The sequence below is a fragment of the uncultured Maricaulis sp. genome (assembly GCF_963975345.1).
Classification (GTDB): Bacteria; Pseudomonadota; Alphaproteobacteria; order Caulobacterales; family Maricaulaceae; genus Maricaulis.
Genome location: NZ_CAXBGE010000003.1, coordinates 279462 through 335137, shown reverse-complemented (window position 1 = coordinate 335137; position 55676 = coordinate 279462). Strand labels below are relative to the sequence as shown.

At 61.6% G+C, this 55676-nt stretch carries 59 protein-coding genes (1 of these 59 only partly in view); 39 read left to right on the top strand and 20 right to left on the bottom strand.

Annotation, left to right across the window (positions count from 1 at the left end; translation table 11 throughout):
* From mutS to AAC029_RS04920, 5 genes are all read left to right on the top strand, one after another.
* Positions 1 to 35, top strand: the final stretch of a protein-coding gene (mutS, locus tag AAC029_RS04940; protein ID WP_339744575.1) for a DNA mismatch repair protein MutS. It extends 2656 nt beyond the left edge of the window; the window shows 35 of its 2691 coding nt (coding positions 2657–2691); its start codon lies beyond the left edge, outside the window; the stop codon is at positions 33 to 35.
* Between the two features lie 35 nt (positions 36 to 70).
* On the top strand, positions 71 to 2878 hold the full coding sequence (locus tag AAC029_RS04935; RefSeq protein ID WP_339744572.1) for a [protein-PII] uridylyltransferase: 2808 nt from the start codon (positions 71 to 73) through the stop codon (positions 2876 to 2878).
* 2 nt (positions 2879 to 2880) lie between these two features.
* Entirely contained in the window at positions 2881 to 4425 is a 1545-nt protein-coding gene (gene murJ / locus AAC029_RS04930) for a murein biosynthesis integral membrane protein MurJ (protein WP_339744569.1), read from the top strand.
* A gap of 64 nt (positions 4426 to 4489) precedes the next feature.
* Positions 4490 to 5527 (top strand): tryptophan--tRNA ligase, encoded by a 1038-nt coding sequence (trpS, locus tag AAC029_RS04925; protein WP_339744566.1) that lies wholly within the window; start codon positions 4490 to 4492, stop codon positions 5525 to 5527.
* An 81-nt stretch (positions 5528 to 5608) separates the two neighbouring features.
* The gene (locus AAC029_RS04920) at positions 5609 to 6163 is read left to right on the top strand and encodes a copper chaperone PCu(A)C (RefSeq protein ID WP_339744564.1); all 555 of its coding nucleotides are present in this window, start codon (positions 5609 to 5611) and stop codon (positions 6161 to 6163) included.
* Positions 6164 to 6167: 4 nt separating this feature from the next.
* On the opposite strand, the gene AAC029_RS04915 is transcribed toward AAC029_RS04920, so the two are convergent.
* A complete protein-coding gene (locus tag AAC029_RS04915; RefSeq protein WP_339744561.1) occupies positions 6168 to 6758 on the bottom strand; it encodes a hypothetical protein in 591 nt (196 codons plus the stop codon).
* A 79-nt stretch (positions 6759 to 6837) separates the two neighbouring features.
* On the opposite strand from AAC029_RS04915, the gene AAC029_RS04910 reads away from it, so the two are divergent.
* From AAC029_RS04910 to trmB, 14 genes are all read left to right on the top strand, one after another.
* Entirely contained in the window at positions 6838 to 7314 is a 477-nt protein-coding gene (locus AAC029_RS04910) for a universal stress protein (protein ID WP_339744558.1), read from the top strand.
* Between the two features lie 68 nt (positions 7315 to 7382).
* Complete coding sequence (locus AAC029_RS04905; protein WP_339744555.1) at positions 7383 to 7946, top strand: NifU family protein; 564 nt, start codon at positions 7383 to 7385, stop codon at positions 7944 to 7946.
* Between the two features lie 109 nt (positions 7947 to 8055).
* Entirely contained in the window at positions 8056 to 8685 is a 630-nt protein-coding gene (locus AAC029_RS04900; protein ID WP_339744552.1) for a malonic semialdehyde reductase, read from the top strand.
* A gap of 9 nt (positions 8686 to 8694) precedes the next feature.
* Positions 8695 to 9336 carry a tRNA (adenosine(37)-N6)-threonylcarbamoyltransferase complex dimerization subunit type 1 TsaB gene (gene tsaB / locus AAC029_RS04895; RefSeq protein ID WP_339744550.1) on the top strand — a complete coding sequence of 214 codons (642 nt, stop codon included), beginning with the start codon at positions 8695 to 8697 and terminating at the stop codon, positions 9334 to 9336.
* Positions 9333 to 9824 (top strand): ribosomal protein S18-alanine N-acetyltransferase, encoded by a 492-nt coding sequence (gene rimI, locus AAC029_RS04890; RefSeq protein WP_339744548.1) that lies wholly within the window; start codon positions 9333 to 9335, stop codon positions 9822 to 9824. The genes tsaB and rimI overlap by 4 nt, the downstream gene beginning before the upstream one ends.
* A gap of 10 nt (positions 9825 to 9834) precedes the next feature.
* Positions 9835 to 10254 (top strand): Fur family transcriptional regulator, encoded by a 420-nt coding sequence (locus AAC029_RS04885; protein ID WP_339744546.1) that lies wholly within the window; start codon positions 9835 to 9837, stop codon positions 10252 to 10254.
* Positions 10255 to 10276: 22 nt separating this feature from the next.
* Positions 10277 to 11530, top strand: coding sequence for a TCR/Tet family MFS transporter (locus tag AAC029_RS04880; RefSeq protein ID WP_339744543.1), 1254 nt, complete (start codon positions 10277 to 10279; stop codon positions 11528 to 11530).
* Between the two features lie 107 nt (positions 11531 to 11637).
* Positions 11638 to 13008 carry a tRNA (N6-isopentenyl adenosine(37)-C2)-methylthiotransferase MiaB gene (gene miaB / locus AAC029_RS04875; protein WP_339744541.1) on the top strand — a complete coding sequence of 457 codons (1371 nt, stop codon included), beginning with the start codon at positions 11638 to 11640 and terminating at the stop codon, positions 13006 to 13008.
* The gene (locus AAC029_RS04870; RefSeq protein WP_339744539.1) at positions 13005 to 14036 is read left to right on the top strand and encodes a PhoH family protein; all 1032 of its coding nucleotides are present in this window, start codon (positions 13005 to 13007) and stop codon (positions 14034 to 14036) included. The genes miaB and AAC029_RS04870 overlap by 4 nt, the downstream gene beginning before the upstream one ends.
* On the top strand, positions 14033 to 14512 hold the full coding sequence (gene ybeY, locus AAC029_RS04865; RefSeq protein ID WP_339744537.1) for an rRNA maturation RNase YbeY: 480 nt from the start codon (positions 14033 to 14035) through the stop codon (positions 14510 to 14512). The genes AAC029_RS04870 and ybeY overlap by 4 nt, the downstream gene beginning before the upstream one ends.
* Positions 14509 to 15411, top strand: coding sequence for a hemolysin family protein (locus AAC029_RS04860; protein ID WP_339744535.1), 903 nt, complete (start codon positions 14509 to 14511; stop codon positions 15409 to 15411). The genes ybeY and AAC029_RS04860 overlap by 4 nt, the downstream gene beginning before the upstream one ends.
* A complete protein-coding gene (gene lnt / locus AAC029_RS04855) occupies positions 15408 to 17015 on the top strand; it encodes an apolipoprotein N-acyltransferase (protein WP_339744533.1) in 1608 nt (535 codons plus the stop codon). The genes AAC029_RS04860 and lnt overlap by 4 nt, the downstream gene beginning before the upstream one ends.
* Positions 17016 to 17100: 85 nt before the next feature.
* Positions 17101 to 17523 carry a helix-turn-helix transcriptional regulator gene (locus AAC029_RS04850; protein WP_339744531.1) on the top strand — a complete coding sequence of 141 codons (423 nt, stop codon included), beginning with the start codon at positions 17101 to 17103 and terminating at the stop codon, positions 17521 to 17523.
* Positions 17524 to 17740: 217 nt separating this feature from the next.
* Positions 17741 to 18427, top strand: coding sequence for a tRNA (guanosine(46)-N7)-methyltransferase TrmB (trmB, locus tag AAC029_RS04845; RefSeq protein WP_339744529.1), 687 nt, complete (start codon positions 17741 to 17743; stop codon positions 18425 to 18427).
* On the opposite strand, the gene AAC029_RS04840 is transcribed toward trmB, so the two are convergent.
* A complete protein-coding gene (locus AAC029_RS04840; RefSeq protein WP_339744527.1) occupies positions 18424 to 19161 on the bottom strand; it encodes a hypothetical protein in 738 nt (245 codons plus the stop codon). The two genes, trmB and AAC029_RS04840, sit on opposite strands and share 4 nt — an antisense overlap.
* A gap of 243 nt (positions 19162 to 19404) precedes the next feature.
* Here AAC029_RS04840 and rimP point away from each other — a divergent pair, with 243 nt between their 5' ends.
* The 4 genes from rimP (at position 19405) to infB (ending at position 25055) form a co-directional block, all read left to right on the top strand.
* Entirely contained in the window at positions 19405 to 19938 is a 534-nt protein-coding gene (gene rimP, locus AAC029_RS04835) for a ribosome maturation factor RimP (protein WP_339744525.1), read from the top strand.
* A gap of 31 nt (positions 19939 to 19969) precedes the next feature.
* Positions 19970 to 21685 carry a transcription termination factor NusA gene (gene nusA, locus AAC029_RS04830; RefSeq protein ID WP_339744523.1) on the top strand — a complete coding sequence of 572 codons (1716 nt, stop codon included), beginning with the start codon at positions 19970 to 19972 and terminating at the stop codon, positions 21683 to 21685.
* Positions 21654 to 22286 carry an RNA-binding protein gene (locus AAC029_RS04825; protein WP_339744586.1) on the top strand — a complete coding sequence of 211 codons (633 nt, stop codon included), beginning with the start codon at positions 21654 to 21656 and terminating at the stop codon, positions 22284 to 22286. The genes nusA and AAC029_RS04825 overlap by 32 nt, the downstream gene beginning before the upstream one ends.
* A 159-nt stretch (positions 22287 to 22445) precedes the next feature.
* A complete protein-coding gene (gene infB / locus AAC029_RS04820) occupies positions 22446 to 25055 on the top strand; it encodes a translation initiation factor IF-2 (RefSeq protein WP_339744521.1) in 2610 nt (869 codons plus the stop codon).
* Between the two features lie 81 nt (positions 25056 to 25136).
* On the opposite strand, the gene AAC029_RS04815 is transcribed toward infB, so the two are convergent.
* From AAC029_RS04815 to AAC029_RS04805, 3 genes are all read right to left on the bottom strand, one after another.
* Positions 25137 to 25631, bottom strand: coding sequence for a nuclear transport factor 2 family protein (locus AAC029_RS04815; protein WP_339744519.1), 495 nt, complete (start codon positions 25629 to 25631; stop codon positions 25137 to 25139).
* Between the two features lie 44 nt (positions 25632 to 25675).
* Positions 25676 to 26158, bottom strand: a complete 483-nt coding sequence (locus tag AAC029_RS04810) for a nuclear transport factor 2 family protein (protein WP_339744517.1) — start codon at positions 26156 to 26158, stop codon at positions 25676 to 25678.
* Positions 26159 to 26265: 107 nt separating this feature from the next.
* A complete protein-coding gene (locus tag AAC029_RS04805; RefSeq protein ID WP_339744515.1) occupies positions 26266 to 26445 on the bottom strand; it encodes a hypothetical protein in 180 nt (59 codons plus the stop codon).
* Here AAC029_RS04805 and rbfA point away from each other — a divergent pair.
* The 4 genes from rbfA (at position 26444) to pnp (ending at position 30350) form a co-directional block, all read left to right on the top strand.
* Complete coding sequence (gene rbfA, locus AAC029_RS04800; protein ID WP_339744513.1) at positions 26444 to 26863, top strand: 30S ribosome-binding factor RbfA; 420 nt, start codon at positions 26444 to 26446, stop codon at positions 26861 to 26863. The two genes, AAC029_RS04805 and rbfA, sit on opposite strands and share 2 nt — an antisense overlap.
* A 74-nt stretch (positions 26864 to 26937) precedes the next feature.
* Entirely contained in the window at positions 26938 to 27894 is a 957-nt protein-coding gene (gene truB / locus AAC029_RS04795) for a tRNA pseudouridine(55) synthase TruB (protein ID WP_339744511.1), read from the top strand.
* Between the two features lie 27 nt (positions 27895 to 27921).
* Positions 27922 to 28191 carry a 30S ribosomal protein S15 gene (gene rpsO / locus AAC029_RS04790; RefSeq protein WP_339744509.1) on the top strand — a complete coding sequence of 90 codons (270 nt, stop codon included), beginning with the start codon at positions 27922 to 27924 and terminating at the stop codon, positions 28189 to 28191.
* Between the two features lie 29 nt (positions 28192 to 28220).
* Positions 28221 to 30350 (top strand): polyribonucleotide nucleotidyltransferase, encoded by a 2130-nt coding sequence (gene pnp / locus AAC029_RS04785; protein WP_339744507.1) that lies wholly within the window; start codon positions 28221 to 28223, stop codon positions 30348 to 30350.
* A 65-nt stretch (positions 30351 to 30415) separates the two neighbouring features.
* Here the strand turns inward: pnp and AAC029_RS04780 are convergent, their stop codons facing one another.
* Positions 30416 to 31282, bottom strand: coding sequence for a LytTR family DNA-binding domain-containing protein (locus tag AAC029_RS04780; RefSeq protein ID WP_339744505.1), 867 nt, complete (start codon positions 31280 to 31282; stop codon positions 30416 to 30418).
* Between the two features lie 181 nt (positions 31283 to 31463).
* Between AAC029_RS04780 and AAC029_RS04775 the strand changes: the two genes are divergently transcribed.
* A complete protein-coding gene (locus AAC029_RS04775; protein WP_339744503.1) occupies positions 31464 to 32663 on the top strand; it encodes an acyltransferase family protein in 1200 nt (399 codons plus the stop codon).
* Here the strand turns inward: AAC029_RS04775 and AAC029_RS04770 are convergent.
* The 5 genes from AAC029_RS04770 to AAC029_RS04750 form a co-directional block, all read right to left on the bottom strand.
* Positions 32653 to 33525, bottom strand: a complete 873-nt coding sequence (locus AAC029_RS04770) for an HNH endonuclease (RefSeq protein WP_339744501.1) — start codon at positions 33523 to 33525, stop codon at positions 32653 to 32655. The genes AAC029_RS04775 and AAC029_RS04770 overlap by 11 nt on opposite strands.
* Before the next feature lie 121 nt (positions 33526 to 33646).
* On the bottom strand, positions 33647 to 34465 hold the full coding sequence (locus AAC029_RS04765; protein WP_339744499.1) for an enoyl-ACP reductase: 819 nt from the start codon (positions 34463 to 34465) through the stop codon (positions 33647 to 33649).
* 38 nt (positions 34466 to 34503) lie between these two features.
* A complete protein-coding gene (fabB, locus tag AAC029_RS04760) occupies positions 34504 to 35718 on the bottom strand; it encodes a beta-ketoacyl-ACP synthase I (RefSeq protein ID WP_339744497.1) in 1215 nt (404 codons plus the stop codon).
* A 14-nt stretch (positions 35719 to 35732) separates the two neighbouring features.
* On the bottom strand, positions 35733 to 36257 hold the full coding sequence (fabA, locus tag AAC029_RS04755; RefSeq protein WP_339744495.1) for a bifunctional 3-hydroxydecanoyl-ACP dehydratase/trans-2-decenoyl-ACP isomerase: 525 nt from the start codon (positions 36255 to 36257) through the stop codon (positions 35733 to 35735).
* Between the two features lie 93 nt (positions 36258 to 36350).
* On the bottom strand, positions 36351 to 36911 hold the full coding sequence (locus tag AAC029_RS04750; RefSeq protein ID WP_339744492.1) for an SH3 domain-containing protein: 561 nt from the start codon (positions 36909 to 36911) through the stop codon (positions 36351 to 36353).
* 80 nt (positions 36912 to 36991) lie between these two features.
* Between AAC029_RS04750 and AAC029_RS04745 the strand changes: the two genes are divergently transcribed.
* The 5 genes from AAC029_RS04745 to AAC029_RS04725 all read left to right on the top strand — a co-directional run bounded on the left by AAC029_RS04745 (position 36992) and on the right by AAC029_RS04725 (position 42961).
* Positions 36992 to 37240 carry a hypothetical protein gene (locus AAC029_RS04745; RefSeq protein ID WP_339744490.1) on the top strand — a complete coding sequence of 83 codons (249 nt, stop codon included), beginning with the start codon at positions 36992 to 36994 and terminating at the stop codon, positions 37238 to 37240.
* 30 nt (positions 37241 to 37270) lie between these two features.
* Positions 37271 to 38191: an MBL fold metallo-hydrolase gene (locus tag AAC029_RS04740; protein WP_339744488.1), complete on the top strand. Its 921-nt coding sequence runs from the start codon at positions 37271 to 37273 to the stop codon at positions 38189 to 38191.
* A gap of 93 nt (positions 38192 to 38284) precedes the next feature.
* Positions 38285 to 38491 (top strand): hypothetical protein, encoded by a 207-nt coding sequence (locus AAC029_RS04735; RefSeq protein WP_339744486.1) that lies wholly within the window; start codon positions 38285 to 38287, stop codon positions 38489 to 38491.
* 198 nt (positions 38492 to 38689) lie between these two features.
* Positions 38690 to 40678 carry a prolyl oligopeptidase family serine peptidase gene (locus AAC029_RS04730; RefSeq protein WP_339744484.1) on the top strand — a complete coding sequence of 663 codons (1989 nt, stop codon included), beginning with the start codon at positions 38690 to 38692 and terminating at the stop codon, positions 40676 to 40678.
* Positions 40679 to 40783: 105 nt separating this feature from the next.
* Entirely contained in the window at positions 40784 to 42961 is a 2178-nt protein-coding gene (locus tag AAC029_RS04725) for a prolyl oligopeptidase family serine peptidase (protein ID WP_339744482.1), read from the top strand.
* Between the two features lie 21 nt (positions 42962 to 42982).
* On the opposite strand, the gene moeB is transcribed toward AAC029_RS04725, so the two are convergent.
* Positions 42983 to 43729 carry a molybdopterin-synthase adenylyltransferase MoeB gene (gene moeB, locus AAC029_RS04720; protein ID WP_339744480.1) on the bottom strand — a complete coding sequence of 249 codons (747 nt, stop codon included), beginning with the start codon at positions 43727 to 43729 and terminating at the stop codon, positions 42983 to 42985.
* 55 nt (positions 43730 to 43784) lie between these two features.
* Positions 43785 to 44459 (bottom strand): DUF6624 domain-containing protein, encoded by a 675-nt coding sequence (locus AAC029_RS04715; RefSeq protein ID WP_339744478.1) that lies wholly within the window; start codon positions 44457 to 44459, stop codon positions 43785 to 43787.
* 117 nt (positions 44460 to 44576) lie between these two features.
* On the opposite strand from AAC029_RS04715, the gene AAC029_RS04710 reads away from it, so the two are divergent.
* Positions 44577 to 45920: a DEAD/DEAH box helicase gene (locus tag AAC029_RS04710; RefSeq protein WP_339744476.1), complete on the top strand. Its 1344-nt coding sequence runs from the start codon at positions 44577 to 44579 to the stop codon at positions 45918 to 45920.
* Here AAC029_RS04710 and cysK read toward each other — a convergent pair.
* From cysK to ubiB, 6 genes are all read right to left on the bottom strand, one after another.
* Positions 45890 to 46840 carry a cysteine synthase A gene (gene cysK, locus AAC029_RS04705; protein ID WP_339744474.1) on the bottom strand — a complete coding sequence of 317 codons (951 nt, stop codon included), beginning with the start codon at positions 46838 to 46840 and terminating at the stop codon, positions 45890 to 45892. The two genes, AAC029_RS04710 and cysK, sit on opposite strands and share 31 nt — an antisense overlap.
* 84 nt (positions 46841 to 46924) lie before the next feature.
* On the bottom strand, positions 46925 to 47380 hold the full coding sequence (gene dut / locus AAC029_RS04700; protein ID WP_339744472.1) for a dUTP diphosphatase: 456 nt from the start codon (positions 47378 to 47380) through the stop codon (positions 46925 to 46927).
* Positions 47381 to 47477: 97 nt separating this feature from the next.
* Entirely contained in the window at positions 47478 to 48125 is a 648-nt protein-coding gene (locus tag AAC029_RS04695) for a phosphopantothenoylcysteine decarboxylase (RefSeq protein ID WP_339744470.1), read from the bottom strand.
* Positions 48118 to 48660 (bottom strand): flavoprotein, encoded by a 543-nt coding sequence (locus tag AAC029_RS04690; RefSeq protein WP_339744468.1) that lies wholly within the window; start codon positions 48658 to 48660, stop codon positions 48118 to 48120. The genes AAC029_RS04695 and AAC029_RS04690 overlap by 8 nt, the downstream gene beginning before the upstream one ends.
* A gap of 119 nt (positions 48661 to 48779) precedes the next feature.
* Complete coding sequence (locus tag AAC029_RS04685; RefSeq protein WP_339744466.1) at positions 48780 to 49337, bottom strand: protoglobin domain-containing protein; 558 nt, start codon at positions 49335 to 49337, stop codon at positions 48780 to 48782.
* Between the two features lie 54 nt (positions 49338 to 49391).
* The gene (ubiB, locus tag AAC029_RS04680; RefSeq protein ID WP_339744464.1) at positions 49392 to 50927 is read right to left on the bottom strand and encodes a 2-polyprenylphenol 6-hydroxylase; all 1536 of its coding nucleotides are present in this window, start codon (positions 50925 to 50927) and stop codon (positions 49392 to 49394) included.
* 129 nt (positions 50928 to 51056) lie between these two features.
* On the opposite strand from ubiB, the gene AAC029_RS04675 reads away from it, so the two are divergent.
* Positions 51057 to 51488, top strand: coding sequence for a hypothetical protein (locus AAC029_RS04675; protein ID WP_339744462.1), 432 nt, complete (start codon positions 51057 to 51059; stop codon positions 51486 to 51488).
* Here the strand turns inward: AAC029_RS04675 and AAC029_RS04670 are convergent.
* Positions 51470 to 52264 (bottom strand): class I SAM-dependent methyltransferase, encoded by a 795-nt coding sequence (locus AAC029_RS04670; RefSeq protein WP_339744460.1) that lies wholly within the window; start codon positions 52262 to 52264, stop codon positions 51470 to 51472. The genes AAC029_RS04675 and AAC029_RS04670 overlap by 19 nt on opposite strands.
* Before the next feature lie 206 nt (positions 52265 to 52470).
* Between AAC029_RS04670 and mutM the strand changes: the two genes are divergently transcribed.
* The 4 genes from mutM to rpsT all read left to right on the top strand — a co-directional run bounded on the left by mutM (position 52471) and on the right by rpsT (position 55641).
* Positions 52471 to 53334: a bifunctional DNA-formamidopyrimidine glycosylase/DNA-(apurinic or apyrimidinic site) lyase gene (gene mutM / locus AAC029_RS04665; RefSeq protein WP_339744458.1), complete on the top strand. Its 864-nt coding sequence runs from the start codon at positions 52471 to 52473 to the stop codon at positions 53332 to 53334.
* A 95-nt stretch (positions 53335 to 53429) separates the two neighbouring features.
* The gene (locus tag AAC029_RS04660) at positions 53430 to 54371 is read left to right on the top strand and encodes a TraB/GumN family protein (protein WP_339744456.1); all 942 of its coding nucleotides are present in this window, start codon (positions 53430 to 53432) and stop codon (positions 54369 to 54371) included.
* 118 nt (positions 54372 to 54489) lie between these two features.
* Positions 54490 to 55266 (top strand): enoyl-CoA hydratase, encoded by a 777-nt coding sequence (locus AAC029_RS04655; protein WP_339744454.1) that lies wholly within the window; start codon positions 54490 to 54492, stop codon positions 55264 to 55266.
* Between the two features lie 108 nt (positions 55267 to 55374).
* Entirely contained in the window at positions 55375 to 55641 is a 267-nt protein-coding gene (gene rpsT / locus AAC029_RS04650) for a 30S ribosomal protein S20 (protein WP_339740134.1), read from the top strand.
* Positions 55642 to 55676 lie beyond the last annotated feature (35 nt).

Below are 55676 nucleotides of genomic sequence, written 5' to 3'. Positions count from 1 at the left end.
TGTACGAGCTCAAAGCGTTGATGAAGAATGAGTAACGCCGCACCAATTGGTGCACTAGGTTGAGATCCCGATGACCCACCCGGCACTGCCCGCTTCGCTGAACGCCCTGACGCTGCGCGCCCAGCTGGCGGCGGCTATTGCGGTTGAGGGCTGGGCCTCGCCGGCAGCCCGGGCAACCGCATTGGCCCACGTTCGCGCCGCGCTGGACCGCTTTCACGCCCAAGCAGTCGGCTGTCTCTCCAAGGGCGGCGGCGGTGCCTTGGCGGCCCAGGCGCTGAGCGATGGCATGAGCGTCAGCCTGCACGCCCTGTTCGATTCCATGGCCGCGAGTGATGTTGAGGGTTCACGCGGTGTGGCGCTGTGCGCTCTTGGTGGCTTTGGGGCCGGAGGGTTGGCGCCCTTTTCCGACGTCGATTTGCTTTTGATCAAGCCGGGCGATGGGGACGCCGCCACCGACGCCTTTCTCGAGCGTGTGCTCTACGCCTTGTGGGACATCAAGATCGATGTCGGCGGCGGGGCGTGCCGCACGATTGACGAGACGTTGGAAATCACCCGCGAAAACGCATCCGAGCGAACAGCACTGCTCAGCCTGCGCTATCTGGCGGGCGATGAGGCTCAGGTCAGTGCGCTGACCAATCGCTTCCGCGAGGAGGTGATCGCGGGCGACAAGACCGGCTTCGTCGAGGCCAAGCTGCGTGAACGCGATGCCCGGATCGAGAAGGCCGGCCGCTCGCGCTATACGGTCGAGCCGAATATCAAATCCGGCAAGGGTGCCTTGCGCGATCTGCAGCTGATGCGCTGGCTGGCGCAATTTCTCTATGGCGCTGACGCTTTCGAGCGCTGGGTCGGCACCCGCCTGCTCTCGGTCGATGATGTCGTCAAATACGTCGCCGCCGATGATCTGCTGTGGACGATCCGCTTTCATTTACATGCCTTGGCTGGCGGCAAGGATGAAAGGCTGACCTTCGATCTGCAGCCCGAAATCGCGGCCCGGATGGGGTATGAAGATGGCGAGGATGAAAGCGCGGTCGAACGCTTTATGCGCGCCTATTTCCGGGCCGCGATGGATGTTGGCGCCCTGACACGCCTGGTCTGCGCCAAGCTGGAAGCGGATGCCTGGAAGTCCAAACCACGAGGTTTGGCGCGCTTTCTGCCCGGCCAGGATCCGGATGAGAACCCGGATCTGGGCAAGTTCGTGCTGCGCGATGGCCGTCTCGATTTCGCCAATCCGACCCAGATTGCCGACGACCCGGTCAATCTGATCCGCTTCTTCCACGTCGCATCCTCGCGGCGGCTGGACTTGCACCCGGAGGCGGTCGCGCGGATTGGCCGGACGCTGCACCATGTCGATGACAAATTTCGCGAGGACCCCCGCGCCGCCCGCGCCTTCTTCGCGGTTCTGCTCGACTCGCCGGCGCCGATGCCGGTTTTGCGTCTGATGACCGAGGCGGGCCTGCTGGGCCGCTATATTCCGGAGTTTGGCGATATCGTCGCGCGAACCCAGTTCAACATGTATCACCACTATACCGTCGATGAGCATACGCTGCAGGCGCTGGGGATCTTGCGCGAAATCGAAGATGGCCAACACCCGCTTGATCATCCTCTGACGACCCGCATCTTGCCGCTGATCAACCGGCGTCGCGCCCTGCATCTGGCCGTGCTGCTTCACGACACCGGCAAGGGCTCGGGTGATCAGTGCATTGAAGGCGCAATCCGGGCCCGCACCGCCTGCAAACGGCTCGGCCTCGACGAGACAGAAACCGAACTCGTTGCCTGGTTAATCCAGACCCACCTGTTGTTGAGCGATACCGCGCAGCGTCGCGATTTGAGCGATCCGCAGACCGTCGCCGATTTCGCTGCTGCCGTTGGGTCAGTGGAACGCCTGCGTCTGCTGACCGTACTGACGGTGGTCGATATTCGTGCGGTTGGACCGGGCGTGTGGAATGGCTGGAAAGGCCAGCTGATCCGCGATCTGTACTCGGCGACCGAGCAGGTGCTCGAGAGCGAGGGTGCCGGGTTGGAGCGGGCACGAGAAACCCTTGCCGACAAGGCCCGGGTGACGCGCGATCGGACTTTACCGCGACTGGCCCGGATCAATCCGGCTTTCGCGCAGTGGTGGGCGGCAGAGCTGAATGATGCCTATTGGGTGTCGTTTTCCGAGGAAGACCGCTTCCGGCACGCGGCCTTCGCCCGGCATGTTTTCGAGACGGGGCGCGCTTCGGCGGCAGCGGTGCGGGTTGATCGGCGGCGAGCTGCGACAGAAGTGATGATCTGGTCGCCCGATCGCGAGCGCGTATTTGCCGATATGGCGGCGGCCCTGGCCGATATGGGCGCCGATGTTGTCGGCGCGACCATCAACACCACGAATTCCGGGCATGTGTTTGATGTCTTCTACATACAGGACGCGGCCGGTCAGCCCTATGGCCGCCATGATACGCCGCAGCGTGACGCGCTCGTGGCTTATTTAAGAGTGGTCGCGACGGGGGAATTCGCGGTCCGGCGACGGCGCATCATGCCGATGAAGCACCGCGACGCGGCCTTCCGTGTCGAGCCACATGTCAGTATCTCCAATGAGTTGGCCGAACATGCCACGGTGATAGAGGCCTCCGGCCGCGACCGGCCGAGCCTGCTGGCGGACCTGGCCGACGTCATCGCCGACGAGAATCTTTCCCTTACATCCGCCCAGATTGATGGTTATGGCGAACGCGCAACGGATGTGTTTTATGTCACGCATCTGGGCCAAAAGCTGGAGGATACCGCGTTGACCGAACGTCTTCATGCCGGCCTTATGGCGGTGTTGAGCCAAAGCGAGACGGCGCTCGACGAGAAAGCCGCCGAACGCGGTATCGCCCGCGCCCGCGCCAGCGTTTTGAGGTAATCATGCGTCTGTTGCGGTCGTCAGCCATCGTCGGCCTTTTCACATCCGCGAGCCGCGTTCTCGGACTGGTGCGGGAGGTGCTGCTGGCGGCGGCACTCGGTGCCGGTGCCACGACGGACGTCTTTTTGACGGCCTTTCAGTTTCCCAATCTTTTCCGACGCATTTTCGCCGAGGGCGCGTTCAATTCTGCCTTCGTGCCACTCTATGCCGGCAAGCTAGAGGCGGAGGGCGCGACGGAGGCCCAGCTGTTCGCGCGCCAAGTGGTGTCACTGCTCTTCACCGCCATGCTGATTTTCGTGATCATCGCGCAGATCGGCATGCCGTGGCTGATGTATTTGCTCGGGCCGGGCTTTATCGAGAATCCGCGAACTTTCGAACTGGCAGTTCTGCTGACGCAGATCACCATGCCCTATCTGCTGATGATGTCGCTCACAGCGATGTTGAGCGGGGTTCTCAATTCGCACGGGAAGTTTGCTGCTGCGGCGGCTGCACCGGTTTTACTCAATCTGACGCTGATCAGCATTATGCTCTTCTCCGGTGCCGGTGGCGAGCAGATGGCCCTTTATCTTTGCATCGGCATCACGCTGTCCGGCGTGCTGCAGACCGCCTGGCTCTGGTTCTCGGTGCGCCAGCTCGGAGTGCGTCTGAGCTTGGGTCTGCCCCGACTGACACCGGATACGCGGCGATTGATCGTGCTGGGTGTGCCCGGCGCGGTCGCGGCTGGCGTGACCCAAATCAACATTCTCGTCACCTCCTCAATCGCGACCCTCGAGGAAGGCGCACGGTCCTGGCTGTATTATGCCGACCGCCTGTACCAGTTCCCGCTCGGCGTAGTTGGGATCGCGATGGGCGTCGTGCTGCTGCCAACCTTGTCGGGGCGGCTGCGCTCCGGTGATGTGTCTGGTGCGGCCAATGTGATGAATCGCGGCCTGGAGGTCTCGATGGCGCTCACGCTGCCAGCCGCAGCGGCGCTCGCCGTCATCCCGCATTTTATCGTCACTGCGCTGTATCAGAACGGCGCTTTCACGGCTGACGCCGCTGATCGGGTGTCGCAGGCTGTGGTCGCGTTTGCTTTCGGCTTGCCGGCCTTCGTCCTCATCAAAGTGCTCTCGCCAGGGTTTTTCGCTCGCCAGGACACGATGACACCGATGCGGTTTGCCGCTGTTTCCGTGGCGGTCAATCTGGTGCTGGGCCTGATCCTGTTCTTCGGACCGTTGAACTTTCTGGGTTTGGCGATTGCCACCTCGGTCGCGGGGTGGGTCAATGCCATTTTGCTGGCCGTCACCTTGCGCAAGCGCGGCCTGCTACAGCCGGATGCCCGCCTGTTGCACCGTATCCCGCGAATCGCCGGCGCGGTGATTTTGATGTCGGCCTTTCTGGCGTTGGCCGACAGCAATTCGGACTGGTTGATTGCTCACAGTTTCGGCATTCCATTGCTGGCGCTGGCGATCGTCTGTAGCGCGGGCGCCCTGGTGTTCGGCGGATCGGCGATGTTGACGGGCGCTCTGAAGATTTCCGAGCTGCGCGACGCACTCAAGCGCCCTTGAGCGCTGCCGTAACGGCCGTTAAGACCACAGCCTTCTTTCAACCTCCTTCCACCCGAGGCGCCCCATGAGTGACACTGCGACCGACTATAGCGGCCCCAAGCGCATTTTCTCCGGCATGCAGCCGACAGGTCAGCTGCATCTGGGCAATTATCTGGGGGCACTCAAGAACTGGGTCGCCCTGCAGGATGAGGGCAGCTGGGAGTGTTTCTACTGCGTCGTCGACATGCACGCGATCACCATGCCGCACGATCCCAAGGCACTGCCGGGCGCGGTCCGCGCTGCCGCTGCGGCCTATATCGCTGCCGGCGTTGATCCGGCCAAGAGCGCGCTCTTCGCGCAATCGGCGGTTCCCGAACATGCCGAGCTGGCGTGGATTTTCAACTGCGTCGCCCGCATGGGTTGGGCCGAGCGCATGACCCAGTTCAAGGACAAGGCTGGCAAGGACAAGGAACGCGCTTCGGTGGGCCTGTTCACCTATCCGGTGCTGATGGCGGCCGATATCCTGGTCTACAAGGCGACGCATGTGCCGGTTGGCGACGACCAGAAACAGCATCTCGAATTGTGCCGTGACGTCGCGGCCCGCTTTAACCGCGATTATGGCGATGGAAAGATGATTTTCCCGATCACCGAACCGGTGATCCAGGGGCCGGGCGCGCGCATCATGAGCCTGCGCGATGGATTGTCGAAAATGTCCAAATCGGACGTATCGGACAATTCGCGTATCAATCTTCACGATGATGCCGACACGATCGCCAAGAAAATCCGCAAGGCCAAGACCGACCCCGAACCGCTGCCCGATACGCTTGAGGCGTTGAATGCGCGTCCGGAGGCCAGCAATCTGGTCGGGATATACGCCGCGCTCACCAGTCGCAGCAAGGCTGACGTATTGGCCGAGTTCGCTGGCCAGGGCTTTGGTGTCTTCAAACCCGCTCTCGCTGATGTCGCGGTCCAGTATCTCGCTCCGATCTCCGACGAATTTCGCCGACTGGTCGCAGACCGGGCCGAGATCGACCGCATCCTGACCGATGGCGCGCAGCGGGCGCGGGCGGTTGCAGCGCCCGTGTTGAAGGAAGCCAAGCAGATCATTGGCTATTGGAGCTGAATGACCGGACGTGACCGTTGGCCGCACTGACACGGCGTCCGTTTCAGGACCAATTGGGTCGATCGAACCGGGAGATGCATGATGACGAAATTCTCATGGCTGTTGGCGCTGGTCGCCGGTTTGGCCCTGACCGCTTGCGGTGATCAGACCGACCATGCGACGTCCGCCGGCGATGGCGTAGCCAGCTCTGCGCAAACCGGTGCCGCGGAAACCTCGGCGGCCTTGCCCGATGACGCGGTTGCACCTGTGATCGACGTTCGCGCAGCCTGGATGCGGCCGCATCCGCAGGGCCGCACTGTGACGGCGGCCTATTTCGCGGCCGAACTGGAGTCGGGAACGGCCGATCGTCTGGTCTCGGTGCGCATTGACGGCGCCGAGCGCGTTGAAATGCATGGTACTTCGATGGATTCGCAAACCGGCATGATGCACATGGAAGCGATTGGGCCGCAGGACGTGCTGGCGGCTGGCCCGATGTTATTTGTTCCTGGCGGACGTCATTTGATGGTGTTTGGGCTCGACCCGGTGGCCGAGGGTGACAGCGTTGCCGGCGTGCTGGTATTTGAGCGCGCGGGTGAGGTGCCGGTCACGTTCGAGGTGCGCTCAACGCCGCCCGGGCATCCGGCCGACGCCGAATAGGCGCTCACCCCTCGGTTGACGAGGCCTCCCCGCTAGGCTGCAGCGGTTTGGCGAGCGCGTAGCGATCCGGGTCGTAAGGTTTGGGCGGGCGAGGCCAGAACAGGCGTATCAACCAGGCACCGGCAATCACTCCGGGCAGGAAGAACAGGCCGGCCCCGTTTTCCTGCCAGAAGAACAGCCAGGCAAAGCCGGCCAGACAGATCGATGCGGTCAGCGTCCCGACGGTAAACAGCGCGATCATGAAGCCCAGTTTCGGGCCTTCGACGAAGCGAATCTCGCTGCGCCAAGGGTCGAGTGCACGGTGCAGATCGATCAGCAGCGCCCGGAAGGTGTCGGCTTTCAGCTCATAGGCACCGGGCCGGACCCAGCTCATCGAGCTGAAAGCCAGCTCGTGGCCAGCCCGGTCGCTGACCCGGCATACCACCTGGCTCGACGGCCCGGCCATTTCAACATTCAGTCTGATTTCGCAAATCTCCGCATAGGGCATCGACAGCGCGGGGCCGTCCTGCCCGCCCTGTTGCACCAGCGCATCGGCGGTGAGCTGCGTGGTTCGCAGGCCGCTGGCGGCATTGCGGCGATCTTGATGCTCCATCATTGCGTGCGTCACCATGGATTGCAGGCCCTCGGAACCATTTACTGGACGATTGCCGCTGGACTCGCCAAACTCATCACCAATGTCAAATCGCAAACGAAAATTTCTCGTCATCGCTGACGAAAGCGCGGAGTGCCGCAAGGCGCTCTATTTCGCTGCACGCCGCGCCCACACGCTGGGCGGCATAGTCGTGATTCTGGCCAGTTACCAGACCGATGATTTCAATCACTGGATCGGCGTTGCCGAAACGGCCAAGCGCGAAGCCGAGGCGACCGCCGAAGCGATGTTGGAATCCTTGGCCGAAGACGCCGAGGCCGTCACAGGCGAACGGCCGGAGCTGATCTTGCGCGAGGGCGAGCGCCGCGAAGTTCTGGCCGAGGTGCTTGAAGGTGATCCGCTGATCTCCTTTCTCGTGCTCGGCGCGTCGGTCTCGAGTGAGGGACCGGGGCCGCTGGTCATGTCGCTGGCGCGGGGCAAGGGGCTGTTTAACGGCCGTGCCGTGCCGGTTACGGTCGTGCCGGGCGATATGGACAATGCCGAAATCGACGCCCTGTCCTGATAACCCCGTTTTCGTAAGGGTTGCACCGCGCCTCATTCAGCGCCACTTGATGGGCAAGGAGAAGCCCGATGTTTATTCAAACCGAATCCACCCCCAATCCGAATACGCTCAAATTCCTGCCTGGCCGCGAGATTTCGCCCGACGGGCCGCATGAATTCGAGAGCGCGGATGCGGCTGAAGCCTCGCCGCTCGCCGCCGATCTGTTTTTGATCCAGGGCGTGACGGGTGTGTTTCTCGGCGAGGATTTCATCGCGATCACCAAGGACGCCAGTGTCGAATGGGATCACGTCAAACCCTTCCTGTTGGGCGCGATTATGGACGGGCTGCAGTCAGGCCGGCCGATTACCGGCGATGCCGAAACGGCGAGCGGCCACGCCGCCTATGCCGGTGACGATGCCGAGATCGTCAAGGAAATCATTGAACTGATTGATACGCGTGTCCGCCCTGCAGTCGCCCAGGATGGCGGCGATATTTTGTTCCATTCCTTCAGCGCCGAGAGCGGCACCGTCCGTCTGAAAATGCGCGGAGCCTGTTCGGGCTGCCCATCCTCGACGATGACGTTGAAGGCCGGGATCGAAAATCTGCTCAAGCACTACATCCCCGAGATCCAGTCCGTGGAGGCCGTCGCCTAGCGACTGCTTCCCTCTCGGGTCAAGTCTTTTTCCAAAACGGCATATTAATAACGGCTACATGGCTGTTTATGTCCACGGCAACGATTAATCAGTCTGCGGAGACCCGAACATGACCGGCGAAGTGACCAGCAAACCCACCACGAACACCCTTATCGATGAGGCTGCGATCGCGCAGATTTTCCTCAATGCGCGCACCTATAATGATTTCGAGCCGACGCCGATCCCCGAGGAAACTCTGCGGCGTCTCTACGACATCGTGAAGATGGGCCCGACCAGTGCCAATAATTCGCCTGGACGTTTCGTCTTCCTGCAATCGCCTGAAGCCAAGGCGCGGCTGAAGCCGCACCTCAGCGCGGGCAATCTCGACAAGACCATGAAAGCGCCGATGACGGTGATTTTTGCTTGGGACGAGAAATATTACGACAAGATCCCGCAATTGATGCCGCACAATCCAAGCGCTCGCGACTGGTTCACCGGCGCCGGGTCGGAGCTCAATGGCCGCCGCAATTCAGTTTTGCAGGCAGCCTATTTTCTGATCGCCGCACGGGCGCTGGGGCTTGATACGGGCCCGATGACCGGGTTCGACCCTGCCGGCGTTGATGCCGAATTCTTTGCCGGTCATCCGGTTATGGGAAGCTGGAAGTCGGACATTTTGATCAATCTCGGGATCGGGACCACGAAAAACCTGTTTCCGCGTTTGCCGCGCCTGCCCTTCGACGAGGCCGCGCAAATCATTTAAACCGCCCGCATGAGCTTGCTGGTTATCGATACGACCGGGTCTGAGTGTTCCGTGGCGCTGCGGGTCGCGGGACGTCCGGATTTGTGCCGCACCGATGTGATCGGGCGCGGTCACGCCGAATATCTCGCGCCCATGGTCGCCCAAATGCTCGAACAGGCGGGTGTTTCCCCGGCGCAACTCACTCGGATCGGCGTCACCACCGGCCCCGGCAGCTTTGCCGGTAGCCGTGTCGGCGTCGCTTTCGCGCGCGGGCTGGCGCTCGCGACTGGCGCTGTGGCGGTGGGAATCGGCAATCTGGCGGTGCTGGCTCGCAGCACGGGCGTGACGGGTCCGCTCGTGGTTCTGCACGACGCCAAGCGCGGCGATGTCATCTTGCAGGTCTGGTCCGGACAGACGGTCACGCCGCCCGAACGCCTGCCGCTGCCCGATGTCGCCAGTCGTATCGAGGCGCTGGCCGAGCCCTCCGGTCAATTGGCTGGAAGCGGGGCTGCTCTGGTCGAACTCGTCGGTTGGGTTGACGTTGGTCTGACGGCTATCACGCTGCCGGCCCTGCTGGATCTGGCCGAGCTTGCCGATCCCGGGCTATCGCCGCCATCGCCCTTCTATGCGCGCCCGCCCGACGCGAAACTGCCCGGCGGGCTGGAGCCATGAGGCGCGTCCGGATCGAAAAAACCGGCCCGGACTCAGCCGGTCACTTGGCGCAGGTGCACGCCCTCTGCTTTTCCCCGCATTGGTCGGAACGCGAGATCGCGGCGATGATGCACATGTCGACCACAGCCGGTTTCCTGGTGCGTCGCGGCGATGAAGCCGTCGGCATGGCGCTGTTTCGCGTCGCAGCTGGCGAGGCCGAGGTGTTGACGATCGCGATTGTGCCCGCAATGCGCGGTCAGCGCGTCGGTGCGGATTTGCTGGCCTGCGGTGAGGCTGATGCCCTGGCTCAGGGCACCCGGCGCGTTTTTCTCGAAGTCTCGACGCTCAACACCGCAGCCCAAGCACTATATTCCCGTGTCGGTTACCGCGAAATTGGCCGTCGCCGGGGCTATTATGCCGATGGCAGCGATGCGCTGGTGCTTGAGAAGGCGCTCGGCAATGATAGACAGGATAGCGGTGTAGCGCTTATGAATCGACGTAACGAATAGGGGAATGCTCATGCCGGACCAGATCGAGAAGATTTGCATCGATAAAGGCCTGCGGATGACCGACCAGCGCCGGGTGATCGCCCGCGTCCTGTCCTCCTCCCAGGACCACCCCGATGCCGAGGAACTTCATCGCCGCGCCGTCGCTGAAGACCCACGCATTTCACTCGCAACGGTCTACCGCACCGTGCGCCTGTTTGAGGATGCCGGCATTATCGAGCGTCATGATTTCCGCGATGGCCGTTCGCGCTATGAAGAAGTGGGCGACGAACACCATGATCACCTGATCGATCTGAAATCGGGTGAAGTGATCGAGTTCGTCAATGAGGAAATCGAGCGGTTGCAGGAAGCTGTCGCGCGCAAGCTGGGCTATAAGCTTGTCGATCATCGCATGGAGTTATACGGCGTACCGCTGAAAAGCGCCGGGGAATAGGCGCCCCGGTCGAGGAGCCGTCATGCGCGCACGTGCCCCCGGCAAACATGCCTTTGTTTTCATCTTCATTACCGTTTTGATCGACATGATCGGTTTCGGCATCATCATTCCGGTGATGCCGCGCCTGATCATGTCGCTGACAGGCCAGCCGGTTGAGACAGCAGCGGTGATGGGCGGGTTGCTGATGGGCGTTTTCGCCTTCACGCAATTTCTCTGCGCGCCGATTATTGGTGGCCTCAGTGACCGCTATGGCCGCCGCAATATCCTGCTCTTCGCCATGCTGGGCTTTACGATCGATTATCTGATCATGGGCGCGGCGACGAGTTTCGCGATCCTGTTTGTCGGACGGATGGTGTCTGGCGTGTTCGGCGCCACCTACACCACCGCCAATGCCTATATCGCCGACATCACCGAGGCGAAGGACCGCGCCGGCCGCTTCGGCATGATGGGCGCTGCATTCGGGCTCGGCTTCATTCTTGGCCCGGCCATTGGCGGTGTGCTCGGCGAAATCGACCCGCGCTATCCCTTCTTCGCAGCGGCAGGCCTGGCGGGGCTGAATTTCCTTTATGGCTATTTCATCCTGCCGGAAACGCTGACCGTTGCGAACCGCCGCCCGTTCGATATCAAGCGTGCCAACCCGTTCGGCTCGTTGATGCAGATGCGCAAATACCCCGTGGTGTTTACCATGTTGGCTGCGGCGGCTCTGTTCTTCCTCGGACACGCAGCCTTTCCGGCGCTGTGGACCTATTTCACTACTTTGCGCTTTGGCTGGTCGCCGCAGGATATCGGCCTGTCCCTGATGGCTGTCGGTCTGACATCGGCGATCGTGCAGGGCGGTTTGACCAAAATCATCGTGGCGCGGATCGGCGAATGGCGCGCCTTCGCGATTGGCTTCTCGATCGCCGCCCTCGCTTATGTTGGCTATGGCTTCATCACCGAAGGCTGGATGATCTATATCGTAATGAGTATTGGCGCCCTTTCCGGAATTGGCGGACCGGCGATGCAGTCGATCTGCTCGCGTTTGGTGCCGGCCAACAGCCAGGGCGAATTGCAGGGGGCCATGTCCAGCCTGCAGAGCCTGTCCATGGTCATCGGCCCGCTCACCCTGCCGCAGGTTTTCCACTATTTCACTTCCGATGGCGCTCCGATCTATCTGCCGGGCGCGGCCTTCCTGGTCGCGGCAATTCTCACCGTTGCGGCCATTCTTGTCGGCCTCTCCTCGCGCCACCAGGATTTCGCGACCCTCAAGCAAGCGCCGCCGGTCGAGGTGGAATGAGGCGGCAGGTCTTGCTTTGACGGGCAGTTTCGCCCATAACGCGCGGCTTGCCCGGCATGGACCGGAGTGCCAACAAGTCGACCGGTCGCGGTTGCCCCAGAGTGACGATGAGCTCGACGCGTAAACGCCTGTATATCAAGACCTATGGTTGCCAGATGAATGTCTATGATTCCGAGAGGATGAAAGACGTTCTGACGCCGCTTGGCTATGAGACCTCGGATGCGCCCGAGGGCGCCGATCTTGTCATCATCAATACCTGCCATATCCGCGAGAAGGCGGCGGAAAAGCTGTATTCCGATCTCGGACGTCTGCGCCCCTTCAAGGATGCCAAGGCCGAACATGGTGGCATGACCATCGCCGTCGCTGGCTGTGTCGCCCAGGCCGAGGGCGCCGAGATCATGCGCCGCGCACCAACGGTCGATCTCGTGGTCGGACCGCAAAGTTATCACAAACTGCCTGAACTGATCGCGCGCGCCCACCGGGCCCGAGGCGAAGCGCTCGACACGGAATTCGAGGTCGAGGACAAGTTCGACCAATTGCCGGTTGAGCGACATGTCGAGGGCTATTCGGCCTTCGTCACCGTGCAGGAAGGGTGCGACAAATTCTGCACCTTCTGTGTTGTGCCCTATACGCGCGGCGCCGAATGGTCGCGCCCGGTTGATCAACTGGTCGACGAGATCCGCCGTCTCGCCGCCAAGGGCGTGCGCGAGATCACTTTGCTGGGCCAGAACGTCAATGCCTTTCACGGCGCGCCGCCGGCCGGCCGCGAGGCTGATGGTCCATGGGGCCTGGGTCAGCTGCTGCGCCACCTCGCCCTGATTGGCGGCATCGAGCGCGTGCGCTACCTCACCAGTCATCCGCGCGACATGGATGAGGCACTGATCGCGGCCCATCGCGACGAAACCAAGATCATGCCCTATCTGCACCTGCCGATTCAGAGCGGTTCGGATCGGATTCTCAAAGCGATGAACCGCCAGCACACCTATGCCGAATACGCCGCCCTGATCGAGCGCATGCGCGAGGTTCGGCCCGATATCGCAATTTCCGGCGATTTCATCGTCGGCTTTCCGGGCGAGACCGATGCCGATTTTGAGGACACGATGAAATGCGTGCGCGAAATCGGTTATGCCAGCGCCTTCTCCTTCAAATATTCCCGCCGCCCCGGAACCCCGGGTGCCGCGATGCCAAACCAGATCGACGAGACGGTGAAAACTGAGCGTTTGCATGCCTTGCAGGCCCTGCTCGATGAACAGCAAACCGGCTTCAACCGCTCGCAGATCGGCCGCACCTTGCCGGTTCTGTTCGAGAAGGCGGGTCGGATTGAAGGGCAATTGCACGGTCGCAGCCCCTATCTCCAATCGGTGCATGTTGACGGCCCGGCTGAATTGATCGGCCGAATCGGCCTCGTGGAGATCGAGGCTGCGTCGCGCAATTCCCTGTCGGGGCGGCTGGTCGGTTCGGAGCGTGACGCCGCGTGACCCCAGTGAAACCCTCATCGAAGCCCCGCGCTGCCAAGCCGCGCCGCGAAGTTTCCGAAGGCCTGCATTTCGACGATGTCGAACGCCTGCGCGCCATGGTCGGTGCCGGCGACCGTTTTCTGATCCTGATCGAGGAAGAGCTTGGTGTGCGCCTGAGTGCGCCGGGTGGTGGCCAGATCGTCATCGCGGCTGGCGATCCGCAAGCCCGCGACGATGCCAAGCGTGTGCTCAAGGGGCTGTATGCCAGCCTGGCGCACGGGCTGACCTGCGACGAGGCGACGGTGCGCGCGGCGCTGCGCATGCGCGATGGCGGCGATCTGCCGAGCCAGCCCGATGACGGCGTTATCCGCGTGCCGCGCGGTGCCAGCCTGATCGCGCGCACAGAAGGTCAGCGCGCCTATGTCCGGGCGCTGAAGAATGACAAGGCCTATGATTTGATCTTCGGTGTCGGCCCGGCCGGCACCGGCAAGACGCTGCTGGCCGTCGCCTATGGCGCCGCCATGCTGGTGCAGCGCAAATTCGAGAAGCTCATCATCACGCGTCCCGCGGTCGAGGCTGGCGAGAAGCTCGGCTTCCTGCCTGGCGATCTCAATGAGAAGGTCGACCCCTATCTCTTGCCGGTGTGGGACGCGCTGGCCGATACGCTGGGGCGCGCCGAGCTCGAACGCATGCGTGCTGATGGCCGGATCGAAGTCGCGCCGATTGCTTTCATGCGGGGTCGCACACTCAATCGCGCCTTCGTGATTGTTGACGAGGCCCAGAATACCTCGCGGGCGCAGATGCAGATGGTGCTGACCCGGCTCGGGGAAGGCTCGCGCATGGCAGTCACTGGCGATCCGAGCCAGTGCGATCTTCTGCCGCGCGATCCGTCCGGCCTGCCGCACGCGCTCGATATCCTCGCTGAGACCAAGGGCGTGGCGACCATTCGTTTCACCCGTGCCGACGTTGTGCGCCATGATCTCGTGGCCCGTATTGTCGCGGCTTATGAGGATGACTTACGGGACAAGGGCGGGGCCCGACTGTCATGAATGCTGTCGACCTGATCGTCGAGGACGAAGCTTGGGCGTGTCTCGACGGAAAGACACGCTTGGCCGAGCTGGCCGTCGCGGCGGCGGGGGCAGAGCTCACCGGCGCGCTGCCCGGTGTGGTCGCAGTGTTGTTGACGGACGATGCGGCGATGGCTGATCTCAATCTGCGTTTCCGGCAAAAACCGGACCCGACGAATGTGCTGTCATTTCCAGCGTCTGAACACGCGGCCAATCATCTGGGCGATATCGCATTGGCTTTCGGTGTGGTCATGCGCGAAGCCGATGAACGCGCCTTGCCCTTGGCGGATCATCTTCGTCATTTGATCGTGCATGGATTCCTGCATCTTCAAGGTTATGATCATCAAAGCGATGATGAGGCGCTGGTAATGGAAGAGATCGAGCGCCGGGCATTGGCCCGGCTGGGCGTTGCTGACCCCTATCGCAACATGGGCGATGACGGAATGGATGCCGAATGAGCGACGTTGAAGACAGTCCTGACGAGGATACCCGATCCTGGTTCGGGAGGATTTTCGGCGGTCCGGACGATGTGAAGACCTCGGAAAAGCCGTCGGGATATGCCAAACCGCCCGCCGCCTCGCCCACCTTCGCGATCGATCCGGACGCGCTCGATCAATTGCGTGTCGCCGATGTGATGGTGCCACGCGCCGATATTATTGGTGTCGAGGTGTCAACGCCTCTGGGCGAGCTGGTGCTGGCCTTCGCCAAGGCCGCACATTCGCGTCTGCCGATCTATCGCGAGACGCTCGACGACCCGATCGGTGTGGTCCACATCAAGGATTTGATCGTTCATCTCGCGCCCGGCGAAGATGGCGAGCGCGAGGCCGGCTGGGCCGAACGCCAGGTGTTGCCTGCGATCAGCCGCCCGCTATTGTTTGCGCCGCCTTCGATGCGCGCCACTGATCTTCTGCGCCGCATGCAGGGGCGGCGCATGCACCTCGCACTCGTCGTCGATGAATATGGCGGTACGGACGGGCTGGTGACGTTTGAAGATCTGATCGAGCCCATCGTTGGCGATATCGAAGACGAGCATGATGACGAGGACGCTCCGGCGATTCGCGCACGCGGCCCGGGGGTCTGGGATGTCGAGGCTAGGGCCGAGATTGACGCTTTCGAACTGGTCGTCGGTGAGGAGATCGCCGGACCGGACGAGGACGAGGATGTCGACAGTCTTGGCGGACTGGTTTTCACGCTGACCGGGCGCGTTCCCGAGCGCGGCGAGGTGATCCGCCACCCGAAAGGTTATGAGTTCGAAGTCCTGGAGGCGGACCCACGCCGCATCAAGCGTATGCGGGTGCGGGCGACACACTGGACCAATCCCTCGACCGGTCCGGGGGAAGGCGCTGAGCAGTCTTGACCCGGCGCCCTTGGTACTCGCCCGGACGCTTGCGTAGCCAGATCACAGCGGTGACGGGCTGGCCGCTTGTCCTGATGCTGGGTCTCAGCGGCGCGCTATCGTCCCTGGCGATGGCCCCGTTTCACATCTGGCCATTGCTGATCGCCAGCTTGGCCATCCTGCTGTGGAGCGTCGATGGCGCGCGCCGCCGCGCGCGACCGCTCCGTGCGGCCTTCTGGCGCGGTTTTCTGTTCGGCTTCGGGTATTTTCTCGTTGGCATGTTCTGGTTGGCCAATGCCTTCATTAATCGCGGCCCCGAATACATCCCCCTGATCCCGATTGCCCTGCCGGCGCTGGCCGCGCTGCTCGCCGCCTTCTGGGGTGGCGCGATGGCGACCTATGCCGGGCTCGCGCAGCGCTCGGAATGGCGCATCCTGGTGTTTGCCATCTGTATCGGCGCGTTTGAGTGGTTGCGTGGGCACATGTTTGGCGGCCTGCCTTGGAATTTGCCGGCCTATGCCTGGCCGGCCGGCGGTGCTGTTAGCCAAGCGGCCTCATGGTTCGGTGTGTATGGGTTGAGCATGCTCACGGTTCTGACCCTCGCTTCGCCGGCGATTGCGGTCGGGTCGGGCTTGAATCTTCGTCGTTTGATGCCCGCCATGGCCGGGGCGGCGATTTTATTGATCCTCTTCAGCTTCGGTGCCCTGCGGCTGCAGCAGACCGATCCCGGCATTGAGCCGGGCGTCCGGTTGCGTATCGTGCAATCAGCGCTGACCCAGGCCGAGAAATGGGGCGAGGGCGGCGCCCTGCTGGCGCGTGACCGCTATCTCTCCCTGACGCGCGCGCCCGGGCTCGAAGACGTCACACATGTGCTGTGGCCGGAAGGCGCCCTGCCTACATATATGCTTGAGGATGGGGCGACACTCAGTCTGATCGGCGAAATTCTGGGCGACGACCAAGTGTTGATGGCCGGTGTCAATCGCCGCGCTGAAACCGACGAGGGCGAGACCTATCACAATTCCCTCGCAGTGCTGCGCTATCATGGCGGCGCACCGCGCATTGTCGGCCTGTATGACAAGGTGCTCCTCGCCCCCTTCGGTGAGAGCATCCCGTTTTCGGGCCTGTTGTCGGCGATCGGGTTTGCCGATTTTGCGCGGCTGCAATTTACCCCCGGAGCGGGTCCTTTCGTGATGGATGTGCCGGGCGCACCGCCGGTCATGCCATTGATCTGTTATGAGGGAATTTTCCCGGGCTTTGTCCGGGGCGGGAGCCCGCGGCCGGCTTGGCTGTTCAACCTCTCGAACGATGCCTGGTTCGGCGACACCAGCGGGCCGCGCCAACACGTGAACCAGACGCGTTATCGCTCCATCGAGACGGGTCTGCCGATGATTCGATCTGCTTCTCGCGGTGTGTCAGGGGTTATCGATGCGTTGGGCCGCATGCCGGTTGCCATCGAGCCAGGTGCCCAAGGCGCGTATGATGTCGACCTGCCGCGACCGATTGGTGCCCCACTTTACGCGTTCTGGGGCGACTGGCCGTTCTGGGTTTTCACCATTTTGGTGATTGCAGGCACCATTTTGCAGCGACGTAAAGTGGTAGAAAAATATTTCAAATTCCGATTGTGACCAGATAGTGATTATGCCGTGCAGACCAGCTCATGTTAGTTAGGTATGCGTCACAGGGCGGTTGGCCCTGAAATGAGGTGAATACATGCAGAAACCAAGTCCCCGCGTACCGGAACCGGTCGACATGCATGTGGGGTCGCGAATTCGGCTGCGTCGTCAGCTGATGAAGATGAGCCAGGAGAAGCTTGGCGACGAACTGGGTGTCACTTTCCAGCAGGTCCAGAAATACGAGCGCGGCGCCAACCGAGTCGGCGCGAGCAGGCTCTACAGGCTGTCCCGTGTGCTTGAGGTGCCAATCCAGTTCTTTTTCGAGGACTTGTCCGACAGGCCCCTCGTGTCGGGCATGGCGGACGGTGACCAGACCCCGATTGTTTACAATTTCATCCAGAGTTCCGACGGCGTCTCGCTGGCCGAGGCCTTCTCGCGCATCGGTGATGCGAAAGTACGACGCCGGGTGCTTGAGCTCGTGCGCACGCTGGCCGCTGAACAAGATGAACTGGTGTCGTGAGGGGCTGATTGGCCCGATGGCAGGTCTGTGCGCAGCTTTGCCAGGCCAAGATTTCATGAAATGATGATCGACACTTCATCGCTTTATCGCTGGCGGTGGAATTTTGGCGTTGCTCTGATGTTAGGTCGAGGCGCCAAGACGGCGGGAGAACCGGCGCAAACCGGGTTTGCTGACGCAATGCGTGCAGGGCCGGCGAAAATTCGCTAAGTCGCCCGGCATGACAGATCAACTTAATGCCTCTGGAGATTTCCGGCTGTTCGGCCGCGCCAAGGGCAAGCCACTCTCCGCGCACCAGCAGGCGCTGATCGAAGAGTTTTTGCCGACGATCGATCTGCCGTCAGACGGCGAGATTGATCCAGCCCGGCTGGACCCCGACAAGTCGGCAAGCATTCTCGAAATCGGCTTTGGCAGCGGTGAACACCTGGTCGCCCAAGCCGCGCGTGACCCACAATCACTCTATGTCGGGATCGAACCCTTCCTCAATGGAGTCGCAAAGACGCTCGCCGCGATCAAGGCTGGAGATCTCTCCAATCTTCGTGTGCATCGTGGTGATGCGCGCGATGTTCTTCCACGCTTTTCCGACCAGTGTTTTGATCGCGTGTTTCTGCTCTTCCCGGACCCGTGGCACAAGAAGCGCCACGCGAAACGGCGTCTGGTCCAGCAATCGACGCGAGATCATTTCGCTCGCATTCTCAAGCCGGGCGGACAATTGCGCATCGCAACCGACGTGAAGTCCTATGCCGACCACGTCATGATCGAGCTGGCTGGCGATGCCCGTTTTGAATGGACGGCCGGGGCGGCCTCCGATTGGACGCAGCCGCCGGCCGATCATGTCCGCACCCGTTATGAAACCAAGAATCTCGGTGACTGTGCCCCGGTTTTCATGGATTTCCTGCGGGTCTAGAATTCCAGTTCGAATTTGAGGCGAGCCTGCCCGTCAGCAGCGGCATCGCCGTTCGCGAACAGATAGCCAGCTTGGACTTCCACATCATGTCCGGCGATCTCGAACGCCTCGAACTCCACGAAAGGGCCGATATAGCGGGCCCGATCGTTCAGGCTCCCAAAGTCATCGCTGGTGCCCGCATCGCCAAAGGCCTCCAGGCCAACAGCCAGCTCGTCACCAACCCTGACCAGGCCTTGTATTGCATACCCGTATTCCCACTCATCGCCGGCGCCGCCACCGACTTCGCGTTCACCGATCAGATTGACACGCAGTCGTGCGGGGCCGGAATTCAGCTCGCTCAGCAGTTTGAGTTCAACCTTGTCGGCGCCGTGCAGCAGATTGGCTTCGTATTCGGCGTAAGCACCGAAATGCACCGGCCAATTCCGGGTCGCGGTGAAATCGAACACATTCTCAAAGGCCACTGCCTCAAGCTCGGCCTCGCCGCCGGGATCACGACTGACCTCGAACAGCGCCGCAGGGCGCCACCAATCAGTGACCGCATGGCCATATTCACCGACGGTCGCCCAGCGCCCGTCAGCGCCGCCACCATTGAGGCGGCCGTAGCGAAGCTCGATTTCCGTTTCGCCAGCTTCGACGCTCGGCCCGTAGACGACATTGGTCACACCGGGCTCGGCCGCAGCGATAGCGGGGATAAGGCCGGCCATTAACGCTGCACAAAACAGGGAATTTTTCATAGTTTGCTCCAAAGTTTTGAAGCTTCCTATTCTCCTCAATCCGTTTATGCAACTGCGTCTGATAACGATTCGCATCTAGTTTTGTGGTGGGTTGTTGAGTCCTCGCTGATGCCTCCGCCTTGCCAAAGGTTTTTGCCGCGCGTATATAGCCGCCATACACAAGTTCGATCGCATTGGATGATGCTATCGAGCGGTCGCCTAACGGCGGCCGCTCTTTTTGTTACTGCTCACGGAGCCGCCGGCTTGAAGACGAAGACACCACAGGATATCCGCATCCTTAATCTGGCAGAGCCGGTAGCCGCCGAGCTCGGGCTGGAAATCGTGCGCGTGCGGGTCCTGTCCGGAAAGCGCGCCCGTTTGCAGATCATGGCCGACCGGGCCGATGGCGCCATTGGCGTCGAGGATTGCGCGCGCCTGTCGCGCGGCATTTCCGGCGCGCTTGAGACCGAGGATCCGATTTCCGGAGAATTCGATCTTGAGGTATCATCACCGGGTATCGACAGGCCGCTGACCACCCTGCCGCATTTCGAGCGCTGGGAAGGTAATGAGGTCAAGATTGAGCTGGACCGCCTGGCCGAAGGCCGCAAGCGCTTCAGGGGAATTCTCGCCGGCGTCGAGGCGGGCAATGTTTTGCTCGATATTGACGGCGAAGAGGACACAACACTGATCCCGTTTGACTGGATCAATGATGCCAAACTGGTTTTGACGGACGCCTTGATTGAGGCGAATTTGAAAGCGCGCGCCGAGGCGCCCGCGACGACCGAAGGAGACGAATGATGTCGCAGTCCATCGTAACGGGGAACTTCCGATGAGCATTGGTGTCAGCGCCAACAGGCTTGAATTGCTGCAGATCGCGCGTGCCGTTGCGGCCGAGAAGTCGATCAGCGAATCGATCGTGATCGAAGCGATTGAAGAAGCGATTCAAAAAGCTGCGAAGTCTCGCTACGGCGCCGAAAATGATATTCGCGCCAAGATCGACACCAAGACCGGTGAATTGTCGCTGACCCGATGCATGACGGTCGCCGAAGAAGTCGAGAATGACAGCCAGGAAATTTCCCTCGCCGAAGCTCGCAAGATCGACAAAACCGCCGAAATCGGAACGGTCTTCTCCGACGAGCTGCCGCCGATCGAATTTGGCCGGGTCGCCTCGCAGACCGCCAAACAGGTGATCACGCAAAAAGTGCGCGAAGCCGAGCGGGCGCGCCAGTTCGACGAATACAAGGACCGTATCGGCGAAGTCATCAATGGCATCGTCAAGCGTGTCGAGTATGGCAATGTGATCATGGATCTCGGCCGCGCCGAGGGCATTATCCGCCGCGCCGACGGCATCCCGCGCGAAAATCTGCAGACCAATGAGCGCGTGCGCGCCTATATCTATGATGTTCGCCCCGAAGTCCGTGGCCCGCAGATTTTCCTGTCGCGTGCCCACCCCGATTTCATGGCCGCCCTGTTCTCGCAGGAAGTGCCTGAAGTCTATGAAGGCATTATCGAGATTTCCGCCGTTGCCCGCGATCCGGGTAGCCGTGCCAAGATTGCGGTAATTTCCAACGACGCCTCGATCGATCCGGTCGGTGCTTGTGTCGGTATGCGCGGTTCGCGCGTTCAGGCGGTGGTTTCCGAACTGGCTGGCGAGAAGATCGACATCATCCCGTGGTCCGACGATCCGGCGACGTTTATCGTCAATGCGCTGCAGCCGGCCGAAGTATCGAAGGTCGTCCTCGATGACGAAGACCGTCGCATCGAAGTCGTGGTGCCCGACGAGCAGCTTTCGCTCGCCATCGGCCGTCGTGGTCAGAATGTACGCTTGGCCTCGCAGCTGACCGGTTGGTCGATCGATATCCTCACCGAAGAGGAAGAATCCGAACGCCGCCAACGCGAATTCGCGGAGCGGACCGCCCTGTTCACCGGTGCACTCGATGTCGATGAAGTCATCGCGCAATTGTTGGCGACCGAAGGCTTCACCGATGTGGCCGAGATCGCCTATGTCGGGCTTGGCGAGATTGCCGCGATTGAAGGCTTTGACGATGACACGGCTGAAGAGATCCAGGCACGTGCCCGCGATTATCTTGACCGCATCGCCGGCGAGCAGGACGTCAAGCGCAAGGAACTCGGTGTCGAGGATGCTCTGCTTGAGGTCGACGGTATCGAACTTCCGATGACCGTCGCGCTCGGCGAAAATGACATCAAAACGGTCGAAGATCTTGCCGGTCTGGTGACCGATGATCTGCGCGGCTGGTTTGAAACCGTGAATGGCGAGCGCGTTCGTCAGCCGGGCGTTCTTGAGGCTTTCGAGCTTTCCGCAGAAGACGCCGAAATGCTGATCATGCGCGCCCGTGTTATTGCCGGCTGGATTTCCGAGGAAGACATGCCGGTGCGCGAAGTTGTGGAAGTCGAGGATGAAGATCCTGACGCCCACGTCTTTGATGTTGAAGACATGAATCTGGAAGAGCTCGAAGCCGAAGCTGCGGCCTTGGGTCTTGATCTTGACGCGGCTGCGTCGGACGAGGAGGAGAAGGCTGACTAATCCAAAGGCAGCAACAGCGGCGAGCCGGGAAAAGCGGTGCATCGCCTCCGGTGAGGTCAGGGACGAGGCGCAACTTATACGCCTGGTGATTGGCCCGGGAGACGAAGTGTTTCCCGATATCGCCGCCAAATTGCCAGGTCGTGGCATCTGGGTCAGTGCCGATCGCGATGCGGTCGAGAAGGCTGCCAAGAAGGGCCTGTTCAACCGGTCCGCCGGTCGGGCAGTCAAAGTTCCGGACGGGCTGGCTGATCTGATTGAGGCACAACTGGAAGCGCGCGCGCTCAGCCTGCTGGGTCTGGCGCGACGAGCTGGCGAAGTGGCCCTTGGGTTTGACGCCGCCCGCATTGCCTTGAAGGCCGGGCGACCGGCCTGGAGGATTGAGGCGCTGGACGGCGCCGAGGACGGACGCACGAAGCTCGACCGGTTGGCCCAGGCCGCCTGGGGCGAGATTCCAGTTGCCAGCGGCTTTACTGCCGAGCAATTGGGAGAGGCGCTGGGACGCGGCTCGGTCGTGCATGGAGTATTGACCGGTGGGGCGCAGGCGCGCGCCTTCGGAGTGACAATGGGGAAGCTTCAGGGCTTCCGGCCGCCGGCTTCCTGACGCGGGAGCTGCGGCGCAGGCCGCAACAGCGGTTGAATACGGGGTGGAGGTCGCTAGGTTAGCGATCCTTCATGCCGGACCAGGTATGAACAGCGCGGATTTCCGGCACTCGGCTACCGGAAAAGCCCGTCAAACGATAGCCGAACTTGGAAGGCTCGCATGAGCGACGCAGACGACAATAATTCCTCCGGCCGCCGGCCGCTCTCTCTGAAACGACCCGGTGCGGGCACCGTGCAGCAAAGTTTTGCGCGCGGACGTTCGAAGGCCGTGGTGGTTGAGAAGAAGCGAAAACGTGTGGTTACGCCTGGCAAGGACTCGGGTCCAGCCGGTGGGAGGGGCCCTGGTGGCGGCAGCGCCAACAAGGGTGAGTCCGCGCTTGCCGCGAAAGCCAGGCAGCTGGGTCTGTCCGAAGAAGAGCTCGTTTCACGCCAGCGGGCGGTTGCACGCGCCCGGGCTGAATCGGCTGACCGTGACGCCAAAAAGAAGCAGGAAGAGACCGAACGCGCCGCACGCGCTGATGCCGAACGTGAAAACCTCGATCAGCTGAAGGCCCGCGAAGCCGATCAGATCAAGGAAGCGCAGCGTGATGCTGAAGCGGAAGCTGAGGCGCGCCGCCTGGCTGAAGCCGATGCTTCCCGCGATGCCGATGACGGCCCGAAAAAGGGCGATGGTGAAGTCCGTCGCAAGCCGGCACCCGAAAAGCGTCCACAGCGCGAGATGGACGGGGCCGATCTGCCTGATCCGGCCGCGACGCTCGACGCTATGGGTGGACGTGTCAAACGCAAGGGGCCACCGGTCAGTGCAGGTCCGGTCAAGCCGGGGCAGCAACAAACGCCGGCCCGCGCCAAGGCTGATAGCCGCCGCCGCGGCAAGCTGACGATCCAGAACATCCTCGAGGGTGATGAGGACCGTCAACGTTCACTCGCTTCGGTCCGCCGTGCCCGCGAGCGTGAAAAACAGCGCCGCAGTGACGGTGGGGCAGCGCGCGAGAAAATTTCCCGCGAAGTTATCGTTCCGGAATCGATCACCGTTGCCGATCTGGCTAACCGGATGGCCGAACGCTCGATGGACGTCATCAAATATCTGATGAAACAGGGCCAGATGGTCCGTATGGACGACGTGTTGGAAGCCGATGACGCCGAGCTGATCGTCGAAGATTTCGGTCACACGGTGAAGCGGGTCTCTGAATCTGATGTCGAAACCGGCTTTATCGCCATCGACGATCCGGAAGAGAGCAAGGTCAAGCGCGCACCAGTCGTGGCGATCATGGGTCATGTCGATCACGGCAAGACCTCGCTGCTCGACGCCCTGCGTTCAACCGATGTCGTTGCTGGCGAAGCCGGTGGCATCACCCAGCATATCGGCGCCTACCAGGTGCAGTTGAAGTCGGGCGACAAGATCACCTTCCTCGACACGCCAGGCCATGCGGCCTTCTCGGCAATGCGTTCGCGCGGCGCCGAAGCGACCGATATCGTGATTATCGTGGTCGCAGCCGACGATTCCGTGAAGCCGCAGACCATCGAGGCGATCAAATTCGCCAAGGCGGCTGGCACTCCGATCATCGTCGCGGTCAACAAGATCGACAAGCACGAAGCCGATCCGCAAAAAGTCATCACTGACCTGCTGCAGCAGGACATCGTCGTTGAGGCCATGTCTGGCGACGTTCAGTCCGTCAATATCTCCGCCAAGAAGCGGACCGGTCTTGATGAGCTGACGGATGCCATTTTGCTCCAGGCCGAATTGCTCGACCTGAAGGCCCGTCCGGACCGCGATGCCGAAGGCGTGGTGATCGAAAGCAAGATCGACAAGGGTCGCGGTTCTGTCGCAACCGTTCTGGTTCGTCGCGGTACGCTGAAACGCGGTGACCTTCTGGTTGCCGGCGGCCAGTGGGGCCGTGTGCGCGCCCTGACCAATGAGCGTGGCCAAACCCTGTCCGAAGCCGGTCCGTCGGTTCCGGTCGAAGTGTTGGGCCTTGATGGGGCTCCCGATCCGGGCGAAGTGTTTGCCGTGGTCGAGAATGAAAGCCGGGCTCGCGAGATCGCGATGTACCGTCAGCGCAAGACCCGCTCTGAGTCGGGGAGCCAGAATGTTGGCTTGGGCACTTCGCTCGAGCTGATGATGGCGCGTCTGCAGGAAAACCAGACCAAGGAAATGCCGCTGCTGATCAAGGCCGATGTCCAGGGTTCAGCCGAGGCCATCAAGCAGTCGCTCCAGCGGCTTGGCAATGATGAAGTCCAAGCGAAAATCGTGCTCGCGGCGCCAGGCGGCGTCAATGAGGGCGACGTCTTGCTGGCCAAATCATCGGGCTCGCCGATCTTCGCGTTCAACGTCCGCGCCAACAAACAGGCTCGCGACCTTGCCGAGCGTGAAAAAGTCGAAATCCGCTATTACTCGGTGATCTATGATGTCATCGATGATGTGCGCAATACGATGGAGGGCATGCTGGCCCCGGAGAAGCGCGAAAACTTCATCGGTTACGCCGACATTCTGGAGGTCTTCAACATCACCCGCTTTGGCAAGGCTGCCGGTTGCCGTGTGACCGAAGGCGTCGTCAAGCGTGGCTGTGGTGTTCGCCTGCTGCGCAACGACACCGTCGTGCACGAAGGTCATCTGTCGACCCTGAAACGCTTCAAGGAAGAAGTGAAGGAAGTGAAAGCCGGCACCGAGTGCGGCATGGGCTTCATCGAGTATCAGGAGATCCAGAAGGGCGACAAGATCGAGTGCTTCGAGATCATCGAAGTGCCACGCAAGCTTGAGAGCAACGGCTAGTTTGCGGCGCATCATCGTCAATCATAAAAAAGGGCGGCTCCATCGGGGCCGCCCTTTTTCCTGTCTGCTCGGTTGGTGCCGCTATTGTGCGGCCACCATGCTCTGTTCGGGGCTCACGTAGTTGGCAAAATCGCGATGCTCGACGACTTTCCCGTCCCGGACGGTGATGACGGAAACCTGCGGGCTGCGCCAACTGAAGAGCTGGCCCTCAGCCTGGGTGGGAAAGAGCGCATTGACCTCGCCCATGAAGACGACCTGGCCATTGCTCTCGAATACCGTATCCCACTGGAAGCCCAGCGTGATCGGGTGAGAGCCTTCGCTGAAGGCCTGTAGCGAAGCGCGGCGTTCGGCAATGCCTTCATCGCGATAACCCTCGGCGGGCACGCCTTCGCCCATTCCGGTTTCGTCGGTGAAGACAATATTTTCATCGCTCAGGGCGAGCATCCCGTCCCAATCGATATTGGAATAGGCTTCCATGTACTCGCGGGCGACGCGTTCAGCGTCTGACATGTCCTGTGCGTTGGCGGCGGTCGCCAGGCAAAGTGTCGCGATGATCGCAGTGAGAGTAGCTTTCATGGTGAGTTCCTTGAATTGGGTTAGAAGATCGCAGGCGCGACCGGCTAGTTGTCGTTCGCAGTAGCTTCGGGGGTGATCTCTCGGCTATTGGCGTAGTCGGTGTAGTCGCGGTGCTCGACCACGAGCCCGTTGCTGACAGTGATAATTGTCACGATCGGGTAAGTGAAGATGCGAGGCCCCGAAGGCGTCGCGTAGATAACATCGGCATTGCCATCGAAAACCACGGCGCCGGAGGCGGTGTAGCTACGGTCGAGATGGTATTCCAGACCGGATATCCCCCAGCTCGCAATCCCGTCGATGATCGTATCGGGGCCTTGCCAGTCAATCGGCGGCATTTGCGGGAGATGGAAGGATGTTGGATCCACGAAATTGGCGTCCGTGGCATAGAGGGCGCGCATCGTGTCATAGTCCTGATTCTCGTAAGCAGTCAGATAGGCTTCAGCGACAGCGCGGTCGCTATCGGCATCAGCCATCACCGCTGAGGTAAGGCCAAGTGCCGCCATGGCGGCGAATGTAAGCTTGATCATAAGTCTACCCCGTTTTGTCCATTCGGCCCCCCAGCCGGACATTCGGCGGTCGATTGGCGGATATCATGACCCTCGATGCGCGAATAATTCTGTTTTACCCGGACGGGTCACGTCTGCCAGTAACATCTGTCGGGTGACGGATCACGAAGGCGCGTGAATTGTGAAACTTCGGCAATCCCGCAGCTGGCGCGCGCGACTTGCATCAAGGCACTAACCAGCGTAAACCCGCGCGCCTTGCGGTGCAGCGATTTGACCTCTGCGCCGCCGACCTCGGAGAGGCGCGTCATGGCCCGTAAACCAACCCGCGAACCGAAATCGGCGACCCAGCGCCAGCTGCGTGCGGGCGAGATCATTCGCCACGCGCTCGTGACGCTGCTGGCGCGTGGTGATCTGCGCGACCCCGAGCTCGAAAAAGCCTTGATCACGGTCAGTGAAGTGCGGATGAGTTCCGATCTGCGCGTGGCGAAAGTCTATGTCGCGCCGCTCGGCCCAGGCGAGCCCGCCGCTCTGGCGAAGGCGCTCAATCGCGGCGCGAGCTTTCTGCGCGGCCGTCTGGGCCGCGAGATCGAGCTGAAATTTACGCCGGAACTGCATTTCCACGCCGATAACAGCTTTGAAACGGCCAGCCATGTCGATCAATTGCTGGCGCGGCCGCAAGTGCTGCGCGATCTCCACGCGGATGATGCGGACGACAGCAAGGCATAGCCGCTGCTGCCTGCCCAGTTTGGTGTTAACGCAGAATCAAGCGCCCGCCCCCCAACCGGCATTGAGAGACAAATATGGCTCGCAAAAACAAGGGTCAGGACATCCATGGCTGGGTGATCCTCGACAAGCCCTTCGACATGACGTCGACCCAGGCCGTGTCGGTGGTCCGTCGCCTGTTTGACGCCAACAAGGCCGGTCATGCCGGCACGCTCGATCCGCTCGCAACCGGAATTTTGCCGATTGCGCTGGGGGAGGCGACCAAGACGGTCCCCTTCGCGATGGAGGGGGCGAAGGTCTACCGCTTCACCGTCCGCTGGGGCGAGCGCACCGACACACTCGATGCGGAGGGCAAGGTGATCGCGACCTCCGATGTGCGGCCGGCCCGCGCGGCCATTGAGGCTGTGTTGCCGGGCTTTACGGGTGAAATTGAGCAAATCCCGCCGATCTATTCGGCGATCCGGGTCAATGGGGAGCGGGCCTATGATCTGGCGCGTGACGGCGAAGAGGTGGAGCTGGATGCGCGCACGATCCGGATTGATGCACTTGGGCTGGTCGACTGTCCCGACGCCGATCATGCCGTGTTTGAAATGCGCTGCGGCAAAGGCTCCTATGTCCGTGCCATGGCGCGAGATCTCGCCCATGCTCTTGACACGGAGGGCCATGTTGTCGCCTTGAGGCGGCTGGTGGTCGGGTGCTTCGTTGAGGCAGAATCCACAACGCTGGACGGATTGCGAGAAATGGCTCATAAGGGCGCCGCTTCGGAAGCTCTGCTCCCGGTACAGACCGCGCTGGACGACATCCCGGCGCTGGCCATCACCGGCGAGGAGGCATCCAATCTGAAGCTAGGACGGTCGATCGTCCTGCTCCCGCGTCAAGCGCAAGAGCTGAAAGCCCTTCGGCGCCCCCTTACAATAGCGGGCAAGGATTGTTCTTTCATGGCTCTGGCGACCCTGGACGGGCAAGCAGTGGCACTCGGCGAGGCGCGGGCCGGAAAATTCCAGCCCGTGCGTGTTTTCAACTTGCCCCAGTAAGGGGTCGACAGAGTTTAGGAGAACCCGATGTCGATTACGCAAGAGCGCAAATCCGCGCTCATCACAGAGCATGCCCGTGGTACTGCCGATACCGGCTCACCGGAGGTCCAAGTGGCCATCCTGACTGAGCGGATCGCAAACCTCACAGAGCATTTCAAGACCCATAAGAAGGACAACCATTCGCGTCGCGGCCTTCTGAAAATGGTCTCCCAGCGCCGCCGTCTTCTCGATTATGTGAAGAATAAAGACGATGCCCGTTACCGGGCTATTATCGAGAAGCTTGGCTTGCGCCGCTGATCCGCGACCGCCTCCGTACGAAAGACGATATGTTCGATATTCAAAAAGAAACGATCGAGTGGGAGGGCCGCCCTCTCACTTTCGAAACCGGGCGTGTAGCCCGTCAAGCCAATGGCTCGGTCATGGTGACCTATGGCGAGACGTCTGTTCTCGCCACCGCCGTTGGTGTCAAGACCGTCAAGGAAGGGGCCGACTTCTTCCCTCTCACGGTCAATTATCAGGAAAAAACCTTTGCCGCCGGCAAGATCCCAGGTGGGTTCTTCAAGCGTGAAGGCCGGCCGTCGGAAAAAGAGACGCTCACCTCGCGCCTCATCGACCGTCCGATCCGTCCGCTTTTCCCCAAGGGCTTCAAGAACGAAGTCCAGGTGATGCTGACCGTGCTCTCGCACGACATGGAAAACGATCCTGACATTGTTGGCCTGATCGGCGCTTCTGCCGCTCTGGTCCTGTCGGGTCTGCCCTTCATGGGTCCGATTGGCGCGGCTCGCGTCGGTTATTTCGATGGCGAATACGTCATCAATCCACCTGTCTATGACATGGTCGACAGCGCCCTTGACCTTGTGGTCGCGGGTACCGGCGATGCCGTCATGATGGTTGAATCGGAAGCGAAAGAGCTTTCCGAGGAGATCATGCTTGGCGCCGTCATGGCCGGTCATGCCGCTTTCCAGCCGGTGATCGATGCGATCATCCGTCTTGCTGAAAAAGCCGCGAAAGAGCCTTGGGATTACGAGCCGGAAGATCATTCCGCCGACGAAGCCAAGGTTCGCAAGCTGATCGGTGATGAGCTCGCTGCCGCTTACACCAATGTCGACAAGACCGCGCGTTATGCGGCCGTTGGCGTTGCCAAGGCGAAAGCTGTCTCAGCTCTGGCCCGGTCCGAAGAAAACCCTGACGGCTTGGCCGGCACGGTTCTCAAGGACGTGATGAAGGCCGTTGAAGCTTCCATCGTTCGTGGCGGTATCATCAAGACCGGCAAGCGTATCGATGGCCGCGCCCTCGACACGGTCCGTCCGATTGTGTCCGAGGCAGGCATTCTGCCCCGCACCCACGGTTCGGCCCTGTTCACCCGCGGTGAAACCCAGGCTCTTGTCGTTGCCACGCTTGGCACCGGCGAAGATGAGCAATTCGTCGACGATCTGACGGGCACCTATAAGGAGCGCTTCATGCTCCATTATAATTTCCCGCCTTACTCGGTCGGCGAAACCTCGTTCCGCCTGGCTCCAGGCCGTCGCGAAATCGGTCATGGCAAGCTTGCCTGGCGCGCTGTTCGTGCAGTTCTGCCATCGCATGTCGACTTTCCTTACACGATCCGTCTCGTGTCCGAGATCACCGAGTCCAATGGTTCGTCTTCGATGGCGACCGTTTGCGGTGCATCCCTGGCGATGATGGATGCCGGTGTGCCTCTGACGCGTCCGGTTTCGGGTATTGCCATGGGCCTGATCAAGGATCCTGAAGGCATTGCCGTGTTGTCCGACATTCTGGGTGATGAAGATCACCTCGGCGATATGGACTTCAAGGTTGCCGGTACATCTGCAGGCATCACATCGCTTCAGATGGACATCAAAATCGCCGGTATCGACGAGAAAATCATGCACACAGCCCTCGCCCAGGCGAAGGGTGGCCGTCTGCATATTCTCGACGAAATGGCCAAGGCTCTCGACACTTCGCGGTCCGAGCTCGGCGAATTTGCGCCGCGTATCGAAACCATCACCATCCCGACCGACAAAATCCGTGACGTTATCGGAACCGGCGGCAAGGTGATCCGTGAGATCGTTGAAAAAACCGGCGCCAAGGTCGACGTCAATGATGAAGGCGTGATCAAGGTCTCGTCTTCGGATGCGGCTTCGATCAAGGCTGCGCTCGACTGGATCATCGGCCTCACGGCTGAGCCTGAAGCTGGCAAGATCTACAAGGGCAAAGTCGTCAAGGTGATGGATTTTGGTGCCTTCGTGAATTTCTTCGGCCCGAAAGACGGCCTGGTCCACGTGTCTCAGCTTCGTGCCGAGCGTGTGAACCATCCGTCCGACCTGCTGAAGGAAGGCGATGAAGTCTACGTCAAGCTCTTGGGCTTTGACGATCGCGGAAAGGTCCGCCTGTCGATGAAAGTCGTCGACCAGGAAACCGGCCTCGAATTCGCGACGGATGCTGCAGAGGCGTAAGCTCCTTCGCACCTGACGAATGAGACCTGAATGAAGAGCCCGCCGGAGCAATCCGGCGGGTTTTTCTATGCCGCTTCCAGCCGCTCACGATAGCGACGGCTGCCGGGGACGCTCTGGCCGTCGGCGAGCGTCAGGGTGACATCGCCCTCGCCGGTCGGAACAATCTGCGTCAGACAGGCGTGGTTGATTAGCCAGGAGCGATGTACGCGGCGCGCATCGATACCAGCCTCGACAAGCAGTTTCTCGAGATCCGTCAGCGTCATGCGTGCCAGATGCAAGTCGGTTCCGAAGCGGGCCTCAACATAATTCCCGGCGGCCTGGGCGCTGGTGAACTCCCCGGCCGGCAGGCGCATGACGCGGCCGCCACAGCGCAGGGTGATGCGGTGACTGGTGCGGGCGTCGCTGCGCGCGGCAGCGGCCTCAAGCCTGAGCTGTTCGATGCCGAGCGAGGCGGCGAGGATCAGCTGAAAGCCGAGATAGGTCGCGGCTTGTTTGCGGAATTCATAGATAAACATCTCCAGCGCTGAGCCGTTATAGCTGTAGGCGTGGCCGTAAATCCCTTCCCAGATACCAAAGCGTAGCGTCATCATCAGATTGACCTGGATCAGGGCGTAGACCAGCACGCCGGCGCTATGGATCGCCAGATTGGCGCGCCAACGTCCCGGCTCCAGTGGAAAACGCTGGCCTAGCCAAAGGATTAGCGGCAGGCCAGCGAGGATGGCGAGGATTGCGGTGCCTTCCTGAACCCAGGGCAGGGAGGCCGGTTCGGAACCGTGATTCCACTCGATCTCATTGCCCAGGGAAAGCGCGTTGATGACGTAGACGACCAGCAGCGTGCCAATGCAGACGAGGGCCGCATTGCGGATGCCGACGCGTTCGGCCTTGCGTTCTATGGCATGCTCGCGATTGAGGGGGGAGGCGGGAGTGGTCATGGAGCAATCATGCACCGGCGCTGCGTGGAAAGGGAAGTCCTGTTCATCCCTGCTTGCCGCCGCTTGTCCCCGGGATGCAGTCACTCGTCACTGCGGTCCGGCATTGGACCCAATGCGCTGGCGGTTTGGATCGGGGTTGGTCATGAGGGTTTCGTGATTGTCTATCCCGGAGCCCGTCAAAATGACTTCTACCGCCTCGACCCCGACTGCCAGCACGCGCCGCTATGATCTTGATTGGTTGCGCATTATCGCTTTTGGCCTGTTGATTTTTTATCATATCGGCATGTTCTTCAACACCGAAGACTGGCACGCCAAGAGCACGCATATGAATGATGCGATGGAGCCCTTGATGTGGCTGTCGAGCCCGTGGCGGCTGCCTTTGCTGTTCTTCATCTCCGGTGTTGCGATCCGGTTTCTGTCGGACAAGCTGGGCGCTATCCGCTTTGCCGGTGACCGGTTCTGGCGGCTGTTTCCGGTCATTTTGTTCGGGATGTATGTGATTGTCGCGCCGCAAACCTGGGTGCAACTGCAGCGTTCGGGTGAGATCGGACCGGATTTCTGGACGTTTTATCAAGGCTATGCCTTCGTCTGGGACGGGCCGTGGTCGATCCAGACTCCGACCTGGAACCATCTCTGGTATGTCGCCTATCTCTTCGTCTACGCCATGCTGTTGGCACCGCTTATCCCGATGCTGCGCGGCGTCGCGGACAGTAAGGCGATGCGGGTTGTCGGGACGCTGTTTTCGCGGCCGGTTCTGGGCCCTATCCTGATGATAGCACTGCCGGTTTTGCCCTTTATGCTGATCCGCTTCACCCTCTCCAACCAATTTGAGACGACGCATAATCTGATCTGGGACTGGGCCAATCACGCCAATAGCTTTGCCATTCTCCTCTACGGATATTTCTTCGCCAAGAATGAGGCGCTTTGGGCTGCTGTTGACCGCGCATTACCCTGGTGCGCAGCTATCACTGGGTTATCGCTGGTCTATCTTTACATATGCTATTCTGACTGGAGCGCCGTTGAGCCGCATCCGGTCCTGCTATGGACGGCGCGGATCGACCGCATCGTTTTCGCTTGGACGATCATCCTGACGCTCCTCGGCCTCGCCCGACGCTTCCTCAATCGCGACAATGCCGCGCGCCGCTACCTCACCGAAGCCGTCTTCCCCTATTACATCCTGCACCAGACCATCATCGTGGTTTGGGGTTTCTTTATCGGCTCTCTGGGCTTTGGTGTCTGGACCGAGTTCTGGATCCTGATCGCGGTGACTGTGACCGGCTGTGGGCTCGGCTATGAGCTGGTGAAACGGGTGCCGCTGCTGCGGCCGGTCATGGGGCTGAAGTGGCGGCGGAGCGGGGGGCGCCTGCAAGTTAACCCTTAAAATATGTGTCCCGATGGTACTCAAGAAATGTCTTGTGCGGTCGTAGCCGTTCACTGTCGGGGACACGGACATATCCGCTCGGATCAAAGAGCCGCTCATATCCCTCAGGCAGGTATTTTACGGACTTCAAGAGTCGGTAGTCATTGTCTATCGCGATAAGACCGCGATCGAACATCCAATGAACGGTCCTTGAGAGCGCGAGGCCGTTTCGCACTGAATCTGGCCCATCGTCGGCGACAGGCCGGATGTGGGCGGCCTCCATTTCGGCGCGACCGCCACCATTGATCAGCTTGAGCCCGGTGATGGCGCATCTGGCATCGTATGTGGTTCGAATTATCCGCGCGAAGGCGGCGTCTCGAAAGCGTCGCGAGACGAGTTGTTCAATCATCGGGCGTCGGAAGACTGTGGGCGGATCAGAAAGTCCGGGACGCCCTTCATCGGGCTTTCGAAACAAATCCTCGGAGAAACCCGCATTGCAGATGGTTTCGAACTCGAGGTCCGGGATGCGCCGGACCGAATGGCCCATACCTCCAGCACTTACTGAGCCATCCTGCTTTTGCAAACTGGTTTCCCAGAAAGATTCCGAGCCAGCGCGAAGTGGGACGACATCGGTAAACGGTAGAAAATTATTGAGGTGTGCGAAGTAGTGGTCTCTCAGTGAGAGGTCTGGCTCGACCCGGGATATTTCTGCTACGGCCCAATAGGCAAGACGGCCCTGCGCCCGTCGCGGTTCGTAGAACAAGCAAAGGTCGCCAACTGCTTCTTGAGCGGCGCGAAGATATCGTTTCGGGAAGTGATAATGACTGCCGACAACATCTTTGTAGCCGCTGTCGGCGCGCTGAGTGAGGACGACTTTTCCCATGACGCCAGGCTAGCGACGCTCGCTCTACTGTAAAGTGATTTGATCGTGGCAACTTAACAAAAACCCCCGCCAAATCGCTTCGGCGGGGGTGTTTATGTCTGCAATCATTCAGCGGTGACGCTCAGTCATCGCCTTCCATGCTCGGCACGCCCACAGCGTGGAAGCCGGCATCGACGTGGAGTGTCTCTGCGGTGCAGGACAGGCCGAGATCGCTGAGCAGGTAGAGCGCGGCGCCGGCGACGCCTTCCATCCTGGTGTCTTCCTTCATCATCGACCATTCGCGGCCGGTACGCATCAGGGCCTTGCCGCCGGAAATGCCGGCCATGGCGAGGGTGCGCATCGGCCCGGCCGAGAGGGCGTTGACGCGGATACCGACGGGGCCGAGATCGCGGGCCATATAGCGCATCGAGGCTTCCAGAGCCGCCTTGGCGACGCCCATGACATTATAGGAGGGCACGACGCGTTCCGAGCCGAGATAGGTCAGGGTGATCATCGCGCCGCCATTGGGCATGATGTGCGAGGCGCGCTTGCCGGCATCGACGAAGGAGAAGGCGGAGATTTCCAGCGCCCGGCGCCAGCCTTCGCGAGTGGTGTTCTCGGTGAAGGAGCCGACCAGCTCGTCCTTGCCGGCGAAGGCGATGGCGTGGACGAGGAAATCAATCGTGCCCCACTTGTCTTCCAGCGCCTTGAAACAGGCATCCATCGAGGCTTCGTCGGTGACGTCGGCGGCGACCATGAAGGGCTCGCCGCCCAGGCTCTCGACCAGCGGCCGCACCCGGCGTTCCAATTCCTGTCCCTGATAGGAGAAGGCAATCTCGGCGCCTTGGGCGGATAATTGCTGCGCAATGCCCCAAGCGATCGAGTTCTTGTTGGCGACGCCCATGATCAGGCCGCGTTTGCCCTTCATCAGGCTCCCGGCCGGGAATTGGTTATCACTCATCATGTGTCTCCTCGCCTGCTATCACAGGGAAATGGGGATCAGACTTTCTGGAATACCACGGTGCCATTGGTGCCGCCAAAGCCGAAGGAATTCGACATGGCGGTCTGCAGATTGGCGTCGCGGGTTTCCGTGACGATGGGCAGATTGAGAGCCGCGATTTCCGGGTCCATCTCGAAAATATTGATCGAGGGAGCGACGAAACCGTTTTTCATCATCAACAGCGTATAGATCGCCTCGTGCACGCCGGCGGCGCCGAGCGAGTGGCCGGTCATGGACTTGGTACCAGAGATCATCGGTGCATTATCGCCAAAGACTTCCTTGACCGCGCCCATCTCCTTGATGTCGCCAACCGGGGTCGCCGTGGCGTGCGGGTTGAGATAATCGATTGGTTTGGTGACGGTTTCCATCGCCAGTTTCATCGAGCGCACAGCGCCCTCGCCGGACGGGGCGACCATGTCGAAACCGTCGGAGGTGGCGCCATAGCCGGTCACTTCGGCATAGATCGTCGCGCCGCGCTTCTTGGCGCGTTCATATTCTTCGAGCACGACCACACCGGCACCGCCGGCGCCGACAAAGCCGTCGCGATCCTTGTCGAAGGCGCGCGAGGCGAGTTCTGGCGTGTCATTGTATTTGGTCGACATCGCGCCCATCGCGTCGAACAGGTTGGAGAGGGCCCAGTGGATCTCCTCGCAACCGCCGGCGAACATGACGTCCTGCTTGCCCCACTGGATCTGCTCTGTGGCCGCGCCAATACAATGCAGCGAGGTCGTGCAGGCCGAGGTGATGGAATAGTTGAGGCCGAGAATCTTGAACGGTGTCGCCAGAGTAGCCGAAGCCGTCGAGCTCATCGCTTTGGGCACCGCGAACGGCCCAATGCGCTTGGGCCCCTTTTCACGGGTGATATCGGCAGCGGCGACAATCGTGCCGGCCGAGGGACCGCCGGATCCCATGATGATGCCGGTGCGGGTGTTGGACACGTCGGACTCCGGCAGGCCGGAATCTTCGATGGCTTGGGCCATGGCCATATAATTCCAGCCGGCGCCTTCCGACATGAAGCGGTAAATCCGCTTGTCGACATGCTCGGCCGGATCGACCGTTGGCTTGCCGCCAACCTGGCAGCGGAAATTATATTGCGCGAAGCTTTCCATGTGGCGGATGCCACTTTTGCCTTCGCGCAGGGATTGGGTGACGTCAGCGGCATTATTCCCGATGGGAGAAATTATGCCGAGACCGGTGATGACAACACGGCGCATCGCGAACTCCTGGATCAGTCTTCTTGAGCTTCAGTGGGCTGAAACAGGCCCACGCGCAGATCTTTGGCCGTATATATGACCTTGCCGTCTGCTTCGACATGGCCATCACCGATAGCCATGATCAGCCTGCGCTGAATCACCCGTTTCAGTTCGATCACATAGCGAACTTTTTTCGTTTCCGGCGTGATCTCACCGGTGAACTTCACTTCACCGACACCGAGGGCCCGGCCCTTGCCTGGATTGCCTTTCCAGCACAGGAAGAAGCCGACCAATTGCCACATCGCGTCGAGGCCGAGGCAGCCCGGCATCACCGGGTCGCCCTTGAAGTGGCAATCGAAAAACCAGAGGTCTGGATTGATGTCGAGTTCAGCCACAATATGGCCCTTGCCGTGTTCGCCGCCATCATCATTGATCTCGATGATGCGGTCCATCATCAGCATGGGCGGGGCAGGCAGGCGCGACCGGTCGGGACCCCACAGGCCCCCATTTCCGGCGGCGATCAGGTCTTCGTAGCTGAATGAGCTTTGGCGTTCCGTCATGTAACCGATCGGCTGCGCCGCAGGGGAAGCAGCACACGCTGCCGTCCACCGGGCTGGGAATAGGAACCCGGTCTTGCGTGACTACCGGGCGGATCAGGGCAGAGCGGTATCACGCGCAACCGGGCCGCTCAAGGCGGGGCTGCCGTCATTTTCGTCGGTTCGGGCGTCGCCGCGCTCATTGGCATAGACACCCCACAGGGCGTCGGCCCTTGCCCAGCCGCGATATCCCTGACCTTCCAGCCGGCACCAGCCGGTCCGGCAGCGTTCCAGGGCGAGAATCACGCCGGCCTCGGCGATGGCTTCAGCCGGGGCATCCTCGTCAGCACGGGCCCGCAGCGAGGTGTCGGCAGTCGTGATCACAGTGCGACGTCCGGACAGGATGGATCGGTGCATCCAGGTCACTTCGCCATCCGGGTCGCGGACGCGACGCCAATCGGGTGTTTCGGCGATAACTTCCATCGGCAGGCCGGCGCGGACATAGCGCCAGGCGACCGGATGCGCGCGGCTGGGACCGGAGCGGCCATTGGCGACGTCGAATTTCAGGCTGACAAAGCGCGGCACTTCCTGTCCAGAAGGCGTCGCTTGCTCAGCGTCCTGCGCCTGGAGCGGTGCGGCAAGGCAGATCAGGGCGAACAGGGCGGCGAGGCGGCGCATGGGATACTCCTTCACACTATCCCTGTGCCCGACACGGTGAATAGGGGGTAAAGATTCACGTAATCGAGGGGATGATGACCATGAAACGCTCACTCAGACCCGGCTCGGCGCTCGCGCTGGGCGTTGCCATCGGTACCGCTGTTGGGGTCGCGATGGATAATATCGCCATCGGTCTGGCGCTTGGGGTTAGCGTCGGCGCGGCGCTCGAATCACGTGCCTGGCGAGGCCGCCATCCGCCGTCCGACCCTGATGCCGGCAATGGCGATCCGGGTGCCGGGGGTGCAAACGGGAAAAAACCTCCTATATCCTCTGACGACAGGCCGGACTGACAGGCCGGCGAGTTATGAAAAGGGGATATCATGCGCTTTCGTCTTGCCATCACCACGGCCGCGGCCTTGCTGGCCTTCAACACTGTGCCCGCCCAAGCGGCAACGGTTCTCACCCAGGAGGAACAGCCTGACGTCAGTGTTGCTTCCACCGATCTGGGCGATGGCATCTTCATGTTGTCGACGGACATGGCCGGCAATCTGGGCCTCTTGAACGGCCCGGACGGCGTTGTTCTGATCGATGATCAGCTTCCCAATACCGGTGCGTTGATCGAAGGCGCCATTGTCGAGATTTCGGGCGGCGAGTTGCCGCGCTTTATCGTCAATACCCACTGGCACGGCGACCATACTGGCGGAAATTCCCACTTCGCCGCCGAGGGCAGCATTATCGCGGCACAGACCAATGTCCGCGCCCGGCTTGAGGCCGCGGATGCCGAATGGGCCAATGCGCCCGGCACTCTGCCAATCCTGACCTTCGGCCAGGATCTGACCTTCCACATGAATGGTCAGACAGTCGAGATCAGCCACATCCCGGCGGCCCATACCGATGGCGATGCCATCGTCTATTTCCGTGAAGCCAATGTGTTGCACATGGGCGATGTCTTCTTCTCTGGCCGCTTCCCCTTCATCGATCTGTCGGCGGGCGGTTCGGTCGATGGCTATATCGCCGGCATGGAGCGCGGACTGGCCATCGCCAATGACGAGACCCAGATCATTCCGGGCCATGGCCCACTGTCAACGCGCCTCGAATTGCAGGCCTCGCTCGACATGTTGCGCGAAGCGGCCTTCCGCGTTCGCACCCTGGTTGAGGGCGGCGCCGATCTGGACGCTGTGCGCGCTGCAGCGCCGCTGGCCGATTTCCACGATGACTGGAATTGGGGTTTCATCACCACGGATCGCATGATGCAGACGCTGTATAATGACGCCGTTGGCAATGCGGTTTCCTACGAATAATCAAGCAGGGCGACGCGTTGGGGCGGGGATTCTGACCAAGAATTAAACCCGCCCCCAGCTTGCTGAAAGGCAAGGCGGTTCAATGTGCCCCGCATGATGCCTCTCGACCGACCGCCACCGACCACCCCCTCCCCCTACCGTATTCGTCATTCGCTGGGCATTTCCGCCGGAATTGGCGCGGGCCTGGTCTTGTGGCTGATCATTTCGCTGACCACCGGCAGCGTTCTGCTGGGCCTGTTGTTCGGTCTGGTGCCCGGTTTGGTGATCGGGGTCGCCTTGCGGATCACCGCTCGCCATTGAGCACAGCCTGAAATTGCGAATTGCCTCTCCTGCCCGAGCTGCTTAATCTCGGGGTGTCTGGGGGTGGACGTTATGCGAATTTTCTGTCGGAAATTGGGTGGAGCCACACTGCGGTCCGCCTGGTGCTGCGCGTTTGCGGCGGTGGTCGGCCTCCTTATCGCGCTCCCCGGCCCGGCATCAGCCCAACGAATTCCGTCAATGGGCGATGGCCGGATTCAGGATTTTCTGCGCCATGTTGTCGAACCGCAGCAATACTCGGCCGCGACCCTGTCGCCGAGCGGCCGCTATGTGATCTACGTCCAGACTGCCGAGCGCAGAGGAGAAGGGGATAGCGCAATCCTCGTCGATCTCGACGGCGATAACGGCATGACGGCCCAACGGGTCGATGTCGGTCACAGACGCATTTACTGGGTTGCATGGGCAACCGACGATCAGTTTCTCATCTCGATCGCTGCGCTTACGACCGTTTCTCTGCCGGGGCGCCGGCCCGGTGAGTGGGTTGAGCTGCCAGCGCCGGCCCGGGTCCTTTCGATCAATCGGGAAACCATGTCGCGGTCAGCGGTTTTGCTTGAGGACCGGCATGGAAATTACCGCAATCGGGATTTGTCGGAACTGACCGACCTACTGCCAGATGACCCGGACCATATTTTGATGCCGGCCTATCAGGGGCGAAGCTACAATCTTTATCGGGTCAATATCCTGACCGGCGCATCCGAGAAGGTGGAGAACGGCCGGAGCAATACCGTCGCCTGGTTCACGGCCAATGGCAGTGCGGTGATGCGAGTCGATCAATCAGCAAATGGCCGGCATCTCTACTTTTTCGCACGGACCGGCCGCAATGATAGCTGGCGGCGGGTCACCACGTTTCAGACGCGTGACCTGTTTGGCGGGCTGCCGGATTTCGAATGGGCCGGACCGTCCGATGTTGCCGGGCAGATCTATGTTCGGGCACGCCCTGACGGCGTCGAATTTTTCGGCATTTACCGGTTTGACCTGAGGACGGGTGAGTATCTCGATCCGGTCGCTGTACGAACGGATTACGATATCGCGCGGGCGCTGATCGGTGGTCATACGGGCGAATATTTCGGCTATGCCTATCAGGATCAGCGCTTGCGTTTCGAGTTCGCGGATCCTGAGTTTGATGGCAGCTACAAGGAGGTCGAGGACTTTCTGGGCGAGGATGTCGTCGTGACCCCGGTAGGCGTGGGCGGCGATCGGATGTTGTTCTTCGTGATCGGCCCGACCGAACCGGGCGTGTATTACATTTATGATCGACAGGACGACTCTGTGGTGCCTCTGCTCGCGACCCATCCCCGGGTGGAGATCAGTGATTTGCTCCCCACGCAGGTCGTTCGATATCAGGCCCGTGACGGTGTGGATCTCACCGGCTATCTGACCGCGCCGCGCGTGGGTGCGACCTCCGGGACGCCCTTGATCGTCATGCCGCATGGGGGTCCGGAGGCCCGGGACACCCTCGCATTCGATCCGGTTGTTCAATATCTCGCAGCCTTGGGATACGCGGTGTTGCAACCGAATTATCGCGGATCATCCGGCTTCGGCCGCACCTTTGCCGAGTCTGGCTATCGCCAGTGGGGCCGCGCGATGCAGGATGACATCACCGACGGCGTTCAATGGGTTGTCGATTCAGGCATGGCTGATCCGGAGCATATTTGCATCGTCGGATTTAGCTATGGCGGCTATGCCGCCCTGGCGGGTGCAGCCCTGACGCCGGATCTCTACCGCTGTGCCGTGGCCGGCGCTCCGGTCACGGATTTTGTCAAATTCTTGGATTTCAAACGCGATTTTGATGATGAGGTGTATGATTACTGGGTGTCGTTGCTCGGGAATCCGCGGACAGACAGAGCGGAAATGCAGGCTTATTCCCCGGTCTATCTGGCAGACCGGATCACGATCCCGGTTTTTCTGTTTCATGGCACCTCCGATGAAACCGTGCCGATCGAGCAGTCGCAACGCATGGCAGGAGCGCTTGAGGCGGCGGGTGCTGAATACAGGTATTTCGAGAACCCGAAGGTTGATCACAGCTGGGGCACCGGTACCGGGTTCATCACGATGATGCGAAACCTATCCGCCTTCCTCGATGACGCCATGGATGGCCATCTGGACAGTTTTGAACCGACGAGACCGGAGGAAGGCACCGCCGCGCGCGGCAATCCGATGGAGCGATGACCGCAATTGCACCGCGCCAGGCGATGCACGCCTACGCTCAATCTGCAATTGCGGATTGTCCATGCTGCAGGCTATTCGTAGCATTTAGGCAATTAGGGGGGCTAAATGCGCGCTATTCAATGGATCGGAATCCTGGTGTTGGCCATCGGGGGGCTGCAGGGCGTGGCCCTTGCCCAGATGCGACCTGTCACCATCAACGACCTTGTTCAGCCCGAAGCTGTCAGCTCGGTCGTGCTGTCGCCAGACGGCGGTCAGCTTGCCTATCTTGAGCGGACCGATGAGCTGACGGCATTGTCCCGGCGCCGTCACAAGCTCAATGATCTTGAGGCGCGGGATTATCTCCACCGGATCAGGGTGGTCGATCTCAACGCTCCCGAGTTGGACGAACCCCTCCTGATCGACGTCGGCACAGACATGCCGTTCTGGCTCAGCTGGGCCGGCCCGGGACGGCTGATCGTCGGCTCCGTTTCGGTTTCGGTCGACAATGGCCATCCGCGCCCGACAAGCCGGCGGCAGCCCTATTACCCGTTCTACTGGCGGATGGCGGTGATCAATCTTGAAACCGGTCAGCGCACCATCCTGTTTGGTGAGCGTGGCGCCTGGGAGATGCGGGACCGGGAGCGTCCGGGCCAGATCATTCATGCGCTGCCGGATTCCCCCGGCACAGTCCTGGTCGCGGCGCAGTATCGCAGTGCCTATGATCTGTGGTCGGTCTCGACCGAGACCGGCGAAGCGCGCCGGGTAGAGGCTGGCCGGCCGACCACTGTCAGCTGGCATGTCAACGAGGCGGGCGAAGCGGTGTTCCGGCTCGACCTTGATGAGCAGCATGAGCGTGCGGCCATTTTCCGCCGCGAAGGCGAGGGTGACCGGTGGCGCCGGACTGACAATCTGACCCTGGATGAATTCGATGACCGGCTCGACAGGGCGCGCCACTCCATCTGGGTTGCTGATACCGACGACCCCGATGAAGTCCTCGTCGCCGTACAGCCCGACGGCGCGGAACGCCGCGGAGTGTATCGCTATAATCTGGAAACCGAAACAATCGGCGACTTGTTCTGGGAGGATCCACGCTATGATCTGCGCTCGGTGATCCATGATTTCTACTCGGGCCATATCATCGCCACGACCTATGTCGACGACCGTTTCCGGGCGCATTTCTTCGATCGCCGGGCCGATGCCCACTATCGGGCGGTCGCTTCCTTCTTCGAACCGGACGCAGTCGTGGTTCCCGTCCAGGTCGTCGACGCGGCGATGCTGTTGCGGGTGACGGGCCCACAGGAGCCGGGAAGTTACTATACCTACCGATTTGCCGATTCCTCGATCCGACCGATCGCGGTCGAGAATCCGATTCTGCTGCAAACCCGCCTGAGTCCGGCGACGACAGAGACCTACCGGGCCCGGGACGGGCAGGAGATCCAGGCCTATCTGACCCGGCCCGTCCGGCGTGGCACGCAGCGTCCGGCGCTGGTCGTGATGCCGCATGGCGGTCCGGAATTGCGCGATGATTTCGGCTTCGACTTCGTCAGCCAGTATCTCGCGTCTGAAGGCTGGATGGTTTTCCAGCCGAATTTCCGGGGCTCGTTCGGCTATGGCCGCACTTTCACCGAGGCCGGGCATGGCCAGTGGGGTCGGCTGATGCAGGACGACATCACGGACGGTGTCCGCTGGCTGATCGAGACGGGTCAGGTCGATCCGGACCGGATCTGTATCGCCGGATTTTCCTATGGCGGCTATGCCGCTCTGGCGGGGGCGCTGAAGACGCCGGACCTGTATCGCTGTGCTGTCAGCGTTGCCGGGGTTTCGGATCTGCCGGAAATGCTGCGGTGGGAGGCCGAGGAGCATCCGGAGCTCACCGAATACTGGCAGGCGCGCATCGGCGACCCGCAGCGCGATGCCGAGGCCCTGATCGCCAATTCACCGGCCCGCCGCGCCGCTGAAATCCGGGTACCGATCCTGCTCCTGCACGGCACCCAGGATGTGACCGTGCCGCTCGAACAGAGTGAAATCATGCGCGATGCGTTGGAAGCCGCGGGCGCAAACTTCCGGTATCAGGAGATTTTCGGCGCCAATCACGATCTCGATAATCCGATCTCCCTCGCCCGGACTCTGGCCCTGATGGAGGCTTTCATGGGCGATTATCTCGACTCCGGGCCTGCTCCGGCTGACCGGATGAGCTGGGCTGACCTGACCGAACGGGAACAATTCAGGCTGGTGGCAGATGAGCCGATGCCGGAGGAGACGACCGTGTCCGGCGCGCTGGACCTGATGCCGGTTGAAGAATAGCGCTGCGGCGGCCTGTATTGCTCAAACCGTCCCGCATCCCGGACAATCCGGATCGCGCCGCAGCTTCACGGTCCGGCTGTCCATGGTCAGCCCGTCGAACAGTAGGATGCGGCCATCGAGGGTCTCGCCGGCTGAGCAGATGTGTTTGATCGCTTCGAGCGCCATGATTGAGCCGATCACGCCGGTCAGCGCCCCGACGACACCCATGCGGGCGCAGGTTTCGGCGTCGGGCGGGATTTGTGGCACCCAGCAGCGATAGCAAGGGGCGTCAGGGCTGGCATTGAACAGCGAGACCTGGCCATCCCAACGTCCCAGTGCGCCGGAGATCAGCGGCATGCCCAGCGCCCGGCTGGCGGCATTGACCGCGAAACGGGTCTCGAAATTATCGCAGCCATCGAGCACCAGATCGGCACCGGCGAGCAGCTCGGAGGCATTGCCGGCATCGAGCATGGTCTGGACCGGCTTCACCTGCGTGCCCGGATTGAGCGCCTGCAGCGCGGCAGCGCCGGTTTCGACCTTGGATTGGCCGACATCATCGGTGCGAAACAGAATTTGCCGCTGCAGATTGTCGAGGCTCACCGTGTCGGGGTCGATCAGGGTGATCTGGCCGACACCCGCCGCCGCCAGATACAGGCTCGCCGGCGCGCCCAGCCCGCCGGCACCGATAATCGTCACCCGGGCGCGGCCCAGTGCCTGCTGGCCGGGGCCACCAACTTCGCGCAGCACGATGTGGCGCGCGAAGCGTTCGATATCGATCTCGGTGCTCATGGGTCCACAGGTGCGCGAAGATATCAGCTTGATCAAGCCCAAACCGGCGAAGCCGCTATTGGGAGGATGTCATGCAACCGGGAGAGTGTTCGATGACGCGGGCGACATATTCGTCCATCGGACCGAGTCCGAATTGCGCCCGGCGCTCCTCGACATGCTCGGGATCGTCGATTGGCTCCACAGCCCATTCGCCGTCGACGCACCCCAATTGACTGCCATAAAGCTGGTTGTCCCCACGCCCCAACGCGACCCTGTCGTACAGCAAGGCGTAGGAGGAGCCACGCACCAGGCCTTCGCGGGCGAGCGGTTCAATCTCGCGGAGCGCCTCGGCCTGGAAATCCGCATCCGGCGAATGCTGGACCACGAGCCAGGCTGCTTGGTAGGCGTCACGATCCAGCTGCGCCAACTGGCGCCAGCTCGTCGATTCGAGGATCTGCCTGAGCCGGGCCTCGTTGGCCTCATCGATGCGCGTGACCTCTGCCCAGATCGCCTCGTGATAGGTCTCCAGTTCGCTGCCGCTGACCCCGTCCGGCGCCCAATGCCTCTGCAGCAGACGGCGCGCATACTGGTCGCGCGCACCCATCGCGGCGATCTCGCCCAGGAGTTCGAGGTTGGACTGTAATTCTTCCGCGAAATCTGCCGCAGCGTCCCGCTCGATTGCGGCGGTTTCTGAGGGGCCGGATTGCAGAATGGTGAACGCAAGCAGGAGTCCCAATGGCAGATTCAGCATGGTCGACCGTCGTTGAGTTGTCTGCGCTTCCGGTTGTCGAGCGTTTCACAACAACTTCATTGCATCAAGCCGACAGGATCGCTTGGGTATCGCGGTGAAGCAGTGCAGTTTGCGGCCATGTCCGACAATACCCTCATCACCCGCGCCGAACCGACGCTCTCCGAAACCCAGCTCAACCTGCTCGGCTGGCTGCGGCGCGACAAGCCGAACATCTTCCTGACCGGCCGTGCCGGCACCGGCAAGACGACCTTGATGCGCGAACTGCTGCGTCAGGCCGGCAACAAGGCCGCCGTGCTGGCACCGACGGGCGTCGCCGCAATGCAGGCGGGCGGGCAGACGATCCATAGTTTCTTCCATCTGCCGCCGCGCTTGATTACCGGCCGCGATATCCGCAAGGTGCGCCATAGCCGCGTTGTCAAGGCGCTGGAAACGCTGGTGATCGACGAGATCTCGATGGTGCGCTCGGACATGATGTGGGCGATTGACCAATCCTTGCGCCTCAATCGCGAGTGCAATGAACCGTTTGGCGGCGTCCAGATGGTGATTGTCGGCGATCTGGCGCAATTGCCGCCGGTGGTGCAGGGCGGCGAGGCGGAATATCTCGAATCCACCCATGGCGGCCCCTTCTTCTTCAACCCGCAATGCTTTCGCGAGGCCGGCTTTGCGCTGGTCGAGCTGGAGGAAGTTTTCCGTCAGACCGATGAGGATTTCATCCATCTGCTCAATGTGGTCCGCGAGGGCGATGTCCGCGCCGACGAGGCCGAGCGGCTCAATGAACGCGTCACCGGCCGCTCCGGGCTGGAGGCCAGCCTGAGCCATGTCGTGTTGACGGCGACCAATGAGACCGCCTTCCGCATCAACAACGCCCGCCTTGAGGGCCTGCCGACTTCGCCGCATGCCTTCAACGCCAAGGTCGAGGGCCAGTTTGACCAGCGTCTCTTCCCGGCCGAGGAGCCGCTGGTGCTCAAGATTGGCGCCCGCGTGATGATGACGCGCAATGATCCGCAGGGGCGCTGGGTCAATGGCACGCTGGCCGAGGTCGACGGCTTTGACGAGAAGGCGGTGCGGGTGCGTATCGGCGAGAATGTCTGGGCGATCGAGCCGGCCAAGTGGGAGCGCAATGCCTACGCCTATGACGAGGCTTCGCGCGCCCTGACCAAGACCACCGCCGGCGCTTTCACGCAATATCCGCTGCGTCTGGCCTGGGCGATGACCATCCACAAGGCCCAGGGCCTTACCCTCGACAAAGTCTATCTCGACCTCGCCCGCCGCCTCTTCGCCCACGGCCAAGCCTATGTCGCCCTCTCCCGCGCCCGCACCCTGGAAGGCCTGGAATTATCGCGGCCACTCACCCCGGGCGATATCATCTGCGACGCGCGGATCTTCGACGTGAAGAGTTTCTGTGACCCGGTGCCGATGAGTGTGATGGCTCAGTCTTCAAACAACGCCGTCGAGATATAGCGCTCGGCTGAGCTCGCCAGAATCACCACAATCGTCTTGCCGGCCATGTCGGCGCGCTTGGCGACTTCCAGGGCCGCGTACACAGCCGCCCCCGATGAAATTCCGCCCGGCACGCCCTCGGTACGGGCCAGTTCGCGGGCCATGGCGAAGGCCTGGTCATTGGTGACCTGGACAGCTTCATCGACCAGCGAGACGTCGAGATTTTCGGGAATGAAGCCGGCGCCGATGCCTTGGATTTTGTGGGGTCCCGGAGAGCCGCCGGAGATGACCGGGCTGTCGGCGGGTTCGACGGCGACGATGCGCACGCCGGGCTTTTTCGCTTTCAGTACCGAGGCGACGCCGGTCAGCGTGCCGCCCGTGCCGACACCGGCGATGAAGACATCGACGCCGCCATCGGTGTCATTCCAGATTTCCAGCGCAGTGGTCTGGCGGTGGATCTCCGGATTGACCGGGTTGGTGAACTGGCTCGGCATGATGGCGCCGGGCGTAGCGTCGATGATGGCTTGGGCTTTGGCGATAGCGCCATTCAGGCCCTTGGCAGCCTCGGTCAGCACCAGTTCGGCGCCGAGATAGGTCAGCAGCTTGCGGCGTTCGATCGACATGCTGTCGGGCATGGTCAGGATCAGGCGGTGGCCGCGTGCGGCGGCGACGAAAGCCAGGCCGATGCCGGTATTGCCCGAGGTTGGCTCGACCATAACGCTGCCCTTGCCCAGCTTGCCGGCGGCTTCCAGCGCATCGATCATCGCGACGCCAATCCGGTCCTTGACGCTGGAGAGCGGGTTGAAAAATTCCAGTTTGGCGAGAATACGGCCCTTTGCGCCATGCGCCTTGCCCAGTTTGGCGAGCTCGACGAGCGGCGTATCGCCAACCGTGTCGGCGATGGAGGCATAGACGCGGCCGCGGCCGGGTGTTTTGGTCATGGGGCAGTCCCTGAATGGCGAGGGGTGCAGCTTTAGTCTGTCGCGCCCGCCCTGTCAGCAAGAATGCCGTGCCTGCGGGCGGTGTCAGACGCCTGTGGAGCCGAAACCACCAGTGCCGCGCTGGGTTTCGCCCAGCTCGTCTGTGACCAGCCAGAGCGCCTGCATCACCGGTGCGATCACCATTTGCGCGATGCGGTCGCCGCGATTGATGACGAAATCTTCTGGGCCGTGATTGATCAGATTAACCCGGATTTCGCCGCGATAATCGGCATCGACCGTGCCGGGAGAATTGACGCAGGAAATCCCCTTTTTGGCCGCGAGGCCGGAGCGCGGCCGCACTTGCGCTTCATAGCCCTCGGGTAGGGCGATGGAGATGCCCACCGGTACCAGTCGCCACTCGCCATGCGGAATGATGATCGGCTCGTCGGCCGGAACGGCGGCGCGCAGATCCATGCCGGCCGATTGCGGCGTCTCATAGGCTGGCAGGGCCAGGCCCTCATAATGCGGCAAGGGCTTGATCTGGACGTGGATGGTTTTCATGGCACGGGTCCGGCGCGTCTGGCTGAGGGTGTGATTGAAGCCTGCCCGACGCCCTCTGACCAGTCCGGCTGGCATCGCGGCTGGGGAAAACCGGCGACTACAGGGCTTCGGCGATGCGGGCGGCGAGCCGGGCCGCGATCTCGGCCTTGGGGGCTCGCTCCCAGCGTTCCTGCCCTACGGGTGTGACCAGGGTTACAGCGTTCTCGGTCCCGCCCATCACATCGCCGGACACGTCATTGGCGACGATCCAGTCGCAGCCCTTGCGAACCCGCTTGGCGGTAGCGAAGGCTTCGACCTCATGGGTCTCGGCGGCGAAACCGATCACCAGGCCGGGGCGGCCATTGGCGAGCTGGCTGATTGTTTTGAGAATGTCGGGGTTTTCCACCAGTTGCAGCGTGGAGAGGTTCGATTTATCGGCCTTGATCTTGGTGTCCGAGGGTGCCGCAGGGCGCCAGTCGGCGACGGCGGCGACGGCGATGAAGACATCGGCCGGCAAGGCGGTCTCGACGGCGGCGAGCATTTGCAGGGCCGTCTCGATCCTGATGGTCACAATGCCGGCAGGGCCCGGCAGCGCCGTCGGTCCGGAGACCAGCGTCACACGCGCACCAAGCGCGGCACACGCCTCGGCGATGGCATAGCCCTGCTGGCCGGAGGAATGGTTGGAAATATAACGGACCGGGTCAATCGGTTCGCGGGTGGGGCCGGCGGTGATCAGGACATGCCGGCCGGATAGCGGCTCAGACATGCAGCAAGCCCTCAATGGCGTCGGCGATCGCGACCGGTTCGGCCATCCGGCCCGGACCGAATTCGCCGCAGGCCATTTCGCCATCATCGGGACCGACGAAGTGCACCCCGTCCTGTTTCAGGGTCGCCAGATTGCGCTGGGTGGCCTTGTGTTGCCACATCCGGACATTCATCGCTGGGGCCATCAACACCGGCTTGTCGGTCGCCAGCAGCGTCGTGGTGGCCAGATCATTGGCCAAGCCCTGGGCGGCTTTGGCCATCAGATCGGCGGTCGCCGGCGCGACGACAACGAGATCGGCTGAGCGCGAGAGCTGAATATGGCCCATCTCCGCCTCGTCGGTGAGGTCGAAGAGCGCGCTGAAAACGCGTTCGCCCGACAGCGCTGACACGCTGAGCGGGGTGACGAATTCAGCGCCTGCGGCGGTGAGAATGCAGCGCGAGCCAATGCTGCGGCGCCGCAATTCGCGGATCAGTTCGAGGCTTTTATAGGCGGCAATTCCGCCCCCGATGATCAGAAGAATCCGTTTGTCGGACACGCCCATACTCCCAGACAGACCTGAGGAGTTACTAGCTGTTCGCGGTGAAAACCCCAAGCCCCTTGTCGGGTCTCAGGTTGGTCGCGGCCGCATGTGCGGATGATGCAGACGCCCGCCGGTCAGCCGGCGAGGCGCTGCTGGCTCATCATTTCCCGCACTTTTTCAGTATCGGCGTTCAGCGCGGCCTGCTTGATCAGCTGGTGCCGGAAAAAGGCGGCGATCGTCAATTCCATGTCGTAGATCGAAAGCCGGGTGATCACCGACAGATCGTCGGCGTCGAGTGAGCGGTCGGCCGCAAGGCCGAGGCGCATGATGCCGGTCAGCAGATTGGCGTAGGCCGAGGAATAGGCGTGCGACGGGTAATCCAGCTTGCTGTGGCGCAAGCCCATCTGATCGACCGCGTCATAATATTTCGCATCGAACCGCGCCGAAAATACCAGATCGCAATGGGCCAGCATGCCATCGCGAAGATAGCGCGTATTGTCAGCGCTCTCGAAATAATCGCCGACTTCCGGATTGGAGGCGAGGTGATCGAACAAGGTTTGCAGCGTCTCGGCGGTAAAAGCCATGACGCGTGGTTTCAGCGTGTGCATCCGCGCGACGGTTTTTTCGTCAATCCGGAAAAACTCGCGCTGCATCTGAAACTGTTCGGGAGTAGGTTTTTTGTTCAAGGTCATGACGAGACTAAAACACAAGAATATTACTGGACCGTATCGCGCTCGCGATGAATTTTAGGAAAACGCTGACATCAGCGCAGCGCCTGCTACGGCAGCGACGGCCAGCCAAACCAGCCGGATGGTCCAGGCGGTCTTTGGCGGCGGCGATAATTGCAGCTCACCTGATTTCAACTTGGCGCCGATCTCGGTCCAGTCCTCGATCGCGTCGGGCAGGTGACGCAGCGAGACGTAGAGACGTTGCACATCCTCGGTGAAGTCACGGATTTTGCCTTCCGGACCCAGTTCCCGCTTCATCCAGGCCTCCACCACGGGGGTGGCGGCGGCCCACATATTGTGTTGCGGATCGAGGGATCGGGCGACGCCTTCGCACTGGACCATGGTCTTTTGCAGCATCACGAGCTCAGGGCGCAGGCGCATGTCGAACAGGTCGGTGATTTCGAACAGCTGCATCAGGACTTGTGACATCGGGACTTCGTCGGCCCGCTTGCCGAAAATCGGCTCACCCACCGCGCGCAGGGCGCTGGCAAAATCAGCAATAGCATGCTTGTCCGGGACGTATCCCGCGGCGAAATGCGCCCGTGCGGCGGCGGTGTAATCGCGGGTCAGGAAGCCGTGCAGGATCAGAGCGAGGAAGCGGCGCTCCGGCCTGCCGATCCGGCCCATAATGCCGAAATCCACGGCCCAGAGATCGCCCTTGGCGCTGGCGAAGAGATTGCCGGCATGCATGTCGGCATGAAACACGCCGCGATCCAGCGCTGTTCCCAGGAAGGCCCGCGTCAGAGTGGTCGCCAGCGCGGCACGGTCGAGGCCCAAGGCATCGACTTGGGCAAGATCACTGAGCGGTGCGCCCTCAACCCAGCGCGTCGTCAGGATACGCTTCGAGGACAGCGTCCACTCGACCTCGGGAATGCGATAATGCTCGACGGCCGAGGCGGCCTCAGACAATTCCGACGCGGCGGCCGCTTCGAGCCGCAAATCGGTCTCGAAACTCAAGGACCGGGCGACCGTGGCGACGAATTTGCGCGGCTCCAGTCGGCGGCTGGCCGGGGCTAGCTTCTCTGCCAGCGCAGCGCCGAGCGAGAGCGTGCGGATATCGCGGGCGATGCGTTGTTCGATGTCCGGGCGCAGAACCTTGACGGCGACATCAACACCGCCAGGCGTGCGGGCCCGGTGCACTTGGGCGATCGAGGCTGCAGCAATCGCCGGCCCGAATTCAGCGAATATGGCCTCGACCGGGGCGCCCAGCTCGGCCGCGATGATGGCGCGCGCTTCGTCGTCGTCGAAGGCGGGCATCCGATCCTGTAGCCGTGACAGGCCACGTGCGAAACGCTCGCCGATCACATCGCCGCGCGTGGCGAGGATCTGGCCGAATTTGACATAGGAGGGGCCGAGCCGTTCCAGCGCCCGCGCCAGCCGCTCTCCGGGATTGGCCTCATTGTCGCGGCGCGCAAACAGGCGCGCGATCCGTCCGGCCAGCCGCGCCGGGGCTGGATAGAGGCCCTGATACTCGGCAGGGAGGATGGCGTCGTGGCGCACCAGCGTCAGCAGGGCACGCAGCAATCGCGCGAAGGAGGCGAGGGTCGCAAACATATTGGCAGCTGTTTAGAGGGCGGCGTCACGCTTGGCGAGGGCGGCGTGAAGTCGCGGTGTATGTTGAAGTGCGGTTCTCTTGCGCCGGGCCAACCACAAGTTAGACTCTGGTAGGAGCCAAGTTTGATAATGCGTCACACGATTGAGTATGATTTCGACAATCGGTGGGCCCTGACTACGTTTCACGGACCTCTGCGGATTTCCGATGCGGTGGACATGTTGAAGCAAACGGTCGCCTTGCCCGAATGGACGCCGCATTGGGACCGGATCATCGATTATAGCGACGGCATGTTGGGTGACCTCGACGTCGCGACGGTTCAGGCAGCGAAAGCCGATTTGGGCGAGGTCTTGCGCGCGGCCTATGGCGGCAAGCCAACCTTGAGCGCACAGGTCTGTTCCGATCCGATGCGGCGGCCGCTGGTCGAATATTGGATTGGGCTGGGCGCGGGCGATTATCCTGCGGGGTTGAAATTGTTCAACAGCCTCGCCCAAGCACAGGCGTGGATCCTGGCGAGCCGTGCAGCGCGAGTGTCGCCCGGTGATCAGGCCCAGCCGGTGTGAAGCGCAGCGATCCCGCCGGATAAATTCGTGTAGCCGACCTGGCAGAAACCGGCTTGGCGCAATTCTGCGGCGAAGCTCTCCTGGTCCGGGAAGCGGCGGATCGATTCAACCAGGTATTGATAGCTGGCACGGTCCTTGGCGACATGCTCGCCCAGTTCCGGCATCACATTGAACGACCAGGCATCGTAGAGTTTTTCCCAAGCGCGGCTGGTCGGGCGTGAAAATTCCAGACACAAAAAGCGTCCGCCCGGTTTCAGCACGCGCCGCATATCCGCCAGCGCAGCCGCGCGGTCGGTGACATTGCGGATGCCGGTCGAGATCGTGACGCAATCGACGCAGTGATCGCGAAGCGGCAGGCATTCGGCATTGCCGGTCACCCACTGGATCCGGCCCGATTGGCTCGCTTCAACACCGCGTTTGACGCCCGCCCGCAGCATTTGCTCATTGATGTCGAGAACGACCGCTTCGGCTTGGCGCGGATCAGCGCGGCGCTTGCCCGCCCTGTCGGCCTTGGTCAGGAAGCTGCGCGCCAGATCGCCCGTGCCGCCGGCGACGTCGAGCAGCCATTCGCCGGGCTGTGGGTTGGCGCGGGTCATCACCATGTCTTTCCAGGCGCGATGTACGCCCAGCGACATCAGATCATTCATCAGATCATAGCGGCGCGCGGACCGGTCAAACACGCCGCGAACCAGGCCAGCCTTTTCGGTGCGGTCAACGTCTTCGAAGCCGAAGGGGACGGTTGCGTCGGGCGCGGCGGGTTGGGAGGTCTTGCTCATGGGCGCGACAATATGTGAAGCGGGCCTTCAGGCAAAGCGGCCTCGGCGGTCCGTGATGCCGCAGGCCAAGCTTGCTCCCGCCACAGCGCTGTGGCCAGCTATGCATAAGCTGCTGGCAGGAGATTGCGCTGGCAGCGCCAAGGGATGCGAAACAGGCCCATCGCGCTGGGCGAACCAGCCCGGCAGCAAGCTGAACAGGAGCGCAGGTGCCCGAACTTCCTGAAGTGGAAACCGTCCGGACCGGGCTCATTCCTGCGCTGCAGGGGCGTGTGATCGAGCGCGCCAGTCTCAACCGGCCCAATCTGCGCTTCCCATTTCCGGAGCGAATGGCCGAACGCTTGGCCGGGCGCCGGGTCGAGCGCATCGATCGGCGCGCGAAATATCTTCTGCTGCGACTGACCGGCGGCGAGACCTTGCTGGTCCATCTGGGCATGTCGGGCCGGTTCTCGATCGAGGCCGAAGCAGCGACGCAGCAGCCCGGTGATTTTGTCCACGCAGCGCCCGCCAATCCGAAACATGATCACATCGTGTTCGAGATCGAAGGCGGGGTCACCGTGCGCTATAATGACCCGCGCAGGTTTGGCTTCATGTTGATGTTCGAGACGGCCCGCGAAGCGGAACAGCCCAATCTGGCCGGGCTTGGCCCGGAGCCGAATTCGAATGCCTTTTCCGGTGCCGCTTTGGGCGAGGCGCTGGCCGGCAAGCGGACCCCGATCAAATCGGCCCTGCTCGACCAGCGTGTCGTCGCCGGACTGGGCAATATCTACGTCTGCGAAGCCCTGCACCGTGCCGCCATCAGCCCGTTGCGCGAGGCGCGCAATATTCCCGGCGTCCGGGCAGAGCGGCTGGCGATTGCGGTTCGTGATGTGATCAATGAAGCGATTGCGGCGGGCGGCTCGACGCTGAAGGACTTCGCCGGTGTTGACGGGGCTCTTGGGTATTTCCAGCACCGGTTCAGCGCCTATGGCCGCGCCGGGGCGGCGTGTTCAACGCCGCAATGCGAGGGCGAAATTCGGCGTATTGTCCAGGCGGGCCGCTCGACTTTCTATTGCCCCGACTGCCAACGCTAGCGCGGGACGACCGACACGATAGTCCCTCGCCTCAATTTTGGCGGATGTGGCTACTATCCCCAAGACAACACGAATTTACCCGGGAGCCCGAACGAATGAGTCAGTCCATTATCCGCCCTCACCAATGGGTGTCGACCTGCGCCGCGATGCTTCTCGCCGCTGGCCTCGCCGTTTCCGGCGCCGTCAGTTCTGCGCAGGCCCAATTGGCCGATTATTCCGAGGTGCAGGCGACGCCGGCGATCTGGCATTTGTCTGACGCCGACTCCGATATCTATCTGTTCGGCACATTCCACATCCTGCCGCCCAGCCTGAATTGGGAATCCGATGCCATCCGCGCCGATTTGGCGAGCGCCGACACGGTGTATCTGGAAGCTGACGTACAGAGCCCTGAAGCCCAGGCCGAGATACAGGCACTGGTCTTCCAGCTCGGATTGAACCCGCAGGGTGTGACGCTGTCTTCAATGCTCGACGCCGAGGCGACGGCTCTGTTGGCGACCGTCGCACCGACCGTCGGGGCCACACCGGAAATGCTCGATCCGATGCGCCCCTGGTTGGCACAGATCGTCCTCGCAGTGGCCCAGATGCAGGCCCTGGGACTCGATCCCGAGGCTGGAGTCGAGAAAGCGCTGCTGGCCTCGATTGCCGGGACCGGGACCGAGGTCGGCTATTTCGAGACCGCCGAACAACAGGTCCGCGTTCTTGCCGACCAGCCGGACGAGGTGCAGGTGCGCGGTTTTGCCGAAGGCTTGCGTGAGATGGAACGCACCCCGGACATGCTCGACGAGATGGTTCGCGCATGGGCCGCAGGCGATGTCGAGACAATCGACCGGATCGTGAACGACGAAATGCGTGAGCAAACACCTGAGGTGTATGAGGCTGTGATTGTTCAACGCAATCGTGACTGGGTTCCGCAAATCCAGGCGCTGCTCGACGGCGAAGGTACGGTCTTCGTCGCAGTGGGTGCTGCCCACCTCAGCGGCGAAAACGGTGTCGTGGAATTATTGCGCGAATCCGGCATTATCGTGGACCGGCAATAGCTTGCAGTTTGTTGCCTGACTCTCGCGCTGTCACTGGTATCGACCGGCAGGCCGGACTGCGTTATAGCGGCGCGATTTTTTTGCGCGGAGACCCCGCGCCGCCAGACGGAGTGCCGACATGGCCTACAAGACGATTCAGGTAAAGACCGAAGGTCGCGTCGGGGTGATCGCCTTCTCGCGTCCTGAGGCACTCAACGCGTTGTGCGATGAATTGACGACGGAACTGGCAGCTGCCCTCGACATCTTCGAAAAGGATGGCGGGATTGGCTGCGTCGTGTTGACCGGGTCGAAGAAGGCCTTCGCAGCCGGGGCCGATATCAAGGAATTGCAGGCCCGCGACTTCGTTGGCCTCTACATGCACGACCCCTTCGCCGAGACTTGGGAGGCGGTGGCCCGCTTCCGCAAGCCGATCATTGCCGCTGTGTCGGGCTATGCGCTCGGTGGCGGCTGTGAGATCGCGATGATGTGCGATTTCATCATCGCTTCGCAGACGGCGAAATTCGGTCAGCCGGAGATCAATCTCGGCGTGATGCCAGGCTCTGGCGGCACCCAGCGTCTGCCGCGCGCCATTGGCAAGGCGAAGGCGATGGATATGTGCCTGACCGGGCGGATGATGGATGCTGAGGAAGCCGAGCGCGCCGGTCTGGTTTCGCGCATCGTGCCGTCCGAAGACTTGCTGGACGTCGCGATGGAAGCGGCTGAGGCGATCGCCGTCAAATCACTGCCGGTCGCGATGATGACGAAGGAATCGATCAATCGTGCCTTCGAAATCGGGCTCACGGAAGGCGTTCGTTTCGAGCGCCGCGTGTTCCAGTCGCAATTCGCGCTGGAAGATCAACGTGAGGGCATGTCGGCCTTTGCAGAGAAGCGCGCTGCACATTTCAAGCATCGTTAGGCCGAGTGGCGGCTGGGGCAGTTGACGCCCCGGCTTCTAGGGCCTATACGCCGCCGCTCACGGATTTAATCGGGCTTTGGTCCCGGTCGCATGAAGAGGTTAGAACCCATGGCCAATACAAGCTCGGCCAAGAAGATGGTCCGCAAGATTGCGCGCCGCACAGCCGTTAACAAAGCACGTCGCTCGCGCGTGCGGACCTACGTCAAGAAGGTCGAACTTGCGATCGCCGCTGGCGATCAGGCCGTGGCGAAAGCCGCGCTGGTGACCGCGGAATCAGAAATGATGCGCGCTGTCAGCAAGGGCGTGTTTCACAAGAACACCAGCTCACGCAAAGTCTCGCGCCTGTCGGCCCGCGTAAAGGCCATGGCGGCCTGATTTCGCGGCATTGCCGTATGAATTCAAATACGCCC

Bases quoted from the DNA above. Each gene is read 5' to 3' on its own strand.
- AAC029_RS04935 (WP_339744572.1), top strand. From the start codon at position 71: ATGACCCACCCGGCACTGCCCGCTTCGCTGAACGCCCTGACGCTGCGC.
- murJ (WP_339744569.1), top strand. From the start codon at position 2,881: ATGCGTCTGTTGCGGTCGTCAGCCATCGTCGGCCTTTTCACATCCGCG.
- trpS (WP_339744566.1), top strand. From the start codon at position 4,490: ATGAGTGACACTGCGACCGACTATAGCGGCCCCAAGCGCATTTTCTCC.
- AAC029_RS04920 (WP_339744564.1), top strand. From the start codon at position 5,609: ATGACGAAATTCTCATGGCTGTTGGCGCTGGTCGCCGGTTTGGCCCTG.
- AAC029_RS04915 (WP_339744561.1), bottom strand. From the start codon at position 6,758: ATGATGGAGCATCAAGATCGCCGCAATGCCGCCAGCGGCCTGCGAACC.
- AAC029_RS04910 (WP_339744558.1), top strand. From the start codon at position 6,838: ATGTCAAATCGCAAACGAAAATTTCTCGTCATCGCTGACGAAAGCGCG.
- AAC029_RS04905 (WP_339744555.1), top strand. From the start codon at position 7,383: ATGTTTATTCAAACCGAATCCACCCCCAATCCGAATACGCTCAAATTC.
- AAC029_RS04900 (WP_339744552.1), top strand. From the start codon at position 8,056: ATGACCGGCGAAGTGACCAGCAAACCCACCACGAACACCCTTATCGAT.
- tsaB (WP_339744550.1), top strand. From the start codon at position 8,695: ATGAGCTTGCTGGTTATCGATACGACCGGGTCTGAGTGTTCCGTGGCG.
- rimI (WP_339744548.1), top strand. From the start codon at position 9,333: ATGAGGCGCGTCCGGATCGAAAAAACCGGCCCGGACTCAGCCGGTCAC.
- AAC029_RS04885 (WP_339744546.1), top strand. From the start codon at position 9,835: ATGCCGGACCAGATCGAGAAGATTTGCATCGATAAAGGCCTGCGGATG.
- AAC029_RS04880 (WP_339744543.1), top strand. From the start codon at position 10,277: ATGCGCGCACGTGCCCCCGGCAAACATGCCTTTGTTTTCATCTTCATT.
- miaB (WP_339744541.1), top strand. From the start codon at position 11,638: ATGAGCTCGACGCGTAAACGCCTGTATATCAAGACCTATGGTTGCCAG.
- ybeY (WP_339744537.1), top strand. From the start codon at position 14,033: ATGAATGCTGTCGACCTGATCGTCGAGGACGAAGCTTGGGCGTGTCTC.
- AAC029_RS04860 (WP_339744535.1), top strand. From the start codon at position 14,509: ATGAGCGACGTTGAAGACAGTCCTGACGAGGATACCCGATCCTGGTTC.
- AAC029_RS04850 (WP_339744531.1), top strand. From the start codon at position 17,101: ATGCAGAAACCAAGTCCCCGCGTACCGGAACCGGTCGACATGCATGTG.
- trmB (WP_339744529.1), top strand. From the start codon at position 17,741: ATGACAGATCAACTTAATGCCTCTGGAGATTTCCGGCTGTTCGGCCGC.
- AAC029_RS04840 (WP_339744527.1), bottom strand. From the start codon at position 19,161: ATGAAAAATTCCCTGTTTTGTGCAGCGTTAATGGCCGGCCTTATCCCC.
- nusA (WP_339744523.1), top strand. From the start codon at position 19,970: ATGAGCATTGGTGTCAGCGCCAACAGGCTTGAATTGCTGCAGATCGCG.
- infB (WP_339744521.1), top strand. From the start codon at position 22,446: ATGAGCGACGCAGACGACAATAATTCCTCCGGCCGCCGGCCGCTCTCT.
- AAC029_RS04815 (WP_339744519.1), bottom strand. From the start codon at position 25,631: ATGAAAGCTACTCTCACTGCGATCATCGCGACACTTTGCCTGGCGACC.
- AAC029_RS04810 (WP_339744517.1), bottom strand. From the start codon at position 26,158: ATGATCAAGCTTACATTCGCCGCCATGGCGGCACTTGGCCTTACCTCA.
- rbfA (WP_339744513.1), top strand. From the start codon at position 26,444: ATGGCCCGTAAACCAACCCGCGAACCGAAATCGGCGACCCAGCGCCAG.
- AAC029_RS04805 (WP_339744515.1), bottom strand. From the start codon at position 26,445: ATGACGCGCCTCTCCGAGGTCGGCGGCGCAGAGGTCAAATCGCTGCAC.
- truB (WP_339744511.1), top strand. From the start codon at position 26,938: ATGGCTCGCAAAAACAAGGGTCAGGACATCCATGGCTGGGTGATCCTC.
- rpsO (WP_339744509.1), top strand. From the start codon at position 27,922: ATGTCGATTACGCAAGAGCGCAAATCCGCGCTCATCACAGAGCATGCC.
- pnp (WP_339744507.1), top strand. From the start codon at position 28,221: ATGTTCGATATTCAAAAAGAAACGATCGAGTGGGAGGGCCGCCCTCTC.
- AAC029_RS04780 (WP_339744505.1), bottom strand. From the start codon at position 31,282: ATGACCACTCCCGCCTCCCCCCTCAATCGCGAGCATGCCATAGAACGC.
- AAC029_RS04775 (WP_339744503.1), top strand. From the start codon at position 31,464: ATGACTTCTACCGCCTCGACCCCGACTGCCAGCACGCGCCGCTATGAT.
- AAC029_RS04770 (WP_339744501.1), bottom strand. From the start codon at position 33,525: ATGGGAAAAGTCGTCCTCACTCAGCGCGCCGACAGCGGCTACAAAGAT.
- AAC029_RS04765 (WP_339744499.1), bottom strand. From the start codon at position 34,465: ATGAGTGATAACCAATTCCCGGCCGGGAGCCTGATGAAGGGCAAACGC.
- fabB (WP_339744497.1), bottom strand. From the start codon at position 35,718: ATGCGCCGTGTTGTCATCACCGGTCTCGGCATAATTTCTCCCATCGGG.
- fabA (WP_339744495.1), bottom strand. From the start codon at position 36,257: ATGACGGAACGCCAAAGCTCATTCAGCTACGAAGACCTGATCGCCGCC.
- AAC029_RS04750 (WP_339744492.1), bottom strand. From the start codon at position 36,911: ATGCGCCGCCTCGCCGCCCTGTTCGCCCTGATCTGCCTTGCCGCACCG.
- AAC029_RS04745 (WP_339744490.1), top strand. From the start codon at position 36,992: ATGAAACGCTCACTCAGACCCGGCTCGGCGCTCGCGCTGGGCGTTGCC.
- AAC029_RS04740 (WP_339744488.1), top strand. From the start codon at position 37,271: ATGCGCTTTCGTCTTGCCATCACCACGGCCGCGGCCTTGCTGGCCTTC.
- AAC029_RS04735 (WP_339744486.1), top strand. From the start codon at position 38,285: ATGATGCCTCTCGACCGACCGCCACCGACCACCCCCTCCCCCTACCGT.
- AAC029_RS04730 (WP_339744484.1), top strand. From the start codon at position 38,690: ATGGGCGATGGCCGGATTCAGGATTTTCTGCGCCATGTTGTCGAACCG.
- AAC029_RS04725 (WP_339744482.1), top strand. From the start codon at position 40,784: ATGCGCGCTATTCAATGGATCGGAATCCTGGTGTTGGCCATCGGGGGG.
- moeB (WP_339744480.1), bottom strand. From the start codon at position 43,729: ATGAGCACCGAGATCGATATCGAACGCTTCGCGCGCCACATCGTGCTG.
- AAC029_RS04715 (WP_339744478.1), bottom strand. From the start codon at position 44,459: ATGCTGAATCTGCCATTGGGACTCCTGCTTGCGTTCACCATTCTGCAA.
- AAC029_RS04710 (WP_339744476.1), top strand. From the start codon at position 44,577: ATGTCCGACAATACCCTCATCACCCGCGCCGAACCGACGCTCTCCGAA.
- cysK (WP_339744474.1), bottom strand. From the start codon at position 46,840: ATGACCAAAACACCCGGCCGCGGCCGCGTCTATGCCTCCATCGCCGAC.
- dut (WP_339744472.1), bottom strand. From the start codon at position 47,380: ATGAAAACCATCCACGTCCAGATCAAGCCCTTGCCGCATTATGAGGGC.
- AAC029_RS04695 (WP_339744470.1), bottom strand. From the start codon at position 48,125: ATGTCTGAGCCGCTATCCGGCCGGCATGTCCTGATCACCGCCGGCCCC.
- AAC029_RS04685 (WP_339744466.1), bottom strand. From the start codon at position 49,337: ATGACCTTGAACAAAAAACCTACTCCCGAACAGTTTCAGATGCAGCGC.
- ubiB (WP_339744464.1), bottom strand. From the start codon at position 50,927: ATGTTTGCGACCCTCGCCTCCTTCGCGCGATTGCTGCGTGCCCTGCTG.
- AAC029_RS04675 (WP_339744462.1), top strand. From the start codon at position 51,057: ATGCGTCACACGATTGAGTATGATTTCGACAATCGGTGGGCCCTGACT.
- AAC029_RS04670 (WP_339744460.1), bottom strand. From the start codon at position 52,264: ATGAGCAAGACCTCCCAACCCGCCGCGCCCGACGCAACCGTCCCCTTC.
- AAC029_RS04660 (WP_339744456.1), top strand. From the start codon at position 53,430: ATGAGTCAGTCCATTATCCGCCCTCACCAATGGGTGTCGACCTGCGCC.
- AAC029_RS04655 (WP_339744454.1), top strand. From the start codon at position 54,490: ATGGCCTACAAGACGATTCAGGTAAAGACCGAAGGTCGCGTCGGGGTG.
- rpsT (WP_339740134.1), top strand. From the start codon at position 55,375: ATGGCCAATACAAGCTCGGCCAAGAAGATGGTCCGCAAGATTGCGCGC.